The organism is Pseudomonas sp. PDM17 (assembly GCF_014851985.1).
In the GTDB taxonomy this organism is placed as follows: Bacteria; Pseudomonadota; Gammaproteobacteria; order Pseudomonadales; family Pseudomonadaceae; genus Pseudomonas.
The window spans coordinates 226758-283833 of the sequence record NZ_JACVAT010000005.1; the positions used below are offsets into that span (position 1 = coordinate 226758).

The following is a 57076-nucleotide window of genomic DNA, read 5'->3' on the forward strand; positions in this document are numbered from 1 at the left end:
CGGTGGTTTTCGGGCACAGCGCGTCGGCGGACGGGTGGCTGTCGTCGTACCACTTCAGGTAGAAGCGCTTCCAGCCGGTCTTGAAGAAGGAGTTGAAACCCACGTCGTTGAGCTGGTCGGAACGCTTGATGCTACCGGCGTCGCGCAGGTGCAGGGCTTCGCTGCGGATGGCTTCCCAGTTGTCGGCAAGCAGGCGCATCTCGGGGAATTCATCGGTCGCCAGGTACGGCTGGCTCGGCACCCGTGAGAACAGGTACATCAGGCAATTGATCGGCGCCAGGAAGCTGGAGTGGTCGCTCAACTGGCGCGTGAATTTGTGGCGCACCCGCCCACGCAGGTGGACATAAACGATGCTCAGGCCGAAGGCGGCCAGGATGGCGGCTTTGATCATTCGGGGGGAGATTTCCACGGGTCTAGAGGCGGGATGGTACTCCTCCTGAGCGTGACTGAGTATTCTCCGAAGGCCAAAGGCCTGCAGGTGCTTTAACCTGTAGGAAATCTGGAAGGACGGCGATAGCGATGATCGAGCCCACCCCGCGTATCCTGCTCAACTGCGATATGGGCGAAAGCTTCGGCGCCTGGCGAATGGGCGACGATACCCATGCCATGCCGCTGATCGATCAGGCCAACCTCGCTTGTGGCTACCACGCGGGCGATCCGCTGACCATGCAGCGCACCGTTCGCCTGGCGGTGGAGCAGGGCGTCAGCATCGGCGCGCACCCCGCCTACCCGGACCTGGCCGGCTTCGGCCGTCGGCACATGAGCTGTTCGCCCGAAGAAGTCCACGCCCTGGTGTTGTACCAGATCGGTGCGCTGGACGCCTTTTGCCGCGCCGCCGGCACCCAGGTGGCCTACGTGAAGCCCCACGGCGCGCTGTACAACGACCTGGTGCGCGATGACGCGCTGCTCGCGGCGGTGCTCGATGCCTGCGCCGCCTACCGCAAGCGCCTGCCGCTGATGGTGCTGGCCCTGGCCGACAACAACCGCGAGCTGCAACTGGCTGACGCCGCCGATGTACCGCTGATGTTCGAAGCCTTCGCCGATCGTGCCTACCTGCCTGATGGTCAGCTTGCCCCGCGCCGGCTGCCCAATGCCGTGCACCACGAGCCGCAGCGCATCCTCGACCAGGCCCTGGCCATTGCCCGTGGCGAGCCTTTCCCGGATATCGACGGCAATCCGCTGCGCCTGCGCGCCGACAGCCTCTGCGTGCATGGTGATAACCCCGAATCCCTGGCGGTGCTGCGGCGCCTGCGTGGCCTGCTGGACCAGGCATGATCCGCGTCGAAGCCTTCGGTGCCACGGCGCTGCTGATTACCCTTGCCGAGCAGCCCGACGACGCACTGCCGTTGCGCATCGCCCGATTGGCCGAGCGCCTGCGCACCGAGCTGGGCGCGGCGCTGACGGATTGTGTGCCGGGCTGGACCACGCTGTTGCTGCATTACGACCTGCTGCGCATCGACCTCCCGCAATTGCAGAGCCGCGTGCAAGCGGCGCTGGCGGACTGGCCCGGCGACGCCCTGGCGAACGACCCCGGGCGCCTGTATGAAATTGCCGTGTGGTACGCCGGTGAGGACTTTGTGGAGATCGCCCGTCTTTGCGGGCTCAGCACGTCCCAGGTGATCGACCTGCACGCCGGCCGCGACTACCGCGTCGGCGCCATCGGCTTCTCCCCCGGCTTCGCCTATCTCGGTGAGCTGGACCAACGCCTCGCCCTGCCGCGCCGGGCCACGCCGCGCACGCAGGTGCCGGCCGGCAGCCTGGCGATTGCCGAGCGGCAGACGGCAGTTTATCCACAGGCCTCGCCCGGTGGTTGGCACCTCCTCGGGCGCACCGCACAACGCCTGTTCGATCCGCACCGGCAGCCGCCATGCCCGCTGGCGGTGGGTGATCGCGTGCGCTTCGTGCCCATCGATGAGGCGGCTTATCGCGCGGCGGGTGGCGAGCCATGAGCCTGAAAATCATGGCCTGCGGCCTGCTGTGCCTGCTGCAGGATGGCGGCCGACCGGGCTGGCAGCACCTGGGCGTCTCGCCCGGCGGCCCTGTGGATAAACACGCGGCGGCCTGGGCCAATCGCCTGCTCGGCAACGCGCCAGGCGCACCTTTGCTGGAAATCGCGCTGGGCGGGGTGGAGCTGGAAGTGCAGGCTGACACCTGGCTGGCACTGGCGGGCGCCGAGTTGCCGGCGACGCTCGATGGTAAGCCGTTGCCGGGCTGGTCGCGCTTTCGCGTGAGGGCCGGGCAGCGCGTTAAGCTGGGATTCGCCCGTACCGGGCTGCGGGGGTATCTCGCCGCTGCCGGAGGTTTCGCGGCGCAGCCGATACTGGGTAGCGTCGCGACCCAGATGCGGGAAAAACTCGGCGGTCTTGCCGGCAATGGACAGCCGCTCGCCGCTGACGATCTGCTCCAATGCGCCGCCTATGGCGAGCGTTTCACTCGCGGTGCCAGCGTGCCCTGGCCTTATCGGCCGGACTACCGCGAGGTGCCGACCCTGCGCGTGCTGCCTGGCCCGGATGCCTTCAGCGAGGAACAGCGCCAGGCCTTCTTCGAACAGCGCTGGCAGGTCAGCCCGCAGTCCGATCGCATGGGGGTGCGACTGCGCGGCGAAGCGCTGAGCGCGCCTCGCCGGCAATGGTCGTTGGGGATAGTGGAAGGCGCCATCCAGATGCCGCCGGACGGCCAGCCGATCGTCCTGCTGGCCGACCGCCAGAGCATGGGCGGCTATCCGCTGCTGGGCGTGCTGCACCCGCTGGACATCGGCCGCCTGGCGCAATGCCCGGCGCACAGCGAAGTGCGTTTCACCGCAGTGAGCGTGGAACGTGCGCAGGCGGACCTGCGCACGTTCCTGCGTTTCTTCTGCGGCTGAACTCAGCCCTCGAAGCGTTCACCGCGAAACACCCGGCGTGGATTGCCGCGCTCCAGGTGGTGATGCACCAGCCGGCGTTCGGCGCGCAGTTCGCTGCTTGCCTGCTCCGCGCGTTCCTCCAGCTTGCGGGCGATCAGCAGCAATGCCAGACGCTTGTTGGCGTGCTGGCTGCGTTCGCTCTGGACCTTCACGCTCAGGCCGCTGGCGATGTGGGTGGCGCGCACCGCCGAGTCGGTGGTGTTGACGTGCTGCCCGCCGGGGCCGGAGGAGCGCAGAGTTTCGAAGCGCACTTCACCTTCGAGGCTGGCCGGCGGCGTGCTGAACACCGCGCCGCCGAAGTACCAGTTCTTGCGCCCGTGGTTGGCCCGGTAAGGGCTGGCGCAGACCCATTGCAGGGTGCCGCTCCAGTCCTCGGCCAGCGTGGCCGCTGAGCCGCCTTCCAGCGCCAGCAGCACCGAGAGCAGGGTGCCTCGGCGCGGGCCGGCTTCTTCCTCGATCACGCGCACCTCGACACTGTTGGCCTCGGCCTCGCGCAGCAGGCGCTGCAGGGCCTTGGCCACGGCCAGGGCGCATTCGTCCGGCCCCTGGGCCGCGGAAAGTTGCAGCAGGATCATCAGCAGCACTCCCCGCGGGTCTTGTAGGTCAGCACCGGCTTCAGCCGCGCCAGTACCCGCAGCAGCCCCGCTTCACGCAGCGCGCCGACCACCGAGTCGATGGCCTTGTAGGCCTCCGGCGCCTCCTCGTAGATCAGCCCGCGATCGCCGCAGATCACCCGGCTGCCCAGCGCAGTACGGGCCAGCTGCTCGACGCGGTAACGCGCCGACAGACGGTCCTTGCACTCGCTGCGCATCCACTTGCGCCCCGCGCCGTGGGCGAGGGAGAAGAGGCTGCGCGGATCGGCGACCGGTTCCACCAGGTAGCTGTAGTCGCCGCGCGAACCGGGGATGACCATCACCCCGCGATCCGCCGGCGTCGCGCCCTTGCGATGCAGCCAGCCGTCGACGCCTTCGACCTGCGCCGGGCTGACGAGGTTGTGGTTCACGTCAAGCACCTGCGCACCGTCTGCCCGCAGGCGATCGAGCATGCGCAGGGCGATCAGTTGGCGGTTGGCTTCGGCGAAACGCAGCGCGCCATCGTGGCGAGCCAGGTAGTGAGCGCAGTCGTCGGTGCCTTGTTCCAGGCCCTGGTGGCTGAAGCGATCGACCTGCTCGCGCAGGATGGCTTCGCCCAGGCCACGCGAGCCGCTGTGCACCAGCAGGAGCAGGTGACGACGGTCAAGGCCGAGGGCTTCGACGGCGACTTGGTCGTAGAGCTGATCGAGCTGCTGCAGCTCGGCGAAGTGGTTGCCGCCGCCGATGGTGCCCAACGAATGCTCGTGGCCGCAGGGCGGCAGGCCGAAGCTTGCGACGCGCTCGCTCCAGTCATCGTCCAGCGGACCGTCGAGGTTGCCCAGGCGCTTCTCCAGCTTGTCCAGGTTCAGTTTGGCGGTGGCGATATCGGTGCGCCACAGCGCCATGCCGCAGCCGATGTCGTTGCCCACCAGCGCCGGGTACAGGCGGCCGGTGGAGAAGAACGCCGCGCCGATCGGGTAGCCACGACCGGGGTGCAGGTCCGGCATGCCGGCGACACGCTGCATGCCCGGCAGGCGGGCGGTGGTTTCAAGTTGCTGGATCGCTTTACCTTCGATCCAGGTGTCGTCCGCGGCGATCAGGGTGATGCCGTCGGACAGATTTTGGATGCAATTGCCCATTGTCCAATCCCAAGAGGAATGAAACGAAAAAAGAGGATGGGGGCAGGCCGGAGCCGGGCAATGCGGTGCCGCCAAAAGGGGCGGCGGGGAAGCGATTACGCCAGACGCGACCTGCAAAGGGTGATCAGTGTTTGCATGATGTCTCTCCTTTGCTGTCGGTGGATGGGAAGGCTGCGAATGATAGGCGCACAGCCGCCCGTGCGCAATCTTCGCTATTTCGGCAGGTGGCGCAGCGGCAGGGGCGCCGACTCCTTCACCGTCTGGATGGCGAAGTTGCTGCGGATGTCGCTGACGCCCGGCAGCTTGAGCAGGGTGCCGGTGAGGAACTGCTCATAGGCGCGCAGGTCGGGCAGTACCACTTGCAGGAGGAAGTCCGACTCGCCGCTGACCAGGTGCACCGAGATGACTTCCGGCAGGTCGATCACGGCCTGGCGAAAGGCGGCGGCGCTGGTGTCGCTATGGCGCTCCACCTTCACCCCGACGAACACGGTCAGCCCCAGGCCGACTTCGTCGCGGCCCAGCTCGGCGTGGTAGCCACGAATCATCCCGGCCTCTTCAAGCAGGCGCACCCGGCGCAGGCAGGGGGAGGGCGACAGGCCGATCTCCTCGGCGAGCTGCACGTTGGTCAGCCGGCCATCGCGCTGCAGGGCGGCGAGGATGCGGTGGTCGTAGGCGTCCAGTTTCGGGTTTGGCATGAGTAGCTACTGCTTACGCTTGAGATTGGCAGAGTATGCCAATTGTTAGTGTCAGACTGGCTGAATACGCAAGCACCTGCCTCGTCCTTCAGGCATAGAATCCCTATCCGCAATGACTTCTTCGGAGTGGCTCTTGTGGATATCGGCGTCTTCCTGCTGGCCCTGGCGATGGTCTACCTGCTGCCGGGGCCGGACATGATTCTCCTGCTGCACACCGGCGCCCGCGAGGGCTGCCGAGCGGCTCTGGCAACAGCCCTGGGGTTGGGCTTGGCCCGTGGCTGCCACGTCGCGCTGGCGGCGACAGGGCTGGCGCTGCTGTTCCGCACCGCGCCCTGGACCTTCGATGTCGTGCGCATCGGCGGCGGTCTCTATCTGGCGTGGATTGGCCTGCAACTGCTGCGCGCACCGGTGGGTTTGCCGGTGGCGACCGGCTCGGCTGGGTTATCTACAGTCAGCTACCGACGAGCATTTCGCCGGGGCCTGCTGACCAATCTGCTCAACCCCAAGGCGCTGCTGTTCTGTTCAGTGCTGCTGCCGCAGTTTATCCATCCGCAGAACGGCCCGCTGGCGCTGCAGTTCGCGCTGTTGGGCGGCGTGCTGGTGGTGGTTGGGCTGGGGTTCGACAGCTTCTACGCCGTCAGCGGCGAGCGCATGGGCCGCTGGCTGGCGCGGCACCGGACGATGCAGCGCATTCAGCAGTGGGGCTTCGGCGGCATCCTGCTGGGCTTCGGCGTGCGCCTTGCGCTGATCCGCGATTTGTAGAAGCGCGGATCAGAGGTCTTCCGGCTGGATTTTCCACAGCCGCGCCACCGAGGGCTTCTGCGGATTGCGCGCGACCACCAGCAGGCCCAGGTCCTTGCCGCGCAACTCGCGCAGCAGTTGCGCGCCCTTGCGCTGTTGCAGGCTCTCGGCGAGATGCCCGAGGGCGATGGCCGCTGCTGCCGGGTGCGTGGCGACCGGCACGTAGCTGCCGTCGTCCATGTCCAGCACCACATGCTTTTCGCCGGGCTCCGGCGTAGGGAGGTGCAGGCTGGTCTTGAGCAATTGCGCCATGGCTTCGTCGCGCTGGGCGGCCGTCAGTTGTCCCGGTGGCAGTGCGCGTTCCAGGGCGAAGAATTCGTCCTTGGGCTCGACCTTCGATTTGGCCTCGGCCGGCGGCTGGGTGAGAGCCGCGGCAGGAACCGACGCGGGCAGTGGCTTTGGCGCTGGCGGGGGCGGCGCACTGAAATCCAGCTCCTCCTGATCGAGACCGTCCCAGTCGATTTCGTCGAGTTCGACGTCCTCCGCTGGCGCTTTCTTCTTCGCCGCTGGCTTCTTCCGCGACTTCACGGCCGCGCGCACATCCATCCGTCGCTGACGCTTCCACTTGTGCAACTGGACGTTGGCGACGATGGCGGTGACGAGGATGAGCAGGAGGTAGAACAGCAGCATGGAGGATCGTGGCCCTGTGGATAACGGCCACGGCGTGCAGGCAGTGGCGGGGTGCCACCCTGGCGGGATTGTCTGGATCAGGCGATAGGCCTGTTCCGGCTGCGTCGTAGGACGCAGCTGTTTCCGAAAGAGGGGCCGGTCTATGACCGGCCCGTTTCGTATCAGTTCAGGAACTGCTCCGCATGGTGGCAGGCCACCTGGCGCTCATCAAGCAGGCGCAGTTCCGGCACCTCGGTCTTGCAGCGCTCGGTCGCATACGGGCAGCGCTTGTGGAAGGCGCAGCCGGTGGGCGGATTGAGTGGGTTGGGGAGTTCGCCCTGGATCTTGATCTTGGGCTTGTCCGGATCGGGGTGAATGGCCGGGGTCGCCGACAGCAGCGCCTGGGTGTAGGGGTGCAGCGGGCGCTCGTAGAGCTTGTCCGCCGGGCCCATTTCCGCCGGGCGGCCGAGGTACATCACCAGCACGTCGTCGGCCACGTGGCGGACCACGGCGAGGTTGTGGGAGATGAACACGTAGGCGGTGCCGAACTCCTGCTGCAGGTCCATGAACAGGTTGAGCACCTGCGCCTGGATCGACACGTCCAGCGCCGAGGTCGGTTCGTCTGCCACCAGCACCTTGGGCCGCAGCATCATGGCGCGGGCCAGGGCGATTCGCTGGCGCTGGCCGCCGGAGAACATGTGCGGGTAGCGCTGGTAGTGCTCGGGGCGCAGGCCGACCTGCTTCATCATCGCCTGCACGCGCTCGCGGCGTTCGGCGCGAGACAGGCTGGTGTTGATGACCAGAGGCTCGGCCAGCTGGTCGCCGATCTTCTGCCGCGGGTTGAGCGAGGCGTAGGGGTTCTGGAAGACCATCTGCACGTCGCGGCGCAGTTGCTTGCGGGTGTCGTGGTCGGCGCCTTTCACCTCATGGCCAGCGATCTGCAGGGAACCGGAAGTGGGTTCCTCGATCAGGGTCAGCGCGCGGGCGAGGGTGGATTTGCCGCAGCCGGACTCGCCAACCACGGCGAGGGTCTTGCCGGCCTGCAAGTCGAAGGACACACCGTTCAGCGCGCGGACCAGGGCGTGCGGCTTGAACAGGCCCTGGGAGATTTCATAGTGACGGGTCAGGTCGCGGGCGGTCAGGACGGCGCTCATCGGGCCACCTCGGTGTTCAGATTGAGCGGGTAGAAGCAGCGCACGGCGCCGCGCTCATGGGCTTCGAGGGCAGGGCGCACGCTGCGGCAGTGGTCCTGCACGTAGGGGCAGCGCGGCGACAGCAGGCAGCCCTGCGGGCGGTCGTACTTGCCGGGGACGATGCCGGGCAGGGTGGCCAGGCGTTCCTCGCCGGCGCTGTGCTCGGGGATCGCCTTGAGCAGCGCCTCGGTGTATGGGTGCGTCGGCAGGTCGAACAGCGCCGGCACCTCGCCGATCTCCACCGCCTGCCCCGCGTACATCACGCAGACGCGCTGGGCGGTCTCGGCGACCACGGCGAGGTCGTGGGTGATCAGGATCAGCGCCATGCCCTGGTCGCGCTGCAGGTTCAGCAGCAGCTCCATGATCTGCGCCTGGATGGTCACGTCCAGCGCGGTGGTAGGTTCGTCGGCGATCAGCAGCTTGGGTTCGCCGGCGATCGCCATGGCGATCGCGACGCGCTGGCTCATGCCGCCGGACAGTTGGTGCGGGTAAGCGTCCAGGCGCTGCGCGGCGCCGGGGATCTCCACCCGTTCGAGCAGTTCCAGGGCGCGCTGGCGCAGGGCCTTGCCGCGCAGGCCGAGGTGCAGCTTGAGCACTTCCTCGATCTGGTAGCCGACGGTGAAGCTGGGATTGAGGGCGGTCATCGGGTCCTGGAAGACCATGGCGATGTCCTTGCCGACGATGCGCCGCCGCTCGCGTCCCTTCAGGCGCAGCATGTCGGTGCCGTCGAACTGCATGGTGTCGGCGGTGATGATGCCGGGGGCGTCGATCAGGCCCATCAGGGCCATCATGGTCACCGACTTGCCGGAGCCGGATTCGCCGACGATGGCCAGGACTTCACCCTTGTCCACCGAGAGGTCGAGGCCGTCCACCACCGGGACGGCGTTGCGGTCGCCGAAGCGGACCGAAAGATTGCGGAGGTCGAGGAGGCTCATACGGCGGTCTCCATCAGGCTTTTCTTGTTGTCGTTGGCGATCTTGAGGCTGTGCATGGTCACTGTCCTCACGCCGCGTTCTTCAGCTTCGGGTCCAGCGCATCGCGCAGGCCGTCGCCCATCAGGTTGATTGCCAGCACGCTGAGCAGGATGGTCAGGCCGGGCAGCGAGACGACCCACCAGGCGCGCTCGATATAGTCGCGCGCGGAGGCCAGCATGGTGCCCCACTCGGGCGTCGGCGGCTGTACACCCAACCCGAGGAAGCCCAGTGCGGCGGCGTCGAGGATCGCCGAGGAGAAGCTCAGGGTGGCCTGCACGATCAGCGGCGCCATGCAGTTGGGCAGCACGGTGACGAACATCAGACGCAGGGTGCCGGCACCGGCCAGACGTGAGGCGGTGACGTAGTCGCGGTTCAACTCGCCCATCACGGCGGCGCGGGTCAGGCGCACATAGGCCGGCAGCGAAACGATGGCGATGGCGATCACGGTGTTGATCAGGCCCGGGCCGAGGATGGCGACGATGGCCACCGCCAGCAGCAACGAGGGCAGGGCCAGCATGATGTCCATCAGGCGCATGATCACCGGGCCCAGGCGGGTCGGCGAGAAGCCGGCGAGCAGGCCGAGGAAGATGCCGGGGATCATCGAGATCAGCACCGAGGTCAGGCCGATCATCAGCGACAGGCGCGCGCCGTGCATCAGGCGCGAGAGCAGGTCGCGGCCCAGTTCGTCGGTGCCCAGCAGGAACTGCGAGTTGCCGCCTTCGAGCCACAGCGGCGGGGTGAGCAGGAAGTCGCGGAACTGCTCGCTTGGGTCATGGGGCGCGACCCACGGCGCGAACAGCGCGCAGAACACGATGACCAGCATGAACAGGAGGCCGCCGACCGCGCCCTTGTTGCGCGAGAAGGCATGCCAGAATTCTTTCAGCGGGGACGGGTAGACCAGGCTCGGGTCGCTGGCGGGAGCTTTGGCGTTGGCATTCATGGCGTCGGCTCCGGTTAGCGTTGATGACGGATGCGTGGGTTGGCGAGGCCGTAGAGGATGTCCACGATGAAGTTCACCAGGATCACCAGGGTTGCCACCAGCAGGATGCCGTTCTGCACCACCGGGTAGTCGCGGCGGCCGATGGCGTCGATCAGCCACTTGCCGATGCCGGGCCAGGAGAAGATGGTCTCGGTCAGCACCGCACCGGCGAGCAGCGTGCCGACCTGCAGGCCGAACACGGTGAGTACCGGGATCATGGCGTTGCGCAGGGCGTGCACGAACACCACGCGGGCCGGCGACAGGCCCTTGGCGCGGGCGGTGCGCACGTAGTCCTCGCGCAGTACTTCGAGCATCGAGGAGCGGGTCATCCGGGCGATCACCGCCAGCGGGATGGTGCCCAGCACGATGGCCGGCAGGATCAGGTGGCGCACGGCGTCCATGAAGGCGCCTTCTTCATCCGACAGCAGCGTGTCGATGAGCATGAAGCCGGTCTTCGGCTCGATGTCGTAGAGCAGGTCCAGACGCCCGGAAACCGGCGTCCAGCCCAGGGAAACGGAGAACAGCATGATGAGGATCAGGCCCCACCAGAAGATCGGCATCGAGTAGCCGGCCAGGGAGATGGTCATCACCCCGTGGTCGAACAGCGAGCCTCGCTTCAAGGCGGCGATCACCCCGGCGAGCAGGCCGAAGACGCCGGCGAACAGCAGGGCAGCCAGGGACAGCTCGAGGGTGGCGGGGAACAGGGTGAGGAACTCGTGCCAGACACTGTCGCGGGTGGTCAGCGACTCGCCGAGGTTGCCCTGGGCGAGGTTGCCGACGTAGTCGAGGTACTGCTGGTAGAGGGGCTTGTCGAGCCCCAGGCGGTGCATGGCCTCGGCATGCATCTGCGGATCGACGCGGCGTTCACCCATCATCACTTCCACGGGGTCGCCCGGAATCAGGCGGATCAGCGCGAAGGTCAGCAGGGTGACGCCGAAGAAGGTCGGGATCAGCAGACCGAATCGACGTGCGATGAAACTGAGCATGGTGGTTGGGGGCTCCTCACCGAGCGGCTACCCGTCGGATCACGACGGGCGCCGGTTTCTTATGACTTTGCCGGTTACTGGATCTGAACGTCGGCGAAGTTGTTTTTTGTCAGTGGGCTGATGGTGTAGCCCGAGACAGTGCTGCGGCGCACATTGAACAGCTTAGGATGTGCCAGGGGAATCCATGGGGCCTGCTCGTGGAATATGGATGTCGCCTTTTTGTAAAGTTCCGCCCGTTTTGCGTTGTCGCTGGTCTGGCGAGCTTCCTGGATCAGCGATTCGAAGCCCTGATCGCACCAGAAAGCATGGTTTTCGCCTGATTTCGCCGCCGCACAGCTCAGGTTGGGCGAGAGGAAGTTGTCCGGGTCGCCGTTGTCGCCGGCCCAGCCGCCATAGAGCGAGAGATCGTGCTCGCCGGCCTTGATGCGCTTGATCAGCTCACCGAATTCCAGGGTGCGGATCTCCAGCGTGATGCCTACCTTGGCCAGATCCGACTGCAGCATCTGTGCCATTTGCGCCGCATTGGGGATGGTCGAGGAGCTGCCGTTGCGGGTGAACAGGGTCAGCTTGAGATTCTCCACGCCTGCTTCCTTGAGCAGCACCCTGGCGCGCTCCGGATCGTGCGGCCAGTCCTGGATGTCGTTGTTGTAACCCAGCAGGGTGGCGGGGTACGGGTTGATGGCCGGCGTAGCCGCACCATTCCCGTAGACGGCATCCAGCATGGCCTTCTTGTCGAACGCCAGATTGATGGCCTGGCGCACTCGCACGTCGTCCAGCGGTTTGTGCCGGGTGTTCAGGGCCACATAGGTGGTGAGCAGCGCGTCGATGCTGTCCACTGCCAGGTTCTTGTCCTGTTCGAGGCCAGGCACGTCCGACGGTTTGGGGTAGAGCGCGATCTGGCACTCGTTGCGGCGGATCTTCTGTAGTCGGACATTGGAATCCGGGGTGATGGCGAAGATCAGGTTGTCGATCTTCGGCTTGCCGCCGAAGTAGTCCGGGTTGGCGCGGAAACGAACCTGGGCGTCCTTGGCGTAGCGGTTGAAGACGAAGGGCCCGGTGCCGATGGGCAGGTTGTTGAGCTGGCCCTGCTTGCCGGCGGCCAGCAACTGGTCGCCGTACTCGGCCGAGTAGATGGAGGCGAAGTCCATCGCCATGTCGGCCAGGAACGGCGACTCCGGGTGGTTCAGGGTGAAGCGCACGGTGAGGTCGTCGAGCTTTTCCACCGACTTGATCAATTCGCGCATGCCCATGGCGTCGAAGTAGGCATAGCCGCGTGCGGACGATGCATGCCAGGGGTGCTTCGGGTCCAGTGGACGCTGGAAGGTCCAGAGCACGTCGTCGGCGTTGAGGGCGCGGGTGGGCTTGAAGTAGTCGGTGGTATGGAACTTCACGTCCGGGCGCAGGTGGAAGGTGTAGGTCAGCCCGTCGGGGCTGACCTCCCAGCTTTGCGCCAGCGAAGGCACCACTTCGGTGGTGCCGGGGCGGAAGTCGGCCAGGCGATTGAAGACGGTCTGGCCGCTGGCATCGGCGGTGACCGCGCCGGTGTACTGGACGATGTCGAACCCTTCCGGGCTTGCTTCGGTGCAGACCACCAGGTTCTGCGCCAGGGCGGTGCCGCTGCCGAGCGCGAGCAGAAGGGGGATCAGACGCGGGATGGGCATGCCGGTTCTCCTTACAGCAGGTTGAACGGGAAGTTGCTGACCAGGCGGATCTCGTTGACGCTGCCGTCCGCCTGATTCTGGCTCGCCAGGTGCTTCATGTAGGTCACGCGGAAGCTGCTGCTCTTGAGCGGGCCGTCCTGCAGCGTGTAGCCGGTGGAGAGGCCGAGCTCGTGGTGCTTCTCGTCGTCCATGGCGCGCACGTTGTAGCCGCTCACGCCGTTGCGGTCGCCGTCGTAGTGGGTGCCGTCGATACCCCAGCCCTTGGCGTACCACGCCATGGTGGTCAGGCCGGGCACGCCGAAGGCCGCCCAGTCGGTGCTGTAGCGCAGCTGCAGGGACTTTTCGTTGGGACCGTTGTAGTCGGAGAGCAGGGAGTTGGCCAGGTAGATGGCCGCAGTCTCGTGCACGTAGTCGAAGTACTCGTCGCCACGGATCTGCTGCCAGCCCAGTAGCACGGCATGGGCGCCGTGGGTGAGGGTGAAGGCGAGGCTGTAGGCATCGTTGTCGATGTAGCCGGCCTTGCGCTCGCCGGTGTCGCCGGTGTGGTAGTAGTTCAGGCTGGTATTCAGCGCCAGGCTGGATGGGTCGCCCAGGTCGTGGGACGCGCCGAAGTAGTACTGGTTCCAGATGTCTTCGAAGTGCGCGCCGTAAGCGGTGAGCTTCAGTTCCTTCATCGCCTGGTAGCTGCCGCCCAGGTAGCTGAAGTGGCTGCCGGAAAAGTCCTGCGCACCGTACTCGGTGGTCAGGCGTTCGCTGCCTGCGCCGGTGCGCGGGCTGGCGCGGGTGAAGCTGCCAGCCTGGACCTGCAGGCCTTCCAGCTCTTCGCTGAGGAGGCTGACGCCATCGAAGGACGAGGGCAGGGCGCGGTTGTCGTTGATGTTGAAGACCGGGGTCTCGGTCTGCTGGCGACCCGCGCGCAGCTCGGTGTTGGAGGCGCGCAGCTTCAGGTTGGCCACGCCCATCTTCGACCACTGCGGCACGGCATCTCCGTCGCTGTCGGTCAGGGTGCGCGTACCGCCGCCAGCGATGCGTCCGTGGCCGCGTTCCAGGGCGATCTCGTTGAAGGCGGAGGCGTCCAGGCCGACGCCCACGGTGCCCTGGGTGTAGCCGGAGCTGTACTTGAGCTGGCTGCCCTGGGTCCAGGTGTAGCGGCTGTGGGTCGGCTCGGTATAGCCGTCCTTCTTGATGTTGAAGTGGAAACTGTCCTTCATCTGCTCGCGGGCGGCGAAGTTGCGGGTGCTGAAGGTCAGGCTCTGGCCTTCGACGAAGCCTTTCGCGCCGGCCTGGCCCTTGACCACCACTTCGCTGGCGCGGCGGGTTTCGTCTGGGGGCAGATCGTCCTCGTCGGCGAATGCCTGGCCCAGCGGGGCGCCCAGGACGGCGAGTGCCAGAAGCGTGCGGGTGAATACGTGATGCTGCATGAGTTGCTCCTTGTTGTTGTCGGTTTTCCTAGCAACGAATGCATCCCCTCCGCCCATCGGAGAGATGGGGGAGCCGGCAGGCGGAGGGGAAGACGGGATGTGCCTCCCGGTCTGTGCCGGGCTGGCGTTCAGGCGGCCGCGGCCGCCAGTGTCGGGTCGGCGATCAGGGCTGGTTGGCCACGCCGTAGAAGGAGTTGCGCCCGAAGGGGCTGATCAGGAAACCCTGCACCGATTTGCGCATGGGCTGGTAGACGGTGGAGTGGGCGATGGGGCTGATCGGCAACTGCTGCGCGAGGAGTTGCTGGGCCTTTTGGTACAGGGCTACTCGCTGGTCGTGGTCGGTGGTGGCCTTGGCCTGGCGCACCAGCTTGTCGTAGTCGGCGTTGCACCACTTGGAGACGTTGTTGCCGCTCACCGAATCGCAGCCGTAGAGGGTGCCCAGCCAGTTGTCCGGATCACCGTTGTCGCCGGTCCAGCCGAACAGCATGGCGTCATGCTCGCCGGCATGGGCACGCTTGATGTACTCGCCCCACTCATAGGTGACGATCTTCGCCTTGATGCCGACCTTGGCCCAGTCGGCCTGGATCATCTCGGCCATCAGCTTGGCGTTGGGGTTGTACGGGCGTTGCACGGGCATCGCCCAGAGGGTGATCTCGGTTCCTTCGGCCACGCCGGCTTGCTTCAGCAGCGCCCTGGCCTGCTCCGGATCGTAGGCCTGGCCCTTGATCGATTGGTCATAGGACCACTGGGTCGGCGGCATCGCGTTCACCGCCAGCTGGCCGGCGCCCTGGTAGATCGCGTCGATGATCGCCTGCTTGTTCAGCGCCATGTCCAGCGCGCGGCGCACATCGGTCTTGTCCAGCGGAGCGTGGGTGACGTTGTAGGCCAGGTAGCCGAGGTTGAAGCCTGGCTGTGACGGCATGTTCAGGTTCGGGTCCTGCTTCAGCGCCTCGAGGTCCGCCGGGCGCGGGTTCAGGGTGATCTGGCATTCGCCGGCCTTGAGCTTCTGCATGCGCACCGAGGCGTCGGTATTGATGGCGAAGACCAGGTTGTCGACCTTCACGTCCTCGGGCTTCCAGTAATCCTTGTTGCCCTTGAAGCGGATCATCGCGTCCTTCTGGTAGCGGCTGAACACGAACGGACCGGTGCCGATGGGCTTCTGGTTGATCTCGCCGGGCTTGCCCTGTTTGAGCAACTGGTCGGCGTATTCGGCGGACTGGATCACCGCGAAGTTCATCGCCAGGTTCTGCACGAAGGCCGCGTCGACTTCGTTCAGGGTGAAGGTCACGGTGTGCTCGTCGACCTTGCCGACCCTGGCGATGTTGCGATCCAGGCCCATGTCGGTGAAGTACGGGAACTCGGTGGGGTACGCCTTGCGGAACGGCTGCTCCTTGTCGAGCATGCGGTTGAAGGTGAACAGCACGTCATCGGCGTTGAATTCGCGGGTCGGCTTGAAGTAGTCGGTGGTGTGGAACTTCACACCCGGGCGCAGGTGGAAGGTCCAGGTCTTGCCGTCGGCGGAGGTTTCCCAGCTTTGCGCGAGGGCTGGCTGAGCTTCGGTGCCGCCACGCTGGAACTGCACGAGGCGATTGAACAGGGTTTCCGAGGTGGCGTCGTAATCGGTGCCGGTGGTGTATTGGCCGGGGTCGAAGCCCGCCGGGCTGCCTTCGGAGCAGTACACCAGGCTGGAGGCGGCCTGGGCCGCGGAGCCGGCGAGCAGCAGCCCGCCGAAGGCGAGTGCGTGCAGGGGATTACGTCGCATCTTGCGCATTGCCTGACCTCATTCTTGTTTTTCTGAGGGGCCGGCGAACCGATGGGTTTGCAGCCGGCCTGGTCGGACTGGTCCGGATAAGGCCTATCCATTCATGGTCGGGCTGTGCCCGGCCACGCCGCGCCGAAGTTAAGTCAGGCTGAAATTAAGTTCAACTTAAAATTCAGTGGTACTGAAAATTTTGGCAGTCTGTGAATCAGGTGGCGGGATGTTCGCCGAACAGCGGAAGGGTGGTGACGGTGAGCATTTCCGCCACGCTGTCGCCGACATTGCGCAGGCAATGACGCTTGCCGGAGTCGAAGTGTACGGAGTCGCCAGGGCCCAGCGGATAGGTGTGGCCATCGATGTCGTAGGCGATACGCCCGGTGAGGACGTAGGCGAATTCCGAGCCGTCATGGGTGATCAGTTCGGATTCGTAGCCCACCGGGACAGTCACCTTCACCGCGTTCAGCTGGTTGCCGGGGAAGCTGCTGGACAGCCGCTCGTAGCTCAGCGGCTGGCCTTCGATGGTGTAGCGCACGCGCTCGCCCTGGTGCGAGTCCGGCGGGATCTGCTGCGGAGAATCGAAGAGGGCGTTGAGCGGTACGTCCAGCGCCTTGGCGATGCTGGCCAGGGAGGACAGCGAGACGCCAGTGAGATTGCGCTCGGCCTGGGACAGGAAACTGGCGGTCAGGCCGGATTCGGCGGCCACCTGGTTCAGGGTCTTCTTCGCTGCGCGCCGATAACGGCGCAGGCGTTCTCCGATACGATCTGCGGACATTGGCAAGGCTCTTGTGGGACGCCGGCAGCATACCAGTGTCGTCGCCCGGTGAAAGCATCGAGCCATCAGCGGACGGAAAATCGGCCGCAAGAAGGCAGGACACCGAAAAGCCTTTGACCGGAAATTTCAGTGCTGCTTAAATTTCATGTCGTTTCATTCCATTCCTCGGGAGAGTCGCATGACATTGGGAGTTGGGGGCGTGAGCCCCGAGCAGGCGCTGGCGAAATTGCAGGTCATGACGGCCGGCGCTCGCCCCATTGCGCTCGAGGAGTACCAGGCGCGCATCGCGCAGCTGCAGCAGTTGATGCAGGCGCGGGAAATCTCGGCGGTATTCGTCGATGCCGGCAGCACGCTGGTCTATTTCACCGGCCTGAAGTGGAGCCCCAGCGAACGCCTGGTGGGCGCGCTGGTGCCCGCGCGGGGCGAAGTGCGCTACATCGCCCCGGCCTTCGAGGAAGGCACTGTGCGTGAGCTGCAGGTGCTGCCCGGCAGCATCTGCGTTTGGGCCGAGCATGAAAGCCCGTTCACCCTGTTGGCCGGAATGCTGGCGGAGATCGAGGTGCATGACGGCGCGCGGGTCGGTCTTTCCCACAGCCTGCCGTTCGGCATGTTCGAGCGCCTGCGCCAGGCGACGAGCAAGCTGCAACTGGTGGACGCCGGTGCGCTGATCGAGGAGTGCCGGCGCTGCAAGTCGCCGGCGGAGCTGGCGCTGATGCAGCGGGCGAAGGACATGACCCTGGAAGTCCACAAGGCCGCTGCGAGCATCCTGCGCGGAGGTATTACCACCATCGAGGCGACGCGCTTCATCGAGGCGGCGCACCGGAAGGTCGGCGCACCGGGTTCGACCTTCTGCATCGTGCTGTTCGGCGAGGACAGCGCCTTCCCCCACGGCGTGCGCCAACCGCGCCCGTTGCGGGAAGGCGACATGGTACTGATCGACACGGGCTGCCAGCTGTTCGGCTACAACTCGGATATCACCCGCAGCTACGTGTTCGGCTCGCCCAGCGCGCGCCAGCGCGAGCTGTGGAACCTGGAGAAGGCCGCGCAGCAGGCTGCGTTCGATGCCGCTGTACTGGGTGAGCCCTGCGAGCAGGTGGATGCCGCGGCCCGCCGTTGCCTGGAGGCCGGCGGCCTAGGGCCGGATTACGCGCTGCCCGGATTGCCGCACCGCACCGGCCACGGTATCGGTCTGGATATCCACGAGGGGCCGTACCTGGTGCGCGGCGACAGGACGCCGCTGGATGTCGGCATGTGCTTCAGCAACGAGCCGATGATCTGTGTGCCGGGGGAGTTCGGGATCCGTCTGGAGGACCACTTCTACATGACGGCGGAAGGTCCGCGCTGGTTCACCCAGCCGAGTCATTCAGTGGACGATCCGTTCGGCCTGGATGCCTGTAGTTTGGTCCAGGAGCGGGCCATGCCAGCGATCGCGCGCATGGCGCGCTCCTAAAGTCAGGGCGCGACTTCAACCCGCGAGAAGTTGTTCGACCCCAGCGGGCTCAGGGTGAAACCGCTCACGCCCGGCCGTACCACGGCGAACTGCTTCGGGTAGGCCAGGGCGATCCACGGTGCCTCGCGCTGGTAGATCGCCAAGGCCTGGCGGTAGAGGCCCGCCCGGGCTTCCTGATCGGTGATGGCGCGGGCCTTGCGCAGCAGTTCGTCGAACTCCGCGTTGCACCAGCCCGCCTGGTTCTCGCCACTCTTGGCGGCGGCGCAGGAAAGGTTCGGTGTCAGGAAGTTGTCCGGATCGCCGTTGTCGCCGGCCCAGCCCATGAAAATCAGGTCGTGCTCGCCCTGCTTGGCGCGTTTGATCAGCTCGCCCCATTCGAACACGCGGATGTCCGCCTGGATGCCGATCTGCCCCAGGTCGTTCTGCAGCATCTGCGCGCCGATGCCGGGGTTGGGGTTGGTCGGCCCGCCGCCGGGGCGGGTCCAGATCGACAGTTTCAGGCCGGGCTTGATGCCCGCTTCATCCAGCAGCTGTTTTGCCCGCGACGGATCGTGAGGCCAGACCTTGAGTTGCGGATCGGAACCCCACAGTGTCGGCGGATAAGGCGCCACAGCCAGCGTTGCGGCGCCATCGCCGAATTGCGCGCGCAGGTAGGCGTCGCGATCGAAGACGAGGTTGATCGCCTGGCGCACGCGCACGTCGTCCAGCGGCTTGTGCCGGGTATTGATGCCGACATAGGCGACCAGCAGCGAGTCCAGTTCCTCGATCATCAGCTTCGGGTCCTGGCGCAGCGCGGGGATGTCGGTGGGCTTGGGGTAGACGGCGATCTGGCAGTCGCCGGCCTTGACCTTCTGGATACGCACGTTTGGATCAGGAGTGATCGCCAGCAGCAGGCGGTCGATCTTCGGCCTGCCGCCCCAGTAGTCGGGGTTGGCGTTGAAGCGCACCTGGGCGTCCTTCTGGTAGCGCTGGAAGACGAAGGGCCCGGTGCCGATGGGCAGGTTGTTCAACTGGTCGGCCTTCTCGGCGGCCAGCAGCAGGTCGCCGTATTCGGCGGAATAGATAGAGGCGAAGCCCATGGCGAGGTCGGCAAGGAAGGGCGCCTCGGGGTGCCTGAGGGTGAAGCGCACGTGGTGGTCGTCAAGCTTTTCCACCGCGCTGATCAGGCCGGGCAGGCCCATCGCCTCGGCATAGGGGAAGCCGCGCGGGGCCAGCTTGTTCCACGGATGTTTCGGGTCGAGCTGGCGCTGGAAGCTCCAGAGCACATCGTCGGCGTCGAAGTCGCGGGTCGGGGTGAAGTAGTCGGTGCTGTGGAATTTCACGCCCTGGCGCAGGGCGAAGGTGTACTGCAGGCCGTCGTCGCTGATCTCCCAGCTCTGGGCCAGCGCGGGCACCACGCGGGTGCTGCCGGGGGCGAACTGCACCAGGCGCTCGAAGACGGTCTCCGCCGAAGCATCGGCGGTGGTGGCGGCGGTGTACTGGGTGATGTCGAACCCTTCCGGGCTGGCCTCGGTGCAGACCACCAGGGATTGGCCGAATGCCGGCGCGCAGCCGAGCAGGCTGGCGAGGGTCAGGCGGATGAGCGCATTGCGCACGGCGGCTGCCGGAAGAAAGGGCCGCCGGGACACCCGGCGGCCGCTGGCCTTACTTGCCTACGCTGACGCCGTAGAACGAGTTCAGCGCGAACGGGCTGATCTTGAAGTCCTGCACCGTCTTGCGCATCGGTTGGTACACCGTGGAGTGGGCGATCGGGGTGATCGGCACCTGCTCCTTGAGTATGTGCTGGGCCTGCTTGTACAGCTCGGTGCGCTTGGCTTGGTCGGGGGTGCGCTTGGCATCCTTGATCAGCTTGTCGTAGGCCGGGTCGCACCACTTGGAGAAGTTGTTGCCATCCACGGCGTCGCAGCCGTAGAGGGTACCCAGCCAGTTGTCCGGGTCACCGTTATCGCCGCTCCAGCCGATCAGCATGGCGTCGTGCTCGCCGCCCTTGGCGCGCTTGATGTACTCGCCCCACTCGTAGGTGACGATCTTCGCCTTGATACCGACCTTGGCCCAGTCGGACTGCAGCATCTCGGCCATCAGCTTGGCGTTGGGGTTGTAGGGGCGCTGCACCGGCATGGCCCAAAGGGTGATCTCGGTGCCTTCGGCCACGCCGGCCTTCTTCAGCAGTTCCTTGGCCTTTTCCGGGTTGTAGCCGGCGTCCTTGATGGTGTCGTCGTAGGACCACTGGGTTGGCGGCATGCCGTTCACGGCCAGCTGGCCGGCACCCTGGTAGACGGCGTCGATGATCGCCTTCTTGTTCACCGCCATGTCCAGCGCCTCGCGCACTTCAAGCTTATCGAACGGCTTGTGCAGGACGTTGTAGGCGATGTAGCCAAGGTTGAAGCCTGGCTGCGACGGCATGTTCAGGTTCGCATCCTTCTTCAGCGCTTCCAGGTCGGCCGGGCGCGGGAAGAGGGTGATCTGGCACTCGTTGGCCTTGAGCTTCTGCATGCGCACCGAGGCGTCGGTGTTGATGGCGAAGATCAGGTTGTCGATCTTCACCTCGCCCTTGTTCCAGTAGTCCGGGTTGGCCTTGAAGCGGATCATCGCGTCCTTCTGGTAGCGACTGAACACGAACGGACCGGTGCCGATCGGCTTCTGGTTGATATCGGCGGCCTTGCCCTGCTTGAGCAACTGGTCGGCGTATTCGCCGGACTGGATCGAGGCGAAGCTCATGGCCAGGTTCTGGATGAACGCGGCGTCGACTTCGTTGAGGGTGAACTTGACGGTGTGGTCGTCGACCTTCTCCACCTTGGCGATGTTCGCGTCCATGCCCATGTCGGTGAAGTAGGGGAATTCGGTCTGGTACGCCTTACGGAACGGATGGTTCTTGTCGAGCATGCGGTTGAAGGTGAACAGCACGTCGTCGGCGTTGAACTCGCGGGTCGGCTTGAAGTACTCGGTGGTGTGGAACTTCACGCCGGAACGCAGGTGGAAGGTGTAGGTCTTGCCGTCATCGGATACTTCCCACTTTTCCGCCAGGCCCGGGATGACCTGGGTGCCGCCGCGCTCGAACTGGGTGAGGCGGTTGAAGACCGTCTCGGCCGAGGCGTCGAAATCGGTGCCGGTGGTGTACTGGCCGGGGTCGAAGCCCGCGGGGCTGCCTTCGGAGCAGTAGACCAGGTTGTTGGCGGCGTGGGCGAGCGGGGCGCTGGCGATCAGCCCAGCGGCAATCATGGAGCGGATGACGGCGTTCTTACGCATACGGACCTCTGTTTATTCTGGTTGTCATCGAGGGGCAGCCTCGTGAGCTGCGTTGCGTGAAGCTATGCACGGCACATGCCGGGCGCAAGCGGTCGACCGGGGTGAGTGTAGAAGTTGTGACGCGGGTGCAAGGGAATGTCGCAATTTCGACAATGGGAACCGCGCGGTCGGGTGGCGGCGCCCCGGTCCGAAGGAGGCGCCGCGCTGGAGGAGAGCGTAGGTGTTACGGCATCTGCACCTCGATCGTGCCATCGGCGCTGACGGTGACCTGGCTGGTGCCGGCTTCGATTTCCTGCGCTGGGGCGCCGCCGTAGCTATCGGCCTTCATCGCCGCCATGCGCATCACCGGCATGGGGTGCGGCGCGCCGGAGGTGTTCAGGCTGAGGCTGACCAGCTTGTAACCCTTGCCGCCGAGCGCGTCGGTGAGGACCTGGGCGCGGGCCTTGAAGGCATCCACGGCGCCTTTCATCATCGCGTCCTCATTCTTCGCGCGGGTGGCGTCGGCGATGCTGAAGTTCATGCTGCCCATCTTCAGCTTGCCCAGCAGGTCGGCACTGAGCTGGGAGAGGGCGGCGAAGTCGGTGCTTTCCAGGCGGATTTCCGCGCGCTCGCGCCAGGCGGTGATCTTCTGTCCCTTGTCGTCATACACCGGGTAGCTGCTGCGGCTGCCCAGGCTGACAGTCACGCCTTTCACCTTGCGGGCCTGCTCGACCGCCGCGTTCATCGCGGTGGTGGTCTCGGCGGCGAGCTTGGCCGGGTCGGTGCCCTGGCCTTCGCTGAACAGGGTCACGTGCATCAGGTCGTGGGCGACTTCCTGGCTGACCTCGGCGCGCAGCGAAACCTGGTTGTAGCGAGGTTCGTCTGCCAGGGCTCCCAGGCTGGTGGCGCACAGGGCGATGGCGGCGGCGATGGCGGTGAAGGGTTTCTTCAGTACAGACATGGATGACTCCTTGCTCCAGAAAATGTCCGGGCCACAGCTTAGTAGAGGCAGTGGCGAGAACTGTCAGACCCTTTGACGAGGAAGGGTTCGGATTCGGGTTAATGACCGATGTCACCAATTGTTTCGGGCTGGGGCGGCCGTCACAGGGCGCGCTGGAGTATGCTGTGGCGCTATGCCGCATTAAGGGGAGGGGGCTCTTGGCTATACTCGCGCAAATTCCGGAATTCACCATGCGCCCACCGGTTTTCCAGCTGTCCGCCAGTCGTCAGAACCTTCTGCATCTGACGCTCATCCGTATTCTCGTCCTTGCCGCCCAGGCCGGTTCCGTCGGGCTCGCCTACAAGGCCCAGCTGATCCAGCTGCCCTGGCTGGCGCTCGGCGTGACCATCGGCGTCTCCCTCGTGCTGTGCCTGGGTACTGCGCTGCGCCTGCGCGGTCCGTGGCCGGTCACCGAGCTCGAGTACGCCGTCCAGCTCGCCTGCGACCTGGTCATCCACAGCGTGCTGCTCTATTACTCGGGCGGTTCGAGCAACCCCTTCGTCTCCTATTACCTGGTGCCGCTGACCATCGCCGCAGCGACCTTGCCGTGGCTGTACACCATCGCCCTGGCCGGCCTTGCGCTGGCCAGCTACACGGTGCTGCTGGTGTGGTTCCACCCGCTGGAGATGGCTGCCGGGCAGCGCGACAACCTGCTGATCTACGGCATGTGGCTGAGCTTCGCACTGGCCGCCGCGCTGATTACCTTCTTCGTCGCCCGCATGTCCGAGTCGCTACGCCGGCAGGAGCAACTGCAGGCGCAACGCCGCGAGGAAGGCATGCGCGACCAGCAGCTGCTGGCCGTTGCCACCCAGGCCGCCGGCGCTGCCCATGAGCTGGGCACGCCGCTGGCGACCATGAGCGTATTGCTCAAGGAGTTGCGCCAGACCAATGCGGACCAGCCGATGTTGCAGGAAGATCTCGCCCTGCTGCAGGAGCAGGTCAAGCTCTGCAAGACCACTCTTCAGCACCTGGTACGCGCCGCCGAGGCGGATCGTCGCCAGGCGGTGGAAGAGCAGGGCGCCAACGAATGGGTCGAGTCGGTGCTGCGTCGCTGGCACCTGATGCGCCCCGAGGCGAGCTATCGCTACCAGACGCTGGGCAAGGGCAAAGCGCCGCGGATGACGCCGCCGACCGACTTGAGTCAGGCGCTGCTGAATCTTCTGAATAATGCGACGGACGCCTGTCCGGACGATCTGGACATCCGCCTGGACTGGGATGCCGGAGAAATCTGCCTGAGCATCCGCGACCAGGGCCCGGGCGTGCCGCTGGCCATTGCCGAACAGCTCGGCAAGCCGTTCTTCACCACCAAGGGCAAGGGCTTTGGCCTGGGGTTGTTCCTCAGTCAGGCCAGCGTGACCCGCGCGGGTGGAACGGTGAAGTTGTATAACCATGAAGATGGCGGCACTCTGACCGAGTTGCGTCTGCCCAGAAGCTATGGCGTGGCCTGAGAGCCGCGCCCGCGAGGAAGTACCATGAGCGAAGAGATCCTGTTCGAAGGCGAAGAGCAGCCCCACCTGCTGCTGGTGGACGACGATGCCACCTTTACCCGCGTCATGGCCCGCGCCATGACCCGTCGCGGGTTGCGGGTGTCGGTCGCCGGCTCCGCCGAGGAAGGCCTGGCCATGGCCAAGGAAGATCTGCCCGACTACGCCGTGCTGGACCTGAAGATGGACGGCGACTCCGGCCTGGTGCTGCTGCCCAAGCTGCTCGAGCTCGATGCCGAGATGCGCGTGGTGATCCTCACCGGCTATTCCAGCATCGCCACCGCGGTGGAGGCCATCAAGCGCGGCGCCACCAACTACCTGTGCAAGCCGGCCGATGCCGACGACGTACTCACCGCGCTGTTGTCGCAACATGCCGACCTGGAATCCCTGGTGCCGGAAAACCCCATGTCGGTCGACCGCCTGCAGTGGGAACATATCCAGCGCGTGCTTGCCGAACATGACGGCAACATCTCCGCGACCGCCCGAGCGCTGGGTATGCACCGGCGCACATTGCAACGTAAGCTGCAGAAACGCCCGGTGAGGCGTTAAGCGATCAATAAGACAAAGGAGCGCCAATGAGCGCTCCTTTTTATTTCCAGCCGTGCGAGCCGACCCCATGACCGACAGCGCCGAATACCGGGCCGCGAACGACGCCGTTCGCAGCCGCTTCTTCCACCGAGTCTGGCAGCTCACCGCGCCCTACTGGCGCAGCGAAGAGAAGGGCATGGCCTGGCTGCTGCTGATCGTGGTGATCGCGCTGTCGCTGATCGGCGTGGCCCTCAGCGTCTGGCTCAACAGCTGGTACCGCGACTTCTACAACGCCCTGCAGAACAAGGACCTGAAGAGCTTCATCCACCTGATGCTGATGTTCTGCGGCATCGCCGCAGTGTTCATCCTCACGGCGGTGTACCGGCTGTATCTCACGCAGATGCTCACCATCCGCTGGCGCCGCTGGCTCACGGAGAAGCACTTCGCCGCCTGGCTGGGCGACAAGAACTACTACCGCCTGGAGCAGCGCGGGCACACCGACAACCCCGACCAGCGTCTTTCCGAAGATCTCAACAGCTTCACCGACACCACCCTGACCCTTGGTCTGGGGCTGATCCGCAACATCGTCAGCCTGGTGTCCTTCTCGGTCATTCTCTGGGGCGTGTCCGGCAGCATCGAACTCTTCGGCATCAACATCCCCGGTTACATGTTCTGGGCGGCCCTGCTCTACGCTGCGGTCGGCAGCTGGCTGACCCACCTCATCGCACGCCGCCTGATCGGCCTGAACAATCGCCAGCAACGCTACGAGGCGGATCTGCGTTTCGGCCTGGTGCGGGTGCGCGAGAACGCCGAGAGCATCGCCCTGTACAACGGCGAGGCCAACGAAAGCAACCGGTTGATGGGGCGCTTCCGCAATGTCTGGGGCAACTTCTGGGAGCTGATGAAGGTGCAGAAACGCCTGACCTTCTTCAGCTCCGGTTATGCCCAGATCGCCACCGTGTTCCCCTTCATCGTCGCCGCACCGCGCTATTTCTCCGGGCAGATCCAGCTGGGCGAACTCATGCAGATCAACTCCGCCTTCGGCAACGTGCAGGACGGCCTGAGCTGGTTCATCGACGCTTATGCCAGCCTCGCCAGCTGGCGCGCCACCTGCGACCGTCTGCTGAGCTTCCGCGAGACCATGGACGAGACGGCACACGAGTCTGCCAACATCGACGTGCGCAAGACCGGTGACAACCTGCAACTGCACAACCTCACCCTGAGCCTGGGCAACAGCCGCGAACTGCTGCAGCCCACCAGTCTGGAGCTGAACCCCGGCGAGCACGTGCTGATCGGCGGCCCTTCCGGAGGCGGCAAAAGCACCCTGTTGCGCGCCATGAGTGGCCTGTGGCGCTACGGCAGCGGCGTGGTGCAGATGCCCGACGCACGCAGCCTGTTCGTCCCGCAGAAACCCTACCTGCCCATCGGCACTCTGGCCGAGGCGCTCTGTTATCCGGAGTCAGGTGATCGCCATGCCCCCGAGCAGTTGAAGCAGGTGCTGCACCTGTGCCGCCTGGATTCTCTGGTGCCGCGTCTGGAGGACGCCGATCACTGGCAGCGCGTGCTCTCCCCGGGCGAGCAGCAGCGCCTGGCCATCGCCCGCGCGCTGCTCTATGCACCGCAGTGGCTGTTCCTCGACGAAGCCACCTCCGCGCTGGATGAAACCGACGAGGCCGCGCTCTATCAGGTGCTGCTTGACCAATTGCCGGACGTGACCCTGGTCAGCATTGGTCACCGGGTCAGCCTGAAGCGCTTCCACCCGCGCCAACTGCGTCTGGAAGAGCATCGTTTGCAGGAGATCGAGTCCGTTTTGCCGGCGTAGTGGCAGTTTGATTCACTGGATTAATGTGATCGTGTTAGTGGGAAACATCTGAAAGTCTTCTCAGACGGGATGATTTCTTCTTATTTATTTACATTTTTCAGTGTTTAGCCGCTGCGAAGTTTTCAAGAACAGGTACCCTGTGCACCCCCGGCGGCCATCCGCCGGGCCGAATGCATTCCAACGGTACCGCCATGAAATCCCTTTCCCCCTCACGGCAAGCCCTGACCCGCTCGGACCTGCGCCTGGTCGACACGCGCCGGTATGTGCTGGGCGCCGCCTGTCTATCGCTGGTCCTCGCCACGGTCGCCTTCGCTGGCGGGCTGTGGCTCGGGCGGGGCCAGACCGAGCCGGTGATGGTGCCGGTGGCGCAGGCCGACGAAGCGCCGGATGAGTCCGGCGAGCGTTTTGCCGCCGAGCGCATCGGCGAGCTGACCGGCCGCCTGCAGGTCCTGGAAAAGGATGCGGACTACCTGCTCAAGGCTGTCGACAGCCATGAGGAAATCGCCCGCAAGCTGTCCAGGGTCGACCCCGAGCTGGTGCCCACCCCCAAGAGCAAGTCAGGTTCCACCCGCAACGAAGGTGGCATCCTGCTGCCGCCTCGGGCCTGCGTCGACCCGCTGCCCGCATCGGCCGCCGACCTCGAGCGCAACGAGCAATCGGCCAAGTGCCTGCGCCGGGTCTTCGACCTGCTGATGGATCAGGTGGCCCGGCGCAACGCCGATTTCATGGCCATTCCCGCGCGCCGCCCGATGGAGCAGGCGCGCCTGGGTTCGCCCTTCGGCAATCGCGTCGATCCGTTCAACCGCCACTTGGCGTTCCATTCCGGCCAGGACTTCTCGGCGCCCATCGGCAGCCCCATCCATGCCGCCGCCGGTGGCCGGGTGATCGTTTCCGGCCGCCACGCATCCTATGGCAATCGCGTGGAGATCGACCATGGCAATGGCCTGGTGACCCGCTATGCCCACGCTTCCAAGCTGTTGGTGAAGGTCGGCGACGTCGTTCTGCCAGGCCAGGAAATCGCCAAAGTCGGCTCCACAGGGCGTTCCACCGGCCCGCACCTGCACTTCGAAGTGCTCTACCACGGCGAATTCGTCGACCCGCAGAACTTCCTTTCCCTGGGCGGCATGGAGATCGACAGCGATGGCCTGGCCACGGACTAAACGGCCTTCCACTCGCCAGCTGCTGCGCGCCGAGCACCGCCCCCACGTTCCCCGTGGCTTCGCCTGGCTGGGCTGGACGGCGTTGGTGCTAATCGTGCTGGCAGCCCTCGCACTGGGTGGCTGGCAACTGCGTGCCCGTGACGACGGCCAGGTACGCGAGCGCATCGATACGCTCGAAACGCAGAACGCCGAGCTGACGCAGGCGCTGGATGAAAAGCGCCTGCAAGCCGAAGAGGAGCGCGCCAACCGCGAGCAGTTGATGCTGCGGATCGACGCGATGTCCGCCGAAATCAAGAAACTCAAGACCGAGCTGGCCTTCTTCCGCCAGCAGAAACCTGGCAAGTAGTACGCGCGAGGAATTGCGATGTTCAGCAACAGCAAGAAGAAGGGCCCGCAGGTGTCGGTGGACAAGTTCTCCAGCCTGCTTTCGGGCAATGTCGATCTGGTCGGCGACATGCAGTTCCAGGACGGCCTGAAGATCCTCGGCACGGTGAAGGGCAACGTCTGCCACAAGCCCGGCGCAGCCAGCCTGCTGGCGCTCAGTGCGGAAGGGCGGATCGAAGGCAACGTCAGCAGCTACGACGCGCTGATCGACGGCACCATCATCGGCGACCTCTATGTCGAGCACCTGCTGGAACTGCACTCCAACGCGCGGGTGGTCGGTAACATCCAGTACCGTCAGCTGAGCATGGAAAACGGCGCCACCGTGGACGGCAAGCTGACCCGCCTGGCCGACGGCGAATCTCCCAGGCCGCTGGAACTGCCGGCTCCGGTGCGCGAAGAGGAAGCCGAAGCCTGATTTGCCCCGGCGCGGTGGGTACTTAGCTTGCTATGATTGTCGCCCCCACCGCCCAGACCCTCCCGCCCCATGCTCGCACTTCTGCTCCAGACCTTCAGCATCACCGCCCCGGTCTTCGCCATGCTGTTCCTCGGAGTGCTGCTGCGCCGCGTGGGGGCGATCAACCCGGAATTCATCCAGACGGCGTCGGCGCTGGTGTTCAACGCCACCATGCCGGCGATGCTGTTCCTCGGCATCTACCACTCCGACCTGCACAGTGCGGCGCGCCCGGAAGTGCTGCTGTACTTCTGCGCGGCGACCCTGGTGGGCTTCTTGCTGGCCTGGGGCTGGGCGGCCTGGCGGGTGCCGCGCGAGGAGCGCGGCGTCTATGTGCAGGGCTCGTTCCGGGGCAACAACGGCATCATCGGTCTGGCGCTGGCCACCAGCCTCTATGGCGACCACGGCCTGGCGCTGGGCTCGGTCCTCGCTGCGCTGGTGATCCTCTGCTACAACACGCTGTCCTCGGTGGTGCTGGCGATCTACAGCCCGAGCATGAAGTCCGACCCGCTGAGCATCGCCCGCAATGTCATCTGCAATCCGCTGATCATCAGCGTATTGGCGGCGCTGCCGTTCTCCTGGTTCGGTATCGGCCTGCCGAAGTGGCTGCTGACCTCCGCTGACTACTTCGCCCAGATGACCCTGCCGCTGGCGCTGGTGTGTATCGGCGGCACCCTGTCGCTGGCCTCGTTGCGCGAAAGCGGCGGGCTGGCGATCAGCGCGAGCCTGATGAAGATGGTCTGGCTGCCGCTGATCTGCACCTCCGTCGCCTGGGCATTGGGCTTCCGCGGCGCCGAACTGGGCGTGCTGTTCCTCTATTTCGCCAGCCCCACGGCAGCGGCCAGCTATGTCATGGCCCGTGCGGCCAACGGCAACCACGAACTGGCGGCGTCGATCATCGTCATCACTACCCTGGTGGCGGCGCTGACGACCAACATCGGCATCTTCGTCCTGCAGTGGGGCGGCTGGATGTGACTCGGGGGAAGTCGAGATTCTTCCAATGGGTGTTGCGCAAAAGGCTATTCAGTTTGTAGGAAATTTCCGAAAGATCGCCCTGAGTCGCAACGCCGCGCGAACGCCGTTCCGCGCGTCGACAAGACCGGTTACATTTGGCTCCCCCCGCTATGCACGATCAAGGAATGTTCATGCAGCTCACGCGTCGGATGGTTCGTGCCGTCTTTTTTCTGTCAGCCAGTCTCCTGGCTGCGACGGTCGCTGCCGAGCCGGGTGCGGACCTCTCCAGCCCTGCCGCCGGCTGGCGCTATTCGGGCCTGACCGATGATCCCAGCGTGCCCCGTGTGGCCTATCCCACGCCGCCCATCGACCGGGGCGGTTCCCGTGGCCGCAGCCTGATCGAAGGCCATCTGCGCGAAGTGGCCGGTGTCGACCGCGCCCAGCGCCTGGTGGTCAACGGCAACCCGCTCCCTCTCTATACCGACGGCGAAGGCAAGTTCGTCCGTCCGTACAACTTCGGCGCCGGCAGCAACAGCGTCGAGGTGGCCAGCGCCGAGGGCAAATCCCTCAAGCGCATCCAGTTCTACGAAGCCAACAACCACCGGGTCGCGCCGCGCCTGCGCCTGGCGCTGGGCTGGAACGACCCCAAGGCCGAGCTCGACCTGCATATCGTCACGCCCGACGGCCAGCATGCCTTCTGGGCGCGGCCGCGCCTGAGCAACGGCGGCGGCCTCGACCCCGATGGCGTCGACGGTCCCGGCCCGGAAATGTTCACCATGGCCGCGCCGTTGCACGGTACCTACCTGGTCTACGTGAACTACTGGGGCAACTACAACGCCAGCCAGGGTTACAACTTCCAGGAGGGTAACCACGAGCAGGACGTGATCACCGCCGAGATCAACCTGGTGTTCAACGAAAATACCGTCAACGAGAAGCGCGAGACCTTCGTGGTGCCGATGCGCACCATCGGTGATCTGGTGCTGGTGAAGACCTTCAACTACTGAATTCGCCCCTCGCAGGGATGACACGGGACAAGCGATCCATGAGCGACAATACGCCCTCCAGCAGCCCAGACAGCACCCCCACGCCGACCCCGGCCCAGGCCCCTGGCCGTGGTCCGCTGATCGCCATCGGCGCGCTCGCCGCCGCGCTGGTCGCCGGCGGCCTGGCCCTGGCCTTCGGCCTGATCCCGGCCTTCCACTCGGCGCCGGTGGGCACCCTGGAAGCACCGGAAAGCCCCGAAGTGGTCCGAGACCTCAAGCGCCCCGACGCGCTGATCGAGAGTGCCTCCCTCAGCCAGTTGCCCAAGGCCGTGCTGGAAGTGCCGCTGCTGCGCGACGTGCTCACCGAAGACTTCGTCTTCTACTACGAGAACAACGCCGACCGCCTGGGCCTGACCGGTACCCTGCGGCGCATCGTCTACGAACACGACCTGACCCTGAAGGACAGCGTGATCGAGGAACTGCTCGACCAGCCGGCCCAGGTCGCCTTGTGGCGCGGTGCCGATGGCCGTCTGCGCGACTTCATGGTGGTGCTCAAGCGCGGCGGCCTGGCCAGGGTGCTGGAGCCGCTGGCCAGGATAGCGGCCGATGACAGCCAGCTGAAGAAGGTCGCGGAAATCCAGGTGAAGGGCAGCGCCACGCCGGTCTACAGCCTGCGCTATGGCGCCGAGAAGACCCTGCTGTTCGTCTCCCGTGGCGAGCAGATGCTGGTTCTGTCGAACCCGAAAATGCTCTTCCCCAACCCGGATTACGACAACCTGGGCGAGCCCGATGCCGCCGTCGCCAAGGACCTGGGCACCGCGCTGGAAGGCGAGCCGCTGTTCGCCAAGGACTTCGCCCTGGAGCCGCGCGGCGAGCTGAAACAGCGCATCACCCTGGGTGCAGGCGTCATCGCCATGGGCTACCAGCGCCTTATCCCGACCTTCTCCGGCGTGCGCTTCGAGCAGGGCAAGGACGGCTGGCACAGCTACCTGGCACTCAATGAAGTCGCCCGCCAGCCGGACCTGGACTTCACCCCTGTCTGGCAGGCCATGCCCATGGGCGCCAGCGCCTGCGTCGCGCTGCCGGTCACGCCGGGCCTGTACGACAACATGCTGGTGAAGCTGGGCGCCGAGCAGAAGATGGCCGCAGCCTTCTCCGAGCACCTCTCCGGCGCTGCCGGCCTGTGCTGGTACCCGGATTCGCGCCTGCACTCACCGCTGCTCGCGGTGAAGCTCGACGCGCCCGCCAGCCCTGAGCTGGACGAGCAACTGGGCAAGCTGTTCGGCAGCATGATCGGCGCCTACGAGGCCAATGTGGAAGCCGGCGCCTTCGAGGTTGAAAGCCGTGCCGAGGGCGAAGGTCGCCTGTGGCAGCGTCAGGTCAGCTCACGCTTCGGCCAGTACCCGGCCAGTGAGGCGGAGAATCCCGATCAGGTCAGTGGCAACGGCTTCTTCCGCGTCAGCCTGCTGCGCGATGGCAATACCCTGCTGTTCTCCATCGACGACAAGCTGCTCGACAAGGCCCGCAACACCCTGGCCAAGCGCTATCCGCCGCTGGCCGACGTGCTGCCCAAGGACGCCCTGGTGCCCGCGTACCTGGCGCCCAAGACGCTGTCCGCACTGCTCCAGCGCGAGACCCTGGACAGCCTGCCGCAGGACATCGAGCCGGTATTCCGCAACGCCGCCGACACGCTGCTCCTGCCGCGCCTGAAGACTCTCGCCGGCAACGGCTCCTACGCCCTGACCCTGCCGGCTGGCAGCGAGCCCAGCGGTGAGTGGGAGTGGTTGCCGCTGGAATGGAAGGCACTGTGATCCGCAAACCCCTCATGCTGCTGGCCAGTCTGCTTGTCGCCACGCTGGCGCACGCAACGGAGCCGGCGCTGGATGCGCAGCAGACCCAGGTGTTCCGCGCCTGGTTCGTGCGCATCGCCGAGGAGCAGCTGCGCCGCGGGCCGAACCCGCGCTGGTACCAGCAGGACTGCGCGGGTCTCGTGCGCTTCGCCGCCAACGAGGCGCTGAAGGTGCACGACGCCAAGTGGCTGCGCGCCAACGGCATGTCCAACCGCTACCTGCCGCCGGAGCTGGAGCTGTCCGACGCGCAGCGCAATCTCGCGCAGACCTGGCAGCAGGGCGGCGGCAAGACCGGCCCCTACGTCAACGCGATCAAACTCATTCAATACAACAGCCAGCTCGTTGGCCGCGACCTCAACCAGGCGCGCCCCGGCGACCTGATGTTCTTCGACCAGGGCGATGACCAGCATCTGATGATCTGGATGGGCCGCGACATCGCTTATCACACCGGCACTCGTACGGCGACCGATAACGGCATGCGCTCGGTCAGCCTGCAACAACTCATGACATGGAAGGACACCCGATGGATACCCGACGAATCCAATCCCAACTTTATCGGCGTCTATCGCTTGTCCTTCCTGACCCGATGAACGCGCTGCGCGGCATTGCCGCTGCCCTGGTGTGCGCCGGCCTGTTCGCCGCCGCGCCCACGATCGTGCAGGCGGACGACGACGTTCCGGCGAGCGGCTACACGCCCATGGCCGGCGAGTCGTTCTTTCTGCTCGCCGACACCAGCTTCGCTTCCGACGAGGTGGCCAAGGTGCGCCTGGAGGCGCCCGGTCGCGACTACCGCCGCTATCGCATGGAGCCCTACGGTGGCGCGGACATCCGCGTCTACCGCATCGACCAGCCGCTGGACTTCCTCAAGCGTCAGAAGAACCTGCACCGCGTGCTGTCCGAGGGGCAGTTCAAGGGCGAGGGCCTGTCCAACACCCTGGCTTACCTGTGGGACAACTGGTACCGCAAGTCGCGTCGGGTGATGCAGCGGACCTTCTCCTACGAGTCGCGCCAGCAGGTCACCGAGGTGGTGCCCGAGCTGAAGATGGGCAATGCCATGCGCGCGCCGACGCCTTATGACGCGCAGCCGCAGTACGCGCCGATTCCCGGCCTGCCGATGGTCAGTCAGTTCCGCTATCCATTGTGGGACGCCAAGCCGATCCAGCCGCCGAAGGAAGTCAGCCTCGCCGGTTCTTCCAGCGAGTTCATCAACGTCGCACCGGGCAACGTCTACGTGCCGCTGGGCAAGCTCAAGCCCGGCCTGTACCTGGTGGAAGCACTGGTCGGCAAGTACCGTGCGACCACGGTGGTGTTCGTCTCCAACAGCGTTGCGGTGAGCAAGATCGCCGGCAATGAGCTACTGGTGTGGACCGCACGCAAGCATGAAGGCACCCCGGTCGGTGGCGCCAAGGTGCTGTGGACCGATGGCCTGGGTGTGATGAGCAGCGGCAGCAGCGATGCCGACGGCCTGCTGCGCCTGCAGCACGTCAGTCCCGAGCGCTCCTTCGTGATCGGCGAGGACGAGGAGGGCGGCGTCTTCGTCTCCGAGAACTTCTATTACGACAGCGAAATCTACGACACCAAGCTCTACGCCTTCACCGACCGCCCGCTGTACCGTCCGGGCGACTGGGTGTCGCTGAAGATCGTCGGCCGCGAGTTCAAGAACTCCCGTGAATCGCAGTCGCCGCAGAGCGCGCCGCTGCGCCTGTCGGTGATCGATGCCGCCGGCACCACGCTGCAGACCCTCGACCTCAAGTACGACGCCAGGAGCGGCACCAACGGCCGCTTCCAGCTGCCGGCCAACGCCGTCGCCGGCGGCTACGAGCTGCGCTTCGACTACCGCGACCAGACCTACAGCAGCGCCTTCCGCGTCGCCGAGTACATCAAGCCGCATTTCGAGATTTCCCTCGACCTGGCCAAGCCGGACTTCAAGACCGGCGAGCCGGTGAAGGGCAACCTGATCCTGCTCTACCCGGACGGCAAGCCGGTGGCCAATGCCCGCCTGGAGCTGAGCCTGCGCGCGCAGCAGCTGTCCATGGTGGACAACGAACTGCAGTACCTCGGCCAGTTCCCCGTGGAGCTGACCAGCGCACAGATCACCACCGACGCCCAGGGCCGCGCCGCGCTGGACCTGCCGGCGGCGGAGAAGCCCAGCCGCTACATGCTCACCGTGTTCGCCAGTGATGGCGCCGCGTACCGGGTGAAAACCAGCAAGGAAATCCTCATCGAACGTGGCGCCGCGCGTTACCGCGTGAGCGCGCCGCAGCGCTTCAGCGCCGCCGGTGACAAGGTCGAGTTCAGCTACGCCGCCGAACAGCAAACCCAGATCCAGCCCACCGCCTACCGCTGGCTACGTCTGGAAGACCGCAGCAGCGGCGACGGCGCAGTCGAAGGCGGCAAGTTCGCCATTACCTTCGACAAGCCCGGCACCTACAGCGTCGAGCTGCGCGACAAGGCCGGTCAACTGCTCGGCGGAACCGGCCACTCGGTCAGCGGCGATGGCGTAAAGGCTGTCCCGGGCACCGTGGAAATCGTCCTCGACAAGGCCGAGTACCAGGCCGGTGAAGAAGCGCTGGCGCTGATCACCTTCCCCGAACCCGTGGATGACGCGCTGTTGTCGCTGGAGCGCGACAAGGTCGAGGCCACCGCGCTGCTGTCCAAGGGCGGCGACTGGCTGAAGCTGGAAAAGCTCAACCCGACCCAGTACCGCGCCCGCATTCCGGTGACGGCCGAGTTCTCGCCGAACCTCACCTTCTCCGTGCTCTACACCCGCAGCGGCGACTACAGCTTCCAGAACGCCGGCATCAAGGTCGCCGTGCCGCAGGTGGAGATCGCCGTCAGCACCGACAAGGAACGCTACGAGCCGGGCGAGACGGTCACCGTCAACCTCGACACCGCCTACGCCGGCAAGCCTGTCTCCAGTCACCTCACCGTGAGTGTGGTGGACGAGATGATCTACGCACTGCAGCCGGAGATCGCTCCGGGTATCGACCAGTTCTTCTACCACCCGCGCCGCAACAACGTGCGCACCAGTGCCAGCCTTGCGTTCATCAGCTACGACGTGGCACTGCCCGGCACGCCCAGCGCGCCCGGTCGCGCCAACCGTAGCGAGCGTGGCGTGAAGGTGCTGGAGCGGCCGCGTCGCGAGGAAGTCGACACCGCCGCCTGGGAGCCGGAGCTGGTCACCGACGCCAACGGCAAGGCCCAGTTCAAGTTCCGCATGCCCGACTCCCTGACCCGCTGGCGTATCACCGCCCGCGCCATGGATGACCAGGGGCAGGTCGGCCAGAAGAAGCAGTTCATTCGCTCCGAGAAGCCGCTTTACCTGAAGTGGAGTGGCCCGAAACGCTTCCGCACGGGCGATGCGCCGGACCTGGGCCTGTTCGTCTTCAACCAGGGCGAGCAGGACACCCAGGCCGAGCTGCTGATCCGCGCCAATGGCGCGGAGAAGACCCAGGCGCTGGACCTCAAGCGTGGCGTCAACTACATCGCCCTGCCGCAACAGCCGCTCAGCGATGGCGACTGGAGCGTCGAACTGCGCCAGGACGGCCAGGTGCGCGATAGCCTCGGCGTGCACTTCAGCCTCGTGGCGGACAGCTGGCAGGTGCTGCAGTCCAGGCCGCTGCAGGTCAACGCGCAGAACACTCCGCTGCAGCTGCCGGCGGACGCCCGCGACGTCAGCCTACGCCTGGATGACAGCGCCCAGGCCCTGCTGCGCGGCAATCTCGACTCGCTGCTCGACTACCCCTGGGGTGGCGTCGAGCAGACCGCCAGCCAATTGCTGCCGCTGAGTGTGGCCTACCCGATGCTGGCCAACGGTGAGCCGCGCGTGCGCGACCGCCTGCGGCTGATCATGCAGACCAGCCGCCTGCGCTTGGTGCAGATGGCCGGCCCGGACGCCTACTTCACCTGGTGGGGCGGCGAAGACTACGACGCCTTCCTCACCGCCTATGCCTATTACGCCGACTGGCACGCCAGCCGCGCACTGGAAATCCAGCTGCCGCCGGACCACTGGCAGCGCGTACTGGAGCTGTACTCCGCACGCGCCAGCGCCACGCCGCTGCTGCAGCGCGCGCTGATCCTGGCCTTCGCCCGCGACATGAAGTTGCCGGTGCAGACCCTGGTCAGTGGCCTGCTCACTGACCTGGAGAACGCCGGCAACGGCGAGGCGGCGAAGTCGGTGAACGACTTCGACAGCGACGACAGCCTGGTCATGGGCCAGCCGGACTCCGAGCTGGGCCTGGCCGTGGCCCGCGTGCTGACGGCCAGCCTGGCCGAGCAGAACAAGGTTGCGCTGCCGTCCGGGTTCGCCAGGCAACTGGATGGCGCGCGCCTGAGGCTGAATACCAGCGACCAGCCGTTCGCCCGTGCCGTACAGCTCTACATCGGTACCGTCGATGCCAGCCGTGCCCGCGCCCTGCTGCAAAGCCTGGCGCCGCAGCAATCCACCGTCGAACGCGCCCTGGCACTGACCTGGATGCAGCGCGCCGTGGCCGATGCCCCGGCTGCCGAGCTGCCCAAGCCGGTCGCGGACTGGAAGGAAAGCCACAGCACCACCGGCGAAGCCTTCTGGCAATGGCAGGGCAAGGACGTGCCAGCGCAGCTGGACCTGAGCACCGCGCCTTCGCGTTCGCTCAACGCTTCCGTGACCTTCCGCAGCGCCGAAGCGCCGGCCAGCCAGCTGCCGGTGACCATCAAGCGCCGCCTGCTGCGCCTGGTGCCGGGCGAGGACGCCTTCGCCTTCAGCGCCGAGGAACTGGGTGACAAGCCGCTGTCCAGCGACGAGCTGTACCTGGACGAAGTGACCCTGACCACCGAGCAGGCGCAAGCCTTGCGCTACGGCATGCTGGAAGTGCCACTGCCGCCGGGCGCAGACGTCGAGCGCACCACCTGGGGCTTGCAGATCAGCGGCCTGGGCGGCGTCGAGGCGACCAGCCTGGAGCGCGCACGCAACGAGCCGGGTGACCTGTTCTACGGCGTGCCGGTGGACACCCTCGGCGGCGAACTGCGTTTCCGCCATCTGGTTCGTTTCTCGCAGAAGGGCGAGTTCGTCCTGCCGCCGGCTCGCTACCAGCGCCTCTATGCGCCGCAGGAGCAGGCGCTGGAGCAGCAGCCGGCCCTGGCGAAGATCAAGGTTCAGTAATCGATGCGCGCGCGTCTGGCCGGGCTGATCCTGCTGTTGCCGCTGAGTGCCCTTGCGGCGCCCGGCTCGCAAGAGCAGGCGCAGTTGGCCTGGCGCACCGCGCAGGGCGACGAACTGCTGCGGCTCGGGCCGCAGCAGGTGCTCGACCGCCAGCCGCTGCCGGCGGACCTGCACGCGCCGCTGGGCAGCCTGTGGAAACTGTTCGTCTATGCCTGGCTGAACGACACAGGCCAGCAGGAACCGGCCTACTCGTGCCGGGGCGAAAGCAAGGAAGAGGTCTATTGCTGCTCGGCAGGGCAGAGCATCGAGCGCGACGCCGCGCTGGTGAAGTCCTGCGGCCTGTACTTCCAGCCGCAGCGTCTGGGCATCAATGGTTCGGTCTGGCGCCAGTACTGGCAGGCGCGCCACGCGCCGGCCTGGATCGCCCAGTTGGACAAGCTGGCGCCACAGACCGAAGTGCCGGTCGCCGAACTGCTCGATCAGCTGCAACACCTGCCGGCCCAGGAGCAGGCGCGCAAGGTGCTGCTCGACGTCAGCCTGGCCGCCGACGAGGGCCGCGCTCCTGCCGCTTTGGGAGGACGCCTGCGGGTGAAAACCTGGAGTTGGGATGAAGGCGGTCGGCGCGAGGGCGGCTTTGCCGGTTGGCTGGTCGACGGCACGCCGCTCTGGGCGCGCGGGCCGGGTACCAGCAAGACGGTGCTGGCCAAGTACGGCAATGCCATTGGTGCCGCGCTGCCGGCGCCGTGGCCCAGCGATCCGGGGCGATGTGTCGAGGTCGGCCTGTTCAGCCGCTACCCGCTCAAAGAGGTCTACGACCCACGTAATCAACCCGCCGCCGAGGGGCTGCTGGCGGGCCGGCAGAATGTGGTGTTCGCCAATGGCGTTCGACTGGATGTGAACAGTAGCGGCGATCTGTTCCTGGAGCGCGGCGCCAAAGGCCTGCGTCTGACTGCGCGCCTGTCCCGCGAGGAATACGTCGCTCGCGTGCTCGACCGCGAGGCCTCCGCTACGCCGCCGGAAGCGGCCAAGGCGCTGGCGGTGACCATTCGCACTTATCTGTTGCAGAACGGCGCCCCGCGCGGAGACTGCCTGAGCATCGACGACAGCAGCCAGCGCCAGCGTGTGGCGCCGCGTCCGGCCAGCGAGGCGGCGCGTGGCATAGCGGCCTGGACGGCTGATCTGGTGCTGGCTGGCGGCACCGTCACCTACCACTCGGACGAGGCGGGGCAGTCGAAGCTGTCCTGGCGCAACGCCCAGGAGCAGGCCGCCAAGGGCCTGCGCTATGACGCGATCCTTGCCCGCGCCTTCCCACGCACCAGCCTCAGCCGCTGGAGCAACCCGACTGCCGCCTGCCAGCCACTGCCTGAGGCCGAGCGCTGGTTGACGGCGCAGCGCCGCAACTGGCGCCCGCGCCTGGAAACCGAGGCGGGCTATGAGGAACTGCAGTCCTTCGCCGTGTGCCGCCTGAGCAGTGGTCGGCCCTACGTCGACCGCGAACGCCAGCGCATCTACGTGCGCGGCCTGTACTCCCAGCAGGACCGCCTCGACCTGGCTCATGAATACCTGCACCTGGCCTTCCAGGCGCACCCCAATGGACAAGACGAGGGCTACGTGGAAAACCTGGCCCGTCGCCTGATACTGGAATGATCAGCATGAAACTCGCCCACGCGCTCCGCCTGTCCCTGCTCGCCAGCCTGATCCCGCTGGGCGCGCAGGCCGCCGAATCGCCGATCAGCCTGGATACCCCGCTGGGCGGCTGGCGCTCGGGCGATGGCGACAAGGCCGACTTCCGGCAGACGGTGAACTACCCGGCGTCCTCGGTGAACTCGCGGGAGGACCAGTCCGATACCGCGCGCATCCGTGGCGAAATCCGTGGCTTGCCCAAGGACAGCAAGGAGCCGGCGCGCCTGGTGGTCAACGGTGTGGCCATGCCGATGCGGGTCGAGAGCGACGGCAAGTTCGATCGGCCGTTCGCCTTCCCGGCGGGCTCCAATAGTGTCGAAGTCGTCAGCCCGGACGGCCAGCAGCGCAAGCGCGTGCAGTTCTACCACGGCGGTGGTGGCGGTGAGGTGGCGGCCAAGCTGCGGGTCATGCTGTCCTGGGATTCGGACAACACCGACCTCGACCTGCACCTGGTAACGCCCGATGGCGGGCACGTCTGGTACGGCAACCGCTCGCTGCCCAACGGCGCCGCCCAGGACGTCGACGTGACCACCGGCTACGGCCCGGAAATCATCGCCAGCCCGACCCCGCTCAAGGGCCAGTACCTGGTCTACGTGAACTACTACGGCGGTGGCTGGAGTTCGGATGAAAGTTCAGGCGACGTGAACGCGGCCAAGCCGCTGACCACGGCGCAGGTAACCATCGTCACGGAGGAGGGGACGGTGAACGAGAAGCAGGAGTCCTTCCTGATCCCGATGCGCCAGCCAGGGGAACTGACGCTGGTTAAGCGGTTCAGTTACCCGTAAAGACAAGAGCGCTTTCGCAGGAGCGGACTCCGTCCGCGATAGATGGCCGGCCGCTCTGAGCTGGCCTGTGGCACATCGCGGACAAGGTCCGCTCCTACGCCAACCCCGTCGTTGGAGCCGCGGACGCTCTGGTAGGGCGAATAACGCGCCAGCGTTATCCGCCGTCGAGGTATCGGCGGATAACCCGTTCCGGGTTATGCGTCCTACGTGCTGCTTCGGGGGAGGTTTTTTGCGCCGCTTCGGCGTGCGCGCGACCTTCTCGTTTCGCCCCCTCGGGCGACCTACTTTGGCAAACGACCCAAAGTAGGCAAAGGTCTCGCCCCTACATCCGGCTTTTCGCTTCGCGAAAAGTACCCTCGGTTCTTCTGAGTTTCAGGGGCCCGCTGCGAAGGGCCATCCCTGGCCCATCGCAGCTCTCGCGACATCCATGTCGCTCAACCCCTGAAACTCGGATCACCTTCGGCCTCCTGAAAGGGGCACTCCGGAGCGTGCGGGTATTTCACTGGAAGTCTTTAAGAGCCAAGAGCTGACGCTCGATGCGCTTTTCGTAGGAGCGAGCTTGCTCGCGAACCGCAGCGCTGCGAAATCCCAAGTAGGAGCGGGCCACGCCCGCGAACAGCGCCTATTGGGGCTGCTGACAATCAGGCCTTCTGATCCGCCTGCCACGCGTCGATCACTTCCTGCGCCGCGCGGAAGGCGTCGATAGCCGCCGGAACACCGGCATAGATCGCGCAATGCAGCAGCGCCTCACGAATCTCTTCCACCGTGCAGCCGTTGTTCAGCGCGCCGCGCACGTGGCCTTTCAGCTCCTGCGGGCACTTGAGCGCGGTCAGCGCGGCCAGGGTGATCAGGCTGCGGGTCTTGAGCGGCAGGCCTTCGCGGTTCCACACGCCGCCCCAGGCGTGTTCGTTGACGAAGTCCTGCAGCGGCTGGGTGAACTCGGTGGCGTTGCTCAGCGCGCGGTCGACGAAGGCGTCGCCCATCACTTCACGGCGGACCTGCTCGCCGGCCTTGCGGTTGTCGTTGCTCATTCTGGCTCCTTCAGAGACCTTCCAGGCGCACCGGCGCGGTGCCGGAGCGCAGCATGTTGAGTTGTTCGGCGGCGGCCTTGGAAACATCGATGATCCGCCCGCGGCCGAACGGCCCGCGGTCGTTGATCCGGACCACGACGCTGCGGCCGTTGTCGAGGTTGGTCACCCGCACCCGCGTGCCGAAGGGCAGGGTGCGGTGGGCGGCGGTCAGGGCGTTCTGGTTGAAGCGCTCGCCACTGGCGGTGCGCTTGCCATGGTGCGCCTTGCCGTAATAGGACGCGGTGCCTTCGGCGCGGTAGCCGCGTCCGGAGACTTCCGAGTCGCTGTCATATGACGTGGTGCTACAGCCGGCCAGCAGGGCCAGGCAACCGATGAGGGCCATGGGTCGCAGCATCGAACCTCCGGACGAAAAAACGCCGGGCAAGCCCGGCGTCGTTGAAGTGTGGGCTCAGGCTTCGAGCTTCTTCTTCAGCAGTTCGTTCACTTGCGCCGGGTTGGCCTTGCCCTTGGCGGCTTTCATGGCCTGGCCGACGAAGAAGCCGAACATCTTGCCGCGCTTGGCTTCGTCGCTGGCGCGGTACTGTTCGACCTGCTCGGCGTTGGCCGCCAGCACGTCGTCCAGCAGCTTCTCGACGGCGCCCGAATCGGTGTTCTGCACCAGGTCCTTGGCCTTGATGATCTCGTCGGGCGAGCCTTCACCTTCGGCCATGGCGGCGAACACGGTCTTGGCTGCCTTGCCGTTGATGGTGCCGTCCTTCAGACGCAGGATCATGCCGCCCAGGTGCTCGGCGGAAACCGGCGACTGCTCGATTTCCAGGCCGTCCTTGTTGAGCAGGCTGGAGAGCTCGCCCATCACCCAGTTGGCCGCCAGCTTGGCGTCGGAGCAGATGGCCTGGACCTGTTCGAAGTAGTTGGCCATCTCGCGGCTGGCGGACAGCACGCTGGCGTCGTACGCGGACAGGCCGTACTGGCTCTCGAAGCGCTCGCGCTTCTGGTCCGGCAGTTCCGGCAGCTGGCCGCGCAGCTCTTCGAGGAAGGCGCGCTCGATCACCACCGGCAGCAGGTCCGGGCAGGGGAAGTAACGGTAGTCGTTGGCTTCTTCCTTGCTGCGCATGGAGCGCGTTTCGTCCTTGTTCGGGTCATACAGGCGGGTTTCCTGCACGACCTTGCCGCCGTCCTCGATCAACTCGATCTGGCGCTGCACTTCGTGGTTGATCGCCTTCTCGATGAAACGGAAGGAGTTCACGTTCTTGATCTCGGCGCGGGTACCGAACTCGGCCTGGCCCTTCGGCCGTACCGAGACGTTGCAGTCGCAACGCAGCGAGCCTTCTGCCATGTTGCCGTCGCAGATGCCCAGATAGCGCACCATGGCGTGGATCGCCTTGACGTAGGCCACGGCTTCCTTGGCGCTGCGGATGTCCGGCTCGGAAACGATCTCCAGCAGCGGAGTGCCGGCGCGGTTCAGGTCGATGCCGCTCATGCCGTGGAAGTCTTCGTGAAGGCTCTTGCCGGCGTCCTCTTCCAGGTGCGCGCGGGTGATGCCGACGCGCTTGACGGTGCCGTCCTCGAGGGTGATGTCCAGGTGGCCCTTGCCGACGATGGGGTGGTCCATCTGGCTGGTCTGGTAGCCCTTGGGCAGGTCCGGGTAGAAGTAGTTCTTGCGCGCGAACACGTTGCGCTCGGCAATCTCGGCGTTGATCGCCAGGCCGAACTGGCAGGCCATACGCACCGCTTCCTGGTTCAGCACCGGCAGGGTGCCGGGCATGGCCAGGTCGACCAGGCTGGCCTGGGTGTTCGGGGCGGCGCCGAAGGTGGTGGCGCTACCGGAGAATATCTTCGATTGGGTGGAGAGCTGTGCGTGGATTTCCAGCCCGATCACGGTTTCCCATTGCATGTGTGTCGTCCTCAGAATCCAGCCGGTGCTTGTTTGTGCCAGTCGCTGACCAATTGGTACTGGTGCGCGACGTTGAGCAGGCGGCCTTCCTGGAAGTACGGCGCGAGCAACTGGACGCCCACCGGCAGGCCGTCGACGAAGCCGGCCGGCATGGACAGGCCCGGAATGCCGGCGAGGTTGGCGGTGATGGTGTAGATGTCTTCCAGGTACTGGGCGACCGGGTCGTTGTTCTTCTCACCCAGTTTCCAGGCCGGGTTCGGCGTGGTCGGGCCGAGGATCACGTCGACTTCGGCGAAGGCATTGGTGAAATCGTTCTTGATCAGGCGACGAATTTTCTGAGCCTTCAGGTAATACGCGTCGTAGTAACCGGCGGAAAGCGCGTAGGTGCCGACCATGATGCGGTTCTTCACCTCAGCGCCGAAACCTTCGGCGCGGGAGCGCTTGTACAGGTCCTGCAGGTCCTTCGGGTCTTCGCAGCGGTAGCCGTAGCGAACGCCATCGAAGCGCGACAGGTTGGAGCTCGCTTCTGCGGGCGCGATCACATAATAGGCAGGGATCGCGTGCTGCATGTTCGGCAGGGATATCTCCTTGACCACCGCGCCGAGCTGCTTGAGCTGCTCGACCACCTTCATCACCGCGTCGGCGATGCGGCTGTCCAGGCCGGCGCCGAAGTATTCCTTCGGCAGGCCGATGCGCAGGCCGGTCAGTGGCTTGGCCAGGGCGGCCAGGTAGTCGTCTACCGGCTGGTCGACGCAGGTGGAGTCCTTCGGATCGAAGCCGGCCATGGCACCGAGCATCAGCGCGCAGTCCTCGGCGGTGCGGGCCAGCGGGCCGCCCTGATCGAGGCTGGAGGCGTAGGCGATCATGCCCCAGCGCGATACGCGGCCGTAGGTCGGCTTGATGCCGGTGAGGTTGGTCAGCGCGGCCGGCTGGCGGATCGAACCGCCGGTGTCGGTGCCGGTGGCGGCCGGGATCAGGCGCGCCGCCACGGCGGCGGCGGAGCCACCGGAGGAGCCGCCCGGTACGCGGGAGGTGTCCCAGGGGTTCTTCACCGGACCGTAGTGGCTGGATTCGTTGGCCGAGCCCATGGCGAACTCGTCCATGTTCAGCTTGCCCAGGCTCACGGTGCCGGCGTCGGCCAGGCGTTCGACGACGGTGGCGTCGTAGGGCGAGACGAAGGCGTCGAGAATCTTCGAACCGCAACTGGTGCGTACACCCTGGGTGCAGAACAGGTCCTTGTGGGCGATTGGTGCGCCCAGCAGGGCACCGGTCTCGCCTTTGGCGCGCCGCTCGTCGGCCGCCTTGGCCTGGGCCAGGGCGTTTTCTTCGGTGACGGTGATGAAGCTGTTCAGCTGCGGGTCGAGCTGCTGGATGCGCGCGAGCAGGGCAGTGGCCAGTTCCTGGGCGGAGAATTGCTTGTCGGCGAGTCCGCGGGCGACTTCGGCGAGGGTCAATTGATGCAGCATATGTCCGTGTCCTTAGCGCTTACTCGATGACTTTCGGGACGAGGTAAAGGCCGTCTTCCACGGCCGGCGCGATGGCCTGGTAGGCTTCGCGGCGGTTCTCCTCGGTGACTGCGTCGGCGCGCAGGCGCTGCGTGGCTTCCAGCGGGTGGGCCAGGGGCTCCACACCATGGGTGTCGACCGCCTGCATGGCGTCGATCAGGCCAAGGATGTTGTTGAGGGTGTCGGTGGTGCGCGAAATGTCGGCTTCCTCCAGGCCCAGGCGGGCGAGGTGGGCGATCTTTTCCACGTCGGAGCGTTCAAGCGCCATCGGGGTCTCCAGCTAGAGCGGCCCGGTTCGAACTGGACCTGGCCGGAAGGAATTGAGGGGGCAGGGAACAGAACCCGCGGCAGACGGTCGAAGGCCGCTGGGATGGGCCTGCGGGCCCGAAAAACGAGGAATCTAGCATAAATTGCCGCCTTGCCCAAAACCCCCGTCATTGTTAGAGTTTGCCGCACTTTTTTACCCGCGCACTTTTCACCCACGCGCCACCTATGGGTTTCTTTCCAATGTTCAAAAAACTGCGTGGCATGTTCTCCAGTGATCTGTCGATCGACCTGGGCACTGCCAATACCCTTATTTATGTGCGCGAGCGCGGCATCGTCCTGAACGAACCGTCCGTGGTCGCCATTCGTAGCCACGGCAGCCAGAAAAGCGTGGTAGCGGTCGGTACCGAGGCCAAGCGCATGCTGGGCCGTACCCCGGGCAACATTGCCGCCATTCGTCCGATGAAGGACGGCGTGATCGCCGACTTCAGCGTCTGCGAGAAGATGCTGCAGTACTTCATCAACAAGGTTCACGAGAACAGCTTCCTGCAGCCCAGCCCGCGCGTGCTGATCTGCGTGCCGTGCAAGTCCACCCAGGTGGAGCGCCGCGCCATCCGTGAATCGGCCCTGGGCGCTGGCGCCCGTGAGGTGTACCTGATCGAAGAGCCGATGGCTGCTGCCATCGGCGCCGGCCTGCCGGTCGAGGAGGCCCGTGGTTCCATGGTCGTCGACATCGGCGGCGGCACCACCGAGATCGCCCTGATCTCCCTCAACGGCGTGGTCTATGCCGAATCCGTCCGCGTCGGCGGCGACCGTTTCGACGAAGCCATCGTCACCTATGTGCGCCGCAACTACGGCAGCCTGATCGGCGAATCCACCGCCGAGCGCATCAAGCAGGAAATCGGCACCGCCTTCCCGGGCGGCGAAGTCCGCGAAGTCGACGTCCGTGGCCGCAACCTGGCCGAAGGCGTACCGCGCAGCTTCACCCTGAATTCCAACGAAGTGCTCGAAGCGCTGCAGGAATCCCTGGCGACCATCGTCCAGGCGGTCAAGAGCGCTCTGGAGCAGTCCCCGCCGGAGCTGGCTTCGGACATCGCCGAGCGTGGTCTGGTGCTGACCGGTGGTGGCGCGCTGCTGCGCGACCTGGACAAGCTGCTGGCCCAGGAAACCGGCCTGCCGGTGATCGTCGCCGAAGACCCGCTGACCTGCGTCGCCCGTGGCGGCGGCAAGGCGCTGGAAATGATGGACCGTCATTCGATGGACCTGCTGTCCACCGAGTAAGTTGGACGTGGAGGTTGGTTGACGTTTTGCCCGCGCTGGTGAAACTTCAACCGACCTTGCACAGCTAGGAGCCGGTCATCAAACCGATATTCTCCAAAGGGCCCTCGCTGGGCGCGCGCCTTCTGGTGCTCGCTGTCCTGTCGGTCGCCTTGATGGTGGTCGATGCCCGCTTCGATTATCTGAAACCGGTACGCAGCCAGATGGGCCTCGTGCTGAGTCCCTTCTATGGCATCGCCGACTTCCCCGTTCGTGCGTGGGAAGGCGTGCGCGACCAGTTCACCAGCCGTAGCGAGCTGCTGGCCGAGAACGAGCGCCTGAAGGCCGAGCAACTGCTGATGCAGCGCCGTCTGCAGAAGCTCGCCACCCTCACCGAACAGAACGTACGCCTGCGCGAGCTGCTCAACTCTTCCGCTCTGGTCGACGACAAGGTGCTGGTGGGCGAGCTGATCGGTGTCGACCCGAACCCCTTCACCCAGCGCATCCTGATCGACAAGGGCGAGAAGGACGGCGTGTTCCAGGGCCAGCCCGTGCTCGACGCCAGCGGCCTTATGGGCCAGGTGGTCGAGGTCATGCCCTACACCGCGCGCGTGCTGCTGCTGACCGACACCACCCATAGCATTCCGGTGCAGGTGAACCGCAATGGCCTGCGCGCCATCGCCGTGGGCACCGGCAATCCGGAGCGTCTGGAGCTGCGCTACGTCGCCGATACCGCCGACATCAAGGAAGGTGACCTGCTGGTCAGCTCCGGCCTTGGCCAGCGCTTCCCGGCCGGCTATCCGGTGGCAGTGGTGAAGGAAGTCCTGCACGACACGGGCGGGCCTTTCGCCACCATCCGCGCCGTGCCGACCGCCAAGATGAACCGCAGCCGCTACGTGCTGCTGGTGTTCAGCGACAGCCGTACCCCAGAGCAGCGCGCCACCGATGCCGCCGAGGCCCAGGCCGAGGCCGATCGCAAGGCCGCCGAGTCCGGCGCGCCGGCACAGCCTGCACCAGGTGCTCCGGCAGCCCAGCCGCATGACGGCGCGCAGCCCGCTGCTCCTGCCGCTCCCGCCACGCAGCCAGCCCACCCGGCCGGCACCAACGGTACGGCGCCTGCCGCGCCTGCGGGTGCCCCGGCATCGCACCCGGATGAAAGGGCACGTCACTGATGGCGGCGCAGGGCTCGAACAACGGCTGGGCCATCTGGCTCACCCTGCTGGCGGCGTTGCTGCTGTCGGTGGCGCCGATGCCCAGCTTCATGGAGATCGGCCGCCCGCTGTGGCTGGCGATGTTCCTCACCTACTGGGTGCTCTACCTGCCGCACAAGGTCGGCATGCTGACCGCCTGGGTGTTCGGCGTCGCCGAGGACGTGCTCTACGGCAGCCTGCTGGGGCAGAACGCCCTGATCCTCAGCCTGATCATCTGTCTGGTGCTGTCGCTGCACCAGCGCCTGCGCATGTTCCCCATCTGGCAGCAGTGCCTGGTGTTGCTGGTGGTCTACGGTCTTGCCCAACTGGTCCAGTTGTGGATCAGCGCCCTGACCGGCAACCGCCCGCCGACCCTGGTGTTCCTCCTGCCGGCACTGGTCAGCGCCTTGCTCTGGCCCTGGGTCTACACACTGCTGCGGGCCCTGCGGCTGCGCCTGAACATCAACTGATCGCCCCCTTGCGGGGGAATCGCCGGGCCCGCGTTGCGCGGGCCCGCTTCGGAGTCCCTGATGGCCCAGCTGTACCTCGCCTCCAGTTCGCCGCGCCGCCGCGAGCTGCTCACCCAGATCGGCCTGCCGTTCCATATAGTGCCCGCGTCCATCGATGAAACGCCCGCGTCCGGCGAGTCGGCGCATGCCTATGTAGAGCGTCTGGCGCGTGGCAAGGCGCTGGCCGGGCTGAACTTCCTTGCCCAGCGCGCCGACGTCTGCGTGCTTGGCGCCGATACCGCCGTGGTGCTGGATGGCCGTATTCTCGGCAAGCCGGTCGATCGCGACGACGCCCTCTCCATGCTGCAGGCCCTGTCCGGCCGCGAGCACGAAGTGCTGACCGCCGTGGCGGTTGCCGACCGGGATCGCTGCGAGGCGTGCGTGGTCAGCAGCCGCGTGGCCTTCCGCGCGGTTTCCGCCGAGGAAGCCGAGCGCTATTGGGAAACCGGCGAGCCGCAGGATAAAGCCGGTGGCTATGCTATCCAGGGGCTTGCGGCGGTCTTCGTCAGCCGCGTGGAGGGCAGCTACAGCGCTGTGGTCGGCCTGCCTCTTTGCGAAACCTCGGCATTGCTGGCTGACTTCTCCATCCCCAGCTGGCAGTCTTGATCGAAAAATAGCGCTGGCACGACTCCGGGCGCGATAAGGAAGGGCGCATGAGCGAAGAGATCCTGATCAATATCACGCCGATGGAATCGCGCGTGGCGGTGGTGGAGAACGGCGTCCTGCAAGAGGTCCATGTCGAGCGCACACTGCGCCGCGGGATCGTCGGCAACATCTACAAGGGCAAGGTAGTGCGCGTGCTGCCCGGCATGCAGGCGGCCTTCGTCGACGTCGGCCTGGAACGTGCAGCCTTCATCCACGCTGCGGAGATTTCCACCCGCGAAGGCAGCGCGGTGGAAAGCATCGGTGCGCTGGTCCACGAAGGGCAGAGCCTGGTGGTGCAGGTCACCAAAGATCCCATCGGTACCAAGGGCGCGCGCCTCACCACGCACCTGTCGATCCCCTCGCGCTATCTGGTCTACATGCCGCGCACCAGCCACGTCGGCATTTCCCTGAAGATCGAGGACGAGCACGAACGCGAGCGCCTCAAGCAGGTGGTCGCCAAGTGCGTCGAGGCCGAGGGTATCGTCGAGCGCGGCGGGTTCATCCTGCGTACCGCTGCCGAGGGCGCGGGTGAAGACGAGATCCTCGCCGATATCCGCTATCTGCGCCGCCTCTGGGATCAGATCGACGCGCAGATCCAGACCGTCGGCGCGCCGACGATGATCTACGAAGACCTTTCCCTGGCCCTGCGCACCCTACGCGACCTGGTGAACCCGCGCATCGAGAAGATCCGTGTCGATTCCCGGGAGAACTTCCAGAAAATCACGCAGTTCGTCGAAGAACTGATGCCGGAAATCGCTGACCGTCTGGAGCACTACCCGGGTGAGCGGCCGATTTTCGACCTCTACGGGGTCGAGGACGAGGTGCAGAAGGCGCTGGAGCGCAAGGTGCTGCTCAAGTCCGGTGGCTACCTGATCATCGACCCGACTGAAGCGATGACCACCATCGACGTGAACACCGGCGCCTTCGTCGGCCATCGCAACCTCGAAGAGACCATCTTCAAGACCAACCTCGAGGCGGCCACCGCCATTGCCCGCCAGCTGCGCCTGCGCAACCTGGGCGGGATCATCATCATCGACTTCATCGACATGGAAGACGAGGAGCACCGCCGCCAGGTCCTGCGGACCCTGGAGAAGCAGCTCGAACGCGACCATGCCAAGACCAACATCATCGGCATCACCGAGCTGGGCTTGGTGCAGATGACCCGCAAGCGCACCCGCGAAAGCCTGGTGCAGGTGCTCTGCGAGCCCTGCCCGAGCTGCCAGGGGCGCGGCATGCTGAAGACTGCCGAAACCATCTGCTACGAGATATTCCGCGAGATTCTTCGCGAGGCTCGCGCCTACCAGGCCAATTCCTATCTGGTGCTGGCCAATCAGAAGGTGGTGGATCGCCTGCTCGACGAGGAGTCGGGTAATGTCGCGGACCTGGAGCTGTTCATCGGTCGCCCCATCAAGTTCCAGGTCGAGGCCATGTATTCCCAGGAGCAGTACGACGTGGTCCTGCTTTGAGCGGCGGATCGCATAGTCTGGGATTCGGGCAGGAGGCCGTCGTGCAATGGGGTTTTTTGGAGCTTTGCCTGACGCACACTGTCAGACCTGGTTCGACATTGCCTGGCTGGGAGGCCGCTCGATGACCCTTCGCTTCACTTCACAGGCAGCCGGCTGACATGGAGCGTGCCGGCCGCCTGTTCGCCACTTCCCTGCGCATCATTCTGGGCCTCCTGGCGCTGGGACTGGTGCTGCTCGCGCTCTACGTCAGCCTCGGGCGGCAACTGGTGCCGCTGGTGGCGGAGTACCGCGATGACCTGGCGCAGAAGGCCAGCGAACAGCTGGGCCTGCCGGTGGCCATTGGCGCGCTGGAGGGGCACTGGCATGCCTTCAGCCCGATCATCGTGGTGCGCGATATCCAACTGGGCGAGGGCAATGACTCCCTGCGTCTGGAACGGGTACGTCTGACTCCGGACATCCTCGGCAGCGTAATGGCGCGCCAGCCGCGCATCGACAGCCTGGAACTGGAAGGTCTGCACCTGACCCTGCGCGAGGACGAGGACGGCAAGTGGCACGCCGATGGCCTGCCCAGCCGCGGCGGCGACACCGATCCGCGCAAGCTCATCGACCTGCTGCTGACCCCGCGTCGCCTGTCGCTGATGGACAGCCAACTGACCGTACTGCCGCAGCAGGCCAACCCGCTGTCGCTGACCTACGTCGGCATGACCCTGCGCAGCGGCAGCCGCCAGCGTCTGGAAGCACGTCTCAGCCTGCCCGGCGGCGAGCCGGTGGCGGCGCGCCTGGAAGCCCGCCTGAACCGTGACGACTGGGCAAAGAGTTCGGCCCAGTTGTACCTCAGCCTGCCCCAGGCCGATTGGGCCAAGTGGTTGCCTGAGCGCCTCACTGGAGCCTGGAAGCTGTCCCAGGCCAAGGCCGGCGGCGAACTCTGGGCGACCATCGACAAGGGCGTGCCGGTGTCGGCTGTGGCGCGCCTGAACGCGCCGAAGATCGACGCGGCGCTGGGCGATCGCAAACCGCTGAGCCTGAGTGACCTGGGCGTCAGCCTGTTTTTCCAGCGTAATGGCGACGATTTCGATCTGCGCGTTGCCGATCTGGCGGCGAACCTCGGCGAAACTCGCTGGGGCGAGGTGGAGCTGGAGCTGACTCGCCGGATGAAGGACGAGGAGCACTGGCAGCTGCGCGCCGACCGCCTCGACCTGACCCCGCTGGGGCCGACCATCACCGCCCTGGCGCCGCTGCCGGACAAGGCCATCGAGTGGCTCGACGGCCTCAAGCCGCAGGGCGTGCTGCACAACGTCAACTTCGATTACTGGCCGCAGCGCGAGGGCGCCGAGCGCGTTGCCTATGCCACCAACCTGGAGAAGGTTGGCGTCAGCGCCTTCCATGACGTGCCCGCCGTGGCCAATGTCGATGGCACCCTGCGCGGCAACCTGGAAGGCGGCACGCTGGATGCCAACGCCCAGAACTTCATGCTTCACCTGGCAACCCTCTTCCCGGAGCCCTGGCACTACCGCACTGCGCACACGCGCATGTTCTTCAAGCTCAACGACGAGGCCTTTACCCTCGGCAGCCACCTGATGCAGGTGGAGGGCGAGGAGGGCACCATCGCCGGTGACATGCTGATCCGCCTGATGCGCGACCCGGCGCTGGAGGACTACATGGACCTGCGAGTCGGCATGAGCAATGGTGATGCGCGCTACACCGGCAAGTACCTGCCGACCGTCATCCCGCAGATGAGCAAGGACCTTGCCGCCTGGCTGAAGGGTTCGATCAAGAGCGGTCGCATCGAGCAGGGCTATTTCCTCTGGCAGGGCTCGCTGCAGAAGGGATCGGCGCCCGAAGCCCACGCCATGACCCTGTATTTCAAGGTCCACGATGGCGTGCTCGACTACCAGCCCGGCTGGCCCGGCCTGAGCAAGGCCGAGGGCGAGGTGCGGGTCGAGGACACCGGTGTCAGCATCAACGCCAGCAGCGGGCAGATCCTCAACAGCCAGGTGCGCGATGTGTCGGTGGAGATTCCCCATTCGGACCCGGGCGAAGTCGCCCACCTGCATGTGAATGGCGACATCGACAGCAACCTCGTCGATGGCCTGAAGATTCTCCAGGATTCGCCGATCGGTGCGACCCATACCTTCGCCGGCTGGGAAGGCTCCGGTGACCTGAACGGCCACCTCAACCTCGATATTCCCCTGGCCAAGGGCGAGGCGAGCAAGGCACGGGTGATAGTCGACTTCGACACCGACAAGGCAAAGTTGAAGATTGCCAAGCCCGAACTTGCCCTCGAACAGGTCAAGGGCAAGTTCCGCTATGACACCGACAGCGGCCTGAGTGGACAGAACATCGCGGCCCAGGTGCTGGGCGCTCGTGTCACCGGCAGCATTCGTGCCGAAGGCCGCAACGGCGTCCCGCGCACTCGGGTGCTGGTGGGTGGCCAGGTGCCGGTCAAGTCCCTGCTCGAGTGGGGCAAGGTGCAGAAGCAGTTGCCGGTGGACGGACGCATTCCCTTCCAGCTCAACCTGCTGCTCGACGGCAAGGACAGCCAGTTGCAGGTCGCTTCGAACCTGCAGGGCGTCACCATCGACCTGCCGGCGCCGCTGGGCAAAGCGGCGCAGGAGACCCGCGAGAGCGAATGGCGCATGACCCTGGACGGCGCCGAGCGGCGTTACTGGGCGACCTATGGCGACCGCGCCAGCCTGGCCTACGCCGCGCCGGTGGAGCAGCCGCTGGCCGGGCGTGGAGTGCTGCGCCTGGGTGGCGATCCGGCCGTGCTGCCCAACTGGAGCGGCGTGCAGGTGCGCGGCAAGATCGACGAAGTCGACGCCGATGCCTGGATGGCCGTTGCGAAGAAGTACTCCAATACCGGTGTCGAAGGCGCCGCTGGCCTGTTGCGTGGAGCGGACCTACAGATCGGTCGCTTCAAGGGCTTCGGCCAGACCCTGGAAAACCTCACGCTGGACCTGGCGCGCGTCGACAGCAGCTGGCAGGTCGGACTGGTCAGCTCACTGGTCTCCGGCAAGGTCACCCTGCCCGACAGCAAGGTAAAGCCGATCCAGATCGCTCTGGATCGCATCGACCTGCCCAAGGGCGAGGCCATCGATTCCGAGAAGGCAGTGGAGGCGCCGGACCCGCTGGCGAAGATCGACCCGCGTACCCTGCCGCCGATGGACGTGAGCATTCGCCAGGTGCTGAAGGCTGGCAAGCCAGTCGGTGCCTGGAGCTTCAACGTGCGGCCGACACCCACCGGGGTTGGCTTCAACGACGTCAACCTGGACCTGCGCGGCCTGTTGGTGAAGGGCAACCTGCGCTGGGACGGCATGGAGGCGAGCGCGCGCAGCACCTTCCAGGGTCAGCTTGAAGGCAAGAATATGGGCGATGTGCTCAAGGCCTGGGACTTCGCGCCCAGCGTGACCAGCGAGCGCTTCCGCGTGGACATCAATGGCAACTGGCCGGGCTCCCCGGCGGCGCTGAACCTGCGGCGTTTCGGCGGCACCCTGGACGCCAGCCTGCGCAAGGGCCAGTTCGTCGAAGTGGAGGGCGGCGCCAATGCCTTGCGCGTATTCGGCCTGCTCAACTTCAACGCCATCAACCGCCGCCTGCGCCTGGACTTCTCCGACCTGCTGGGCAAGGGCCTGAGCTACGACCGGGTGAAGGGCGTGCTCACTGCCACCGATGGCGTCTACTTCACCCGCGAGCCGCTGCGCCTGGACGGACCGTCGAGCAACCTGGAACTCAACGGCACCCTGGACCTGGCCCACGACCAGATCGACGCCAAGCTGCTGGTGACCTTGCCGGTGACCAACAACCTACCGCTGGCGGCGCTGATCGTCGGCGCGCCGGCCATTGGTGGGGCGCTGTTCGTGGTGGACAAGCTGCTGGGCGACAAGGTCGCGCGCTTCGCCAGTGTGCAGTACAGCGTCAAGGGCCCGTGGCAGAGCCCCACCATCGCTTTCGAGAAACCTTTCGAAAAGCCTCATTGAGCCCCTCAATTGAGCAGAAAGCCCGGGCTTCAGTTAGCATGAAACCCAGACACCGACGGAGCTCAGCATGTCCATTGCCGTCATCCAGATGGTCAGCCAGGACGATGTCCTGGCCAATCTCGCCGCCGCCCGTCGCCTGCTCGAGCAGGCCGCCGAGGGTGGTGCGCGCCTCGCGGTACTGCCAGAGAACTTCGCCGCCATGGGCCGCCGCGATCTCGCGGAGATCGGCCGTGCCGAAGCGCTGGGCATCGGGCCGATCCTGCCCTGGTTGAAAAGCACCGCCCGCGACCTCAGGTTGTGGATAGTCGCCGGCACCCTTCCGCTGCCGCCCGAAGGCCAGTCGGACGCGAAGGCCAACGCCTGTTCGCTGCTGGTGGACGAACGCGGCGAAGTGGCGGCGCGCTACGACAAGCTGCACCTGTTCGACGTGGACGTCGCCGACGCCCGTGGCCGCTATCGCGAGTCGGACGACTACGCCTTCGGTCAGCGCGTGGTGGTGGCGGATACGCCGGTTGGGCGCCTGGGAATGACGGTCTGCTACGACCTGCGCTTCCCCGAGCTCTACACTGCGCTGCGCGAGGCTGGCGCGGAACTGATCAGCGCCCCGGCGGCCTTCACCGCGGTGACCGGTGCGGCGCACTGGGAAATCCTCGTCCGCGCCCGCGCCATCGAGACCCAGTGCTACCTGCTGGCGGCCGGGCAGGGCGGTACCCACCCCAAAGGACGGGAAACCTGGGGCCAGTCGGCGATTGTCGACCCCTGGGGGCGTATCCTCGCCGAACAGGCCAAGGGCGAGGCCGTGCTGCTCGCCGAGCGCGACAGTGAGGAACAGGCGGCGGTCCGGCAGCGCATGCCGATTGCCCGGCACCGAAGATTTTTCCCGCCGGTCGAACCACGACCGGCGCGTACGGAGTGAATATGAGCGAACTGTTGTCATCCGTCAGTCAGCACCTGCTGGCCCCCGGTGGTCTGGATATCGACCAGCTGTCGCCGATCCTGCACGAGCTGAGCGGCCCCGGTATCGACGCCGCCGACCTGTACTTCCAGAGCCAGGTTTCCGAGTCCTGGATGCTCGAAGACGGCATCGTCAAGGAAGGCAGCTTCCACATGGACCAGGGCGTCGGTGTGCGCGCGCAGTCCGGCGAGAAGACCGGCTTCGCCTACAGCAACGCGATCAACCATGAAGCGCTGATCCAGGCCGCCCGCGCCGCCCGTTCGATCTCCCGCGCCGGGCAGAACGGCAAGGTGCAGGCGTTCCAGGCCGTGGTGCCGACCCGCCTGTATGCCGGCGAGAACCCGCTGGACGTCATGAGCCGCGCCGATAAGGTGGAGCTGCTGCAGAAGATCGACGCCGCCACCCGCGCCCTCGATCCGCGCATCCAGCAGGTCACTGTCAGCCTCGCCGGCGTCTGGGACCAGGTGCTGATCGCTGCGGCGGACGGTTCGCTGGCCGCGGACATCCGCCCGCTGGTGCGCTTCAACGTCAGCGTCATCGTCGAGCAGAACGGCCGCCGCGAGCGTGGCGGTCACGGCGGCGGCGGGCGTACCGATTACAAATATTTCCTCCAGGAAGACCGCGCCATGAGCTACGCCCGCGAGGCGCTGCGCCAGGCCCTGGTCAACCTCGAAGCGGTGCCCGCGCCAGCCGGCAGCCTGCCGGTGGTGATGGGTGCCGGGTGGTCCGGGGTGCTGCTGCACGAAGCCGTGGGCCACGGCCTGGAAGGCGACTTCAATCGCAAGGGCAGCTCCAACTACAGCGGGCGCATCGGCGAGAAGGTCGCTTCCAGCCTGTGCACCATCGTCGACGACGGCACCATCGCCGGCCGTCGTGGTTCGCTGTCGGTGGACGACGAGGGCACGCCGACCAACTGCAACGTGCTGATCGAGAACGGCATCCTCAAGGGGTACATGCAGGACAAGCTCAACGCCCGCCTGATGGGCGTGGCGCGCACTGGCAACGGCCGCCGCGAGTCCTATGCGCACCTGCCGATGCCGCGAATGACCAACACCTACATGCTGGCCGGGCAGAGCGATCCGGAAGAGATCATCGCCAGCGTCGAGCGCGGCATCTACTGCGCGAACCTCGGCGGCGGCCAGGTAGATATCACCAGCGGGAAGTTTGTCTTCGCCACCAGTGAGGCCTACCTGATCGAGAACGGCAAAATCACCCGCCCGGTGAAGGGCGCGACCCTGATCGGCAACGGTCCGGAAGTGATGAGCCGGGTGTCCATGGTCGGCAACGACCTGGCGCTGGACAGCGGCGTGGGTACCTGCGGCAAGGACGGCCAGTCCGTGCCGGTCGGTGTCGGTCAGCCGACCCTGAAAATCGACGCCATCACCGTCGGCGGCACGGGCGGCTGAGGCCATTGCCGGTGGGGCTGGAAGGGAAGGGCGCGGCCGCTCAGCGCAGGCCGCGTTTCAGCTCGTCCAGCTCGCGGATGTACTTGAAAATCTTCCGCGCTGCGGCCGGAGGCTTGTTGTGAGCGGCCTCATGCTGGGCGTGGCGGATCAGCTGGAGCAGATGCTGGCGGTCGCTTTCCGGGTATTCGCCGAAGAAGGCCGACAGCGCGGCGTCACCGCCGGTGATCAGGTGGTCGCGCCAGCGCTCCAGGGCGTGGAAGCGTTCGTTGTACTGGCGGGTCGAGGTATCTACCTGCTCCAGCAGGGCGAGGATGGCCTCGACATCCTGGTCGCGCATCAGCTTGCCGATGAACTGCCGGTGGCGTTTCTTGGCGGCGTTGGCCTTGTGCTTGGGAGCTTCTTCCAGTGCGCGGCGCAGCGGATCGGTAAGCGGCATGCGGTCGAGCATGTCGGCCTTGAGCGTGGTCAGGCGCTCGCCGAGTTCCTGCAGCGCGTGCATTTCGCGTTTTACTTGCGACTTGCTCTTCTCATCGAAGGACGAGTCGTCATCGTGAATTTCAGCCATGGCGGGGGTCTCGTTGAAAACGCCGCCATGATAACGAGTCAGGGGCCGCTTGTCCGGCCCGCGCCGGTCGCCGCCGCCTGATGGCGGGGCCGGACCATGAACAGGAGAGGCATGCAATGAGCGAACACAACCCGGCAGTGAGCCCGGAGGTCCTTCCCGAACTGCGCGAGCAGGTCGAGCGGATCATCGCCGAGGCCACCCGGCAGGGCGCCAGCGCCTGCGAGGTGGCGGTGTCGGTGGAGCAAGGGCTGTCGACCTCGGTGCGCCAGGGCGAAGTCGAGACCGTTGAATTCAATCGCGACCAGGGCTTCGGCATCACCCTCTACGTCGGCCAGCGCAAGGGCTCCGCGAGCACCTCGGCCACCGGCGCGGATGCTATTCGCGAGACCGTGGCGGCGGCGCTGGCGATTGCCAAGCACGCTTCCGAAGACGATTGTGCCGGCCTGGCGGACCCGGCGCTGATGGCGCGCGACCTGCCGGACCTGGACCTGTACCACGGCTGGTCGATCACCCCCGACCAGGCCATCGAGCGCGCGCTGGCCTGCGAGGCCGCTGCGTTCGCCACCGACAAGCGCGTCACCAAGGCCGACGGCACCACGCTGAATACCCACCAGGGCTGCCGCGTCTACGGCAACAGCCACGGCTTCGTCGGCGGTTACGCCAGCACCCGCCACAGCCTGAGTTGCGTGATGATCGCCGAGCTGGAAGGGCAGATGCAGCGCGACTACTGGTACGACGTGAACCGTCGCGGCGAGTTGCTGGCCACTCCAGAATCCATCGGCCGTCGCGCCGCCGAGCGCGCCGCCAGCCGTCTCGGCGCGCGCCCGGTGCCGACCGCCGAAGTGCCGGTGCTGTTCGCCCCGGAAGTCGCGGTCGGCCTGTTTGGCCACTTCCTCGGCGCCATCTCCGGCGGCAGCCTGTACCGCAAGTCGTCGTTCCTCGAAGGCGCGCTGGGCCAGCGGTTGTTTCCGGAATGGCTGACCCTGGACGAACGCCCGCTGCTGCGCGGTGCGCTGGGCAGCGCCTCGTTCGACAACGATGGCCTGGCGA

General features: G+C 66.0%; 49 protein-coding genes (2 of these 49 only partly in view). 27 read left to right on the top strand and 22 right to left on the bottom strand.

Annotated features, from left to right (window positions below; translation table 11 throughout):
- Positions 1–388, bottom strand: the 5' end (the start) of a protein-coding gene (gene lpxO, locus IB256_RS19265) for a lipid A hydroxylase LpxO (RefSeq protein WP_138212927.1). 512 nt of this gene lie to the left of the window's left edge; only the first 388 of its 900 coding nucleotides appear in the window; the start codon lies at positions 386–388; the stop codon falls past the left edge of the window.
- A gap of 131 nt (positions 389–519) precedes the next feature.
- Here lpxO and IB256_RS19270 point away from each other — a divergent pair, with 131 nt between their 5' ends.
- From IB256_RS19270 to IB256_RS19280, 3 genes are read left to right on the top strand one after another with little or no spacing between them, the layout of a single operon-like run.
- Positions 520–1275 (top strand): 5-oxoprolinase subunit PxpA, encoded by a 756-nt coding sequence (locus IB256_RS19270; protein ID WP_192290088.1) that lies wholly within the window; start codon positions 520–522, stop codon positions 1273–1275.
- On the top strand, positions 1272–1949 hold the full coding sequence (gene pxpB / locus IB256_RS19275; protein ID WP_192403712.1) for a 5-oxoprolinase subunit PxpB: 678 nt from the start codon (positions 1272–1274) through the stop codon (positions 1947–1949). Before IB256_RS19270 ends, pxpB begins: the two co-directional genes overlap by 4 nt.
- Positions 1946–2863, top strand: coding sequence for a biotin-dependent carboxyltransferase family protein (locus tag IB256_RS19280; RefSeq protein ID WP_192403713.1), 918 nt, complete (start codon positions 1946–1948; stop codon positions 2861–2863). Before pxpB ends, IB256_RS19280 begins: the two co-directional genes overlap by 4 nt.
- A 2-nt stretch (positions 2864–2865) precedes the next feature.
- On the opposite strand, the gene prfH is transcribed toward IB256_RS19280, so the two are convergent.
- The 3 genes from prfH to IB256_RS19295 form a co-directional block, all read right to left on the bottom strand.
- Positions 2866–3477 carry a peptide chain release factor H gene (prfH, locus tag IB256_RS19285; RefSeq protein ID WP_192403714.1) on the bottom strand — a complete coding sequence of 204 codons (612 nt, stop codon included), beginning with the start codon at positions 3475–3477 and terminating at the stop codon, positions 2866–2868.
- A complete protein-coding gene (locus IB256_RS19290; RefSeq protein ID WP_192290080.1) occupies positions 3477–4613 on the bottom strand; it encodes an RNA ligase RtcB family protein in 1137 nt (378 codons plus the stop codon). Before IB256_RS19290 ends, prfH begins: the two co-directional genes overlap by 1 nt.
- A 212-nt stretch (positions 4614–4825) precedes the next feature.
- Positions 4826–5308, bottom strand: coding sequence for an Lrp/AsnC family transcriptional regulator (locus IB256_RS19295; protein ID WP_045209541.1), 483 nt, complete (start codon positions 5306–5308; stop codon positions 4826–4828).
- A gap of 135 nt (positions 5309–5443) precedes the next feature.
- Between IB256_RS19295 and IB256_RS19300 the strand changes: the two genes are divergently transcribed.
- Complete coding sequence (locus tag IB256_RS19300; RefSeq protein WP_192290078.1) at positions 5444–6070, top strand: LysE family translocator; 627 nt, start codon at positions 5444–5446, stop codon at positions 6068–6070.
- A gap of 9 nt (positions 6071–6079) precedes the next feature.
- On the opposite strand, the gene IB256_RS19305 is transcribed toward IB256_RS19300, so the two are convergent.
- From IB256_RS19305 to IB256_RS19345, 9 genes are all read right to left on the bottom strand, one after another.
- The gene (locus IB256_RS19305; RefSeq protein ID WP_192290076.1) at positions 6080–6739 is read right to left on the bottom strand and encodes a hypothetical protein; all 660 of its coding nucleotides are present in this window, start codon (positions 6737–6739) and stop codon (positions 6080–6082) included.
- 161 nt (positions 6740–6900) lie between these two features.
- A complete protein-coding gene (locus IB256_RS19310) occupies positions 6901–7872 on the bottom strand; it encodes a peptide ABC transporter ATP-binding protein (RefSeq protein ID WP_151189449.1) in 972 nt (323 codons plus the stop codon).
- Positions 7869–8846, bottom strand: coding sequence for an ABC transporter ATP-binding protein (locus IB256_RS19315; RefSeq protein ID WP_192290074.1), 978 nt, complete (start codon positions 8844–8846; stop codon positions 7869–7871). The genes IB256_RS19310 and IB256_RS19315 overlap by 4 nt, the downstream gene beginning before the upstream one ends.
- Before the next feature lie 67 nt (positions 8847–8913).
- Positions 8914–9825: an ABC transporter permease subunit gene (locus IB256_RS19320; protein ID WP_081517424.1), complete on the bottom strand. Its 912-nt coding sequence runs from the start codon at positions 9823–9825 to the stop codon at positions 8914–8916.
- 14 nt (positions 9826–9839) lie between these two features.
- Positions 9840–10850 (bottom strand): ABC transporter permease subunit, encoded by a 1011-nt coding sequence (locus IB256_RS19325; RefSeq protein WP_045209546.1) that lies wholly within the window; start codon positions 10848–10850, stop codon positions 9840–9842.
- 74 nt (positions 10851–10924) lie between these two features.
- Complete coding sequence (locus IB256_RS19330) at positions 10925–12511, bottom strand: ABC transporter substrate-binding protein (protein ID WP_192290073.1); 1587 nt, start codon at positions 12509–12511, stop codon at positions 10925–10927.
- 11 nt (positions 12512–12522) lie between these two features.
- The gene (locus IB256_RS19335; RefSeq protein WP_192403715.1) at positions 12523–13932 is read right to left on the bottom strand and encodes an OprD family porin; all 1410 of its coding nucleotides are present in this window, start codon (positions 13930–13932) and stop codon (positions 12523–12525) included.
- Positions 13933–14095: 163 nt separating this feature from the next.
- Positions 14096–15703, bottom strand: a complete 1608-nt coding sequence (locus IB256_RS19340; RefSeq protein ID WP_192403718.1) for an ABC transporter substrate-binding protein — start codon at positions 15701–15703, stop codon at positions 14096–14098.
- Positions 15704–15899: 196 nt separating this feature from the next.
- A complete protein-coding gene (locus IB256_RS19345; RefSeq protein WP_081517427.1) occupies positions 15900–16463 on the bottom strand; it encodes a helix-turn-helix domain-containing protein in 564 nt (187 codons plus the stop codon).
- A gap of 178 nt (positions 16464–16641) precedes the next feature.
- Here IB256_RS19345 and IB256_RS19350 point away from each other — a divergent pair, with 178 nt between their 5' ends.
- A complete protein-coding gene (locus IB256_RS19350; RefSeq protein WP_192403720.1) occupies positions 16642–17913 on the top strand; it encodes a M24 family metallopeptidase in 1272 nt (423 codons plus the stop codon).
- A 2-nt stretch (positions 17914–17915) separates the two neighbouring features.
- Here IB256_RS19350 and IB256_RS19355 read toward each other — a convergent pair whose 3' ends face one another.
- The 3 genes from IB256_RS19355 to IB256_RS19365 form a co-directional block, all read right to left on the bottom strand.
- Positions 17916–19508: an ABC transporter substrate-binding protein gene (locus tag IB256_RS19355; protein ID WP_192403722.1), complete on the bottom strand. Its 1593-nt coding sequence runs from the start codon at positions 19506–19508 to the stop codon at positions 17916–17918.
- Between the two features lie 49 nt (positions 19509–19557).
- Positions 19558–21159: an ABC transporter substrate-binding protein gene (locus IB256_RS19360; RefSeq protein WP_192403724.1), complete on the bottom strand. Its 1602-nt coding sequence runs from the start codon at positions 21157–21159 to the stop codon at positions 19558–19560.
- 223 nt (positions 21160–21382) lie between these two features.
- Positions 21383–22099: an SIMPL domain-containing protein gene (locus IB256_RS19365; protein WP_192290063.1), complete on the bottom strand. Its 717-nt coding sequence runs from the start codon at positions 22097–22099 to the stop codon at positions 21383–21385.
- Positions 22100–22329: 230 nt separating this feature from the next.
- Here IB256_RS19365 and IB256_RS19370 point away from each other — a divergent pair, with 230 nt between their 5' ends.
- The 13 genes from IB256_RS19370 to IB256_RS19430 all read left to right on the top strand — a co-directional run bounded on the left by IB256_RS19370 (position 22330) and on the right by IB256_RS19430 (position 39362).
- On the top strand, positions 22330–23586 hold the full coding sequence (locus IB256_RS19370) for an ATP-binding protein (RefSeq protein WP_045209553.1): 1257 nt from the start codon (positions 22330–22332) through the stop codon (positions 23584–23586).
- A 24-nt stretch (positions 23587–23610) separates the two neighbouring features.
- Positions 23611–24171, top strand: coding sequence for a response regulator transcription factor (locus tag IB256_RS19375; protein ID WP_081517431.1), 561 nt, complete (start codon positions 23611–23613; stop codon positions 24169–24171).
- 67 nt (positions 24172–24238) lie between these two features.
- Complete coding sequence (locus tag IB256_RS19380; RefSeq protein ID WP_192403726.1) at positions 24239–25972, top strand: ABC transporter ATP-binding protein/permease; 1734 nt, start codon at positions 24239–24241, stop codon at positions 25970–25972.
- A gap of 191 nt (positions 25973–26163) precedes the next feature.
- Positions 26164–27132, top strand: coding sequence for a M23 family metallopeptidase (locus IB256_RS19385; protein WP_192290059.1), 969 nt, complete (start codon positions 26164–26166; stop codon positions 27130–27132).
- Positions 27113–27478, top strand: a complete 366-nt coding sequence (locus IB256_RS19390; RefSeq protein ID WP_225601846.1) for a hypothetical protein — start codon at positions 27113–27115, stop codon at positions 27476–27478. Before IB256_RS19385 ends, IB256_RS19390 begins: the two co-directional genes overlap by 20 nt.
- Positions 27479–27496: 18 nt before the next feature.
- Positions 27497–27931, top strand: coding sequence for a bactofilin family protein (locus IB256_RS19395; protein WP_192290057.1), 435 nt, complete (start codon positions 27497–27499; stop codon positions 27929–27931).
- A gap of 69 nt (positions 27932–28000) precedes the next feature.
- Positions 28001–28942, top strand: a complete 942-nt coding sequence (locus tag IB256_RS19400) for an AEC family transporter (RefSeq protein WP_192290055.1) — start codon at positions 28001–28003, stop codon at positions 28940–28942.
- 188 nt (positions 28943–29130) lie between these two features.
- Positions 29131–29925: a YfaP family protein gene (locus IB256_RS19405; RefSeq protein ID WP_225601869.1), complete on the top strand. Its 795-nt coding sequence runs from the start codon at positions 29131–29133 to the stop codon at positions 29923–29925.
- Positions 29926–29963: 38 nt separating this feature from the next.
- Entirely contained in the window at positions 29964–31715 is a 1752-nt protein-coding gene (locus tag IB256_RS19410; RefSeq protein WP_192403728.1) for a DUF2138 domain-containing protein, read from the top strand.
- A 14-nt stretch (positions 31716–31729) separates the two neighbouring features.
- Positions 31730–32344, top strand: a complete 615-nt coding sequence (locus tag IB256_RS19415; RefSeq protein WP_225594755.1) for a DUF1175 domain-containing protein — start codon at positions 31730–31732, stop codon at positions 32342–32344.
- Positions 32341–36894, top strand: a complete 4554-nt coding sequence (locus IB256_RS19420; RefSeq protein WP_192403730.1) for an alpha-2-macroglobulin family protein — start codon at positions 32341–32343, stop codon at positions 36892–36894. Before IB256_RS19415 ends, IB256_RS19420 begins: the two co-directional genes overlap by 4 nt.
- Positions 36895–36897: 3 nt before the next feature.
- Positions 36898–38541: a DUF2300 domain-containing protein gene (locus tag IB256_RS19425; RefSeq protein WP_192403732.1), complete on the top strand. Its 1644-nt coding sequence runs from the start codon at positions 36898–36900 to the stop codon at positions 38539–38541.
- Positions 38542–38546: 5 nt separating this feature from the next.
- Positions 38547–39362, top strand: coding sequence for a YfaP family protein (locus IB256_RS19430; protein WP_192403735.1), 816 nt, complete (start codon positions 38547–38549; stop codon positions 39360–39362).
- A 641-nt stretch (positions 39363–40003) separates the two neighbouring features.
- Here IB256_RS19430 and IB256_RS19435 read toward each other — a convergent pair.
- Genes IB256_RS19435 through gatC form a run of 5 tightly spaced genes read right to left on the bottom strand, consistent with a single transcriptional unit; the run spans position 40004 to position 44060 of the window.
- Positions 40004–40393, bottom strand: a complete 390-nt coding sequence (locus tag IB256_RS19435; protein WP_192290038.1) for a carboxymuconolactone decarboxylase family protein — start codon at positions 40391–40393, stop codon at positions 40004–40006.
- 10 nt (positions 40394–40403) lie between these two features.
- Positions 40404–40787: a septal ring lytic transglycosylase RlpA family protein gene (locus IB256_RS19440; RefSeq protein WP_081517440.1), complete on the bottom strand. Its 384-nt coding sequence runs from the start codon at positions 40785–40787 to the stop codon at positions 40404–40406.
- A 54-nt stretch (positions 40788–40841) separates the two neighbouring features.
- A complete protein-coding gene (gene gatB / locus IB256_RS19445) occupies positions 40842–42287 on the bottom strand; it encodes an Asp-tRNA(Asn)/Glu-tRNA(Gln) amidotransferase subunit GatB (RefSeq protein ID WP_192403737.1) in 1446 nt (481 codons plus the stop codon).
- A gap of 11 nt (positions 42288–42298) precedes the next feature.
- Positions 42299–43753 carry an Asp-tRNA(Asn)/Glu-tRNA(Gln) amidotransferase subunit GatA gene (gene gatA, locus IB256_RS19450; RefSeq protein WP_138212268.1) on the bottom strand — a complete coding sequence of 485 codons (1455 nt, stop codon included), beginning with the start codon at positions 43751–43753 and terminating at the stop codon, positions 42299–42301.
- 19 nt (positions 43754–43772) lie between these two features.
- On the bottom strand, positions 43773–44060 hold the full coding sequence (gene gatC, locus IB256_RS19455; RefSeq protein WP_192403739.1) for an Asp-tRNA(Asn)/Glu-tRNA(Gln) amidotransferase subunit GatC: 288 nt from the start codon (positions 44058–44060) through the stop codon (positions 43773–43775).
- A 239-nt stretch (positions 44061–44299) separates the two neighbouring features.
- Here gatC and mreB point away from each other — a divergent pair, with 239 nt between their 5' ends.
- The 8 genes from mreB to tldD all read left to right on the top strand — a co-directional run bounded on the left by mreB (position 44300) and on the right by tldD (position 55461).
- Positions 44300–45337 (top strand): rod shape-determining protein MreB, encoded by a 1038-nt coding sequence (gene mreB / locus IB256_RS19460; RefSeq protein WP_017518164.1) that lies wholly within the window; start codon positions 44300–44302, stop codon positions 45335–45337.
- 86 nt (positions 45338–45423) lie between these two features.
- Positions 45424–46485, top strand: a complete 1062-nt coding sequence (mreC, locus tag IB256_RS19465; RefSeq protein WP_192290643.1) for a rod shape-determining protein MreC — start codon at positions 45424–45426, stop codon at positions 46483–46485.
- Positions 46485–46973, top strand: a complete 489-nt coding sequence (mreD, locus tag IB256_RS19470; RefSeq protein ID WP_138212270.1) for a rod shape-determining protein MreD — start codon at positions 46485–46487, stop codon at positions 46971–46973. Before mreC ends, mreD begins: the two co-directional genes overlap by 1 nt.
- Before the next feature lie 60 nt (positions 46974–47033).
- Positions 47034–47618, top strand: a complete 585-nt coding sequence (locus IB256_RS19475) for a Maf family protein (RefSeq protein ID WP_192290034.1) — start codon at positions 47034–47036, stop codon at positions 47616–47618.
- A 47-nt stretch (positions 47619–47665) separates the two neighbouring features.
- Positions 47666–49123, top strand: coding sequence for a ribonuclease G (gene rng / locus IB256_RS19480; RefSeq protein ID WP_045209573.1), 1458 nt, complete (start codon positions 47666–47668; stop codon positions 49121–49123).
- 158 nt (positions 49124–49281) lie between these two features.
- Entirely contained in the window at positions 49282–53100 is a 3819-nt protein-coding gene (locus tag IB256_RS19485; RefSeq protein ID WP_192403741.1) for a YhdP family protein, read from the top strand.
- 67 nt (positions 53101–53167) lie between these two features.
- Positions 53168–54016, top strand: coding sequence for a carbon-nitrogen hydrolase family protein (locus IB256_RS19490; RefSeq protein ID WP_192290031.1), 849 nt, complete (start codon positions 53168–53170; stop codon positions 54014–54016).
- A gap of 2 nt (positions 54017–54018) precedes the next feature.
- Positions 54019–55461: a metalloprotease TldD gene (tldD, locus tag IB256_RS19495; protein WP_192290029.1), complete on the top strand. Its 1443-nt coding sequence runs from the start codon at positions 54019–54021 to the stop codon at positions 55459–55461.
- A gap of 40 nt (positions 55462–55501) precedes the next feature.
- On the opposite strand, the gene yjgA is transcribed toward tldD, so the two are convergent.
- A complete protein-coding gene (gene yjgA, locus IB256_RS19500; protein ID WP_024766553.1) occupies positions 55502–56026 on the bottom strand; it encodes a ribosome biogenesis factor YjgA in 525 nt (174 codons plus the stop codon).
- A gap of 116 nt (positions 56027–56142) precedes the next feature.
- Here yjgA and pmbA point away from each other — a divergent pair, with 116 nt between their 5' ends.
- Positions 56143–57076, top strand: the 5' portion of a protein-coding gene (gene pmbA / locus IB256_RS19505; RefSeq protein ID WP_192290027.1) for a metalloprotease PmbA. 416 nt of this gene lie beyond the right edge of the window; the window shows 934 of its 1350 coding nt (coding positions 1–934); it begins with the start codon at positions 56143–56145; its stop codon lies off the right edge, out of view.

Bases quoted from the DNA above. Each gene is read 5' to 3' on its own strand.
- IB256_RS19375 (WP_081517431.1), top strand. From the start codon at position 23,611: ATGAGCGAAGAGATCCTGTTCGAAGGCGAAGAGCAGCCCCACCTGCTG.
- IB256_RS19400 (WP_192290055.1), top strand. From the start codon at position 28,001: ATGCTCGCACTTCTGCTCCAGACCTTCAGCATCACCGCCCCGGTCTTC.
- IB256_RS19330 (WP_192290073.1), bottom strand. From the start codon at position 12,511: ATGCCCATCCCGCGTCTGATCCCCCTTCTGCTCGCGCTCGGCAGCGGC.
- IB256_RS19440 (WP_081517440.1), bottom strand. From the start codon at position 40,787: ATGCTGCGACCCATGGCCCTCATCGGTTGCCTGGCCCTGCTGGCCGGC.
- IB256_RS19390 (WP_225601846.1), top strand. From the start codon at position 27,113: ATGGCCTGGCCACGGACTAAACGGCCTTCCACTCGCCAGCTGCTGCGC.
- IB256_RS19370 (WP_045209553.1), top strand. From the start codon at position 22,330: ATGCGCCCACCGGTTTTCCAGCTGTCCGCCAGTCGTCAGAACCTTCTG.
- IB256_RS19305 (WP_192290076.1), bottom strand. From the start codon at position 6,739: ATGCTGCTGTTCTACCTCCTGCTCATCCTCGTCACCGCCATCGTCGCC.
- IB256_RS19320 (WP_081517424.1), bottom strand. From the start codon at position 9,825: ATGAATGCCAACGCCAAAGCTCCCGCCAGCGACCCGAGCCTGGTCTAC.
- IB256_RS19295 (WP_045209541.1), bottom strand. From the start codon at position 5,308: ATGCCAAACCCGAAACTGGACGCCTACGACCACCGCATCCTCGCCGCC.
- IB256_RS19425 (WP_192403732.1), top strand. From the start codon at position 36,898: ATGCGCGCGCGTCTGGCCGGGCTGATCCTGCTGTTGCCGCTGAGTGCC.
- gatB (WP_192403737.1), bottom strand. From the start codon at position 42,287: ATGCAATGGGAAACCGTGATCGGGCTGGAAATCCACGCACAGCTCTCC.
- IB256_RS19435 (WP_192290038.1), bottom strand. From the start codon at position 40,393: ATGAGCAACGACAACCGCAAGGCCGGCGAGCAGGTCCGCCGTGAAGTG.
- IB256_RS19350 (WP_192403720.1), top strand. From the start codon at position 16,642: ATGACATTGGGAGTTGGGGGCGTGAGCCCCGAGCAGGCGCTGGCGAAA.
- pxpB (WP_192403712.1), top strand. From the start codon at position 1,272: ATGATCCGCGTCGAAGCCTTCGGTGCCACGGCGCTGCTGATTACCCTT.
- IB256_RS19395 (WP_192290057.1), top strand. From the start codon at position 27,497: ATGTTCAGCAACAGCAAGAAGAAGGGCCCGCAGGTGTCGGTGGACAAG.
- IB256_RS19340 (WP_192403718.1), bottom strand. From the start codon at position 15,703: ATGCGCAAGATGCGACGTAATCCCCTGCACGCACTCGCCTTCGGCGGG.
- IB256_RS19385 (WP_192290059.1), top strand. From the start codon at position 26,164: ATGAAATCCCTTTCCCCCTCACGGCAAGCCCTGACCCGCTCGGACCTG.
- IB256_RS19475 (WP_192290034.1), top strand. From the start codon at position 47,034: ATGGCCCAGCTGTACCTCGCCTCCAGTTCGCCGCGCCGCCGCGAGCTG.
- IB256_RS19430 (WP_192403735.1), top strand. From the start codon at position 38,547: ATGAAACTCGCCCACGCGCTCCGCCTGTCCCTGCTCGCCAGCCTGATC.
- IB256_RS19345 (WP_081517427.1), bottom strand. From the start codon at position 16,463: ATGTCCGCAGATCGTATCGGAGAACGCCTGCGCCGTTATCGGCGCGCA.
- IB256_RS19325 (WP_045209546.1), bottom strand. From the start codon at position 10,850: ATGCTCAGTTTCATCGCACGTCGATTCGGTCTGCTGATCCCGACCTTC.
- gatA (WP_138212268.1), bottom strand. From the start codon at position 43,753: ATGCTGCATCAATTGACCCTCGCCGAAGTCGCCCGCGGACTCGCCGAC.
- tldD (WP_192290029.1), top strand. From the start codon at position 54,019: ATGAGCGAACTGTTGTCATCCGTCAGTCAGCACCTGCTGGCCCCCGGT.
- rng (WP_045209573.1), top strand. From the start codon at position 47,666: ATGAGCGAAGAGATCCTGATCAATATCACGCCGATGGAATCGCGCGTG.
- IB256_RS19405 (WP_225601869.1), top strand. From the start codon at position 29,131: ATGGTTCGTGCCGTCTTTTTTCTGTCAGCCAGTCTCCTGGCTGCGACG.
- gatC (WP_192403739.1), bottom strand. From the start codon at position 44,060: ATGGCGCTTGAACGCTCCGACGTGGAAAAGATCGCCCACCTCGCCCGC.
- IB256_RS19485 (WP_192403741.1), top strand. From the start codon at position 49,282: ATGGAGCGTGCCGGCCGCCTGTTCGCCACTTCCCTGCGCATCATTCTG.
- IB256_RS19360 (WP_192403724.1), bottom strand. From the start codon at position 21,159: ATGCGTAAGAACGCCGTCATCCGCTCCATGATTGCCGCTGGGCTGATC.
- mreD (WP_138212270.1), top strand. From the start codon at position 46,485: ATGGCGGCGCAGGGCTCGAACAACGGCTGGGCCATCTGGCTCACCCTG.
- IB256_RS19415 (WP_225594755.1), top strand. From the start codon at position 31,730: ATGCTGCTGGCCAGTCTGCTTGTCGCCACGCTGGCGCACGCAACGGAG.
- IB256_RS19380 (WP_192403726.1), top strand. From the start codon at position 24,239: ATGACCGACAGCGCCGAATACCGGGCCGCGAACGACGCCGTTCGCAGC.
- IB256_RS19270 (WP_192290088.1), top strand. From the start codon at position 520: ATGATCGAGCCCACCCCGCGTATCCTGCTCAACTGCGATATGGGCGAA.
- IB256_RS19290 (WP_192290080.1), bottom strand. From the start codon at position 4,613: ATGGGCAATTGCATCCAAAATCTGTCCGACGGCATCACCCTGATCGCC.
- IB256_RS19420 (WP_192403730.1), top strand. From the start codon at position 32,341: ATGAACGCGCTGCGCGGCATTGCCGCTGCCCTGGTGTGCGCCGGCCTG.
- prfH (WP_192403714.1), bottom strand. From the start codon at position 3,477: ATGATCCTGCTGCAACTTTCCGCGGCCCAGGGGCCGGACGAATGCGCC.
- IB256_RS19410 (WP_192403728.1), top strand. From the start codon at position 29,964: ATGAGCGACAATACGCCCTCCAGCAGCCCAGACAGCACCCCCACGCCG.
- IB256_RS19335 (WP_192403715.1), bottom strand. From the start codon at position 13,932: ATGCAGCATCACGTATTCACCCGCACGCTTCTGGCACTCGCCGTCCTG.
- IB256_RS19310 (WP_151189449.1), bottom strand. From the start codon at position 7,872: ATGAGCGCCGTCCTGACCGCCCGCGACCTGACCCGTCACTATGAAATC.
- IB256_RS19280 (WP_192403713.1), top strand. From the start codon at position 1,946: ATGAGCCTGAAAATCATGGCCTGCGGCCTGCTGTGCCTGCTGCAGGAT.
- mreB (WP_017518164.1), top strand. From the start codon at position 44,300: ATGTTCAAAAAACTGCGTGGCATGTTCTCCAGTGATCTGTCGATCGAC.
- yjgA (WP_024766553.1), bottom strand. From the start codon at position 56,026: ATGGCTGAAATTCACGATGACGACTCGTCCTTCGATGAGAAGAGCAAG.
- IB256_RS19315 (WP_192290074.1), bottom strand. From the start codon at position 8,846: ATGAGCCTCCTCGACCTCCGCAATCTTTCGGTCCGCTTCGGCGACCGC.
- IB256_RS19365 (WP_192290063.1), bottom strand. From the start codon at position 22,099: ATGTCTGTACTGAAGAAACCCTTCACCGCCATCGCCGCCGCCATCGCC.
- IB256_RS19490 (WP_192290031.1), top strand. From the start codon at position 53,168: ATGTCCATTGCCGTCATCCAGATGGTCAGCCAGGACGATGTCCTGGCC.